We start from the raw sequence: 55,010 nt of genomic DNA on the forward strand, positions 1-55,010 counted from the left end.
GTTACATTAATATTAATCTTTTTAGACGTTGGTGCTACTACTGTTACATTTGCACCTATCGGTCTCACCTCTTCTATATGTGAAGCGACTTTATCGATTAAACTTCTATCAGCTGGAAGCTTATCTGCGTTCGTGATAAGTACCTTTACTGTACCTGGACCATTCCATAAGGGGAATATTTTGGCATCCCCCACACCCTCAACCTCTGTGGCCCATATTTTATAATGATGGACATTTCCAGAGGTAGCTGGTCTTTGAACACTCTCATAGAACCTATTTCTTAGTGATTCGTCAGTTTCTATGTCTTGTCCACTTTCTACAACATCTATCAATATAGCATTAGCATCACTCGCTCCATCTAGACTCTCCATTTTGCCACTGTATCTATTCCCAATACTCCCTACTTGTTCACACCTTGCTAGATAATTACCATCGCTCATAGGTTCTATAATAATGTATGTTGTTTCATCCACACTCCACCTACTCCCAATTTCTAAAGCTTGATCACAAGATATTTTTCTTAGAGCAAAAGTAGCCTGCCTACGTGTTAATCCATAACCTGAAACAATCCTATCTAAGTAAGTACCTACTGCCGTATCAGGCATAGATAAATCTAACAAATTAGATACTTCTAAATACATTTGAGCTAATTCTAATACTGCTGGAGATAAAGCATCATAAATAATAGAGCCTTCCCCTCTATACATCTCACTAGGAACCTTGTTTAAACAACCTTCTAAAATTTCTTCATAGGTTGGTATAGGATTCATTAATACTCACCTCCCCAAATTGCGTATGAACGGTAAAGTCACAAAATAACTCCTTTCCTTCAAATCTGCAGGAAAAATTATCAATACTTAAAATATATGGGTTAACCGATAAACATTCTTCTATAAATCGTTTTATTTCAGCACTTATAAAATCATGATTATAGTTTTTACCAATTAACTCCTCAATTTCATGCCCATAATCCCATGAATAAATGATATACTTATATCTTGTAGTTAAGAGTGCCTTATGTACCCAAATCCTTATAGCGTCTTTACCTTTGACAAGTCGACCAGTCAATTTACCCGTTTCAAAATCTATTTCATATTCAACAGGTATTACACTTGTTTTTACCTGATCCTCTTCAACCTCCTGATTTATAAAAGGAAATAGACTCATACTAGGCTCACCACCTTACACACAACAATATAAAGTTGCTCTCCATCCATGGGCATTAAAGCAAGTAAGTCACCTTTCTTTAAATAGGGCTTAAATTCAACTTCTGACTCGCCACTTAATGTGTATGGACCAGTTGATTCACAAGAGCCATTGAAAGTTGCTTGATTATTAATAGAATGATTATGGCTTGCAAAGGAATCCTCTCCTGAACCACCAGATGTATTTTGTGTACTTGATGTTAAATTGCCCTGTATACTTGATTCACCATTATTACTCATTGTCCCTTGAGATGTAACTTGTAGGCTTCTTTTATAACCCTCTACTAAGTAATCAGCTATTAAGAAGTCGTCAGCAGCAAGTGGTAATTCATCAACTTTTATTTCTAAGGGAGTCTCTGAGACCACTTTACCCAAACAAAAAGAAGGTGGATTTGATTTCGCACCTTCTTTCTGCATCATCATTAGTATTTCTACATACGGATCCTTCTTCATATATCCACCTCCTACTTCTCATCCATGATGTTTTTAAAGTTTAAATTAAGCTTCATAATATGTTGTCCATTTGACCATGTATGCGTGTCACTATCAATATAAAAAACGCCTGTCAGTCCACTCGCACTATCTTTAAGCTGCACACCATTGCCTGTAACACAATCAACATATCCTAGTGCCGTTACATGAACAGTCTTTTGAACATCTACAAGCATTGATTGGGCTACTGTGTTAGCAGACTTATCTTTTTCTTTCGTATAAATATTTTGCAGTACTCCATACTTTTTAATCCATTCAGCATTTTCTACCATGCCGATTGCATTACCTTTTCCATCGTAAATACGAACTCGATTGACCATATTTTCAATGCTTTCTGTGTAGCCACTGTCCATAATATTACTTTCATCAGATAACATAAAAGTACTCATGACAGAACCTATTTCAATAACATCAAGCTTACCATCCCTTATTTTGGCCATGTACTTTTTATTGTTCTGCTTACTTGCTCCTGTGTAGGCACTCATAAAAATATCATAAATATATTTGTTATTTGCCTTGATATCTTGCTTAATGCCAGTCTTAGCAATATTACCTATAGGTATTGAGAAGTCATTACATATGGTTCTAGTCATTTCCTCGGCCGTTTTCTTTTTAAAGTTATAGACACCTCTATTTTTTATGGCATAAATCAAATGGTCATAAGCCACAACATTGACTGTACTATTCTGACCGGATTTACTATTCAAAAAGACAAATCCTTTAAATAACAATTTCCCATCATCATTAAAAAGCTTTAACATACTGCCATTTTTAATATAAATGTCTGGTATATTTTTATCGAGCACACTATTAATAAGGTCTAATTCTAATCTTCTAGCAACCTGACTTTTACCACCAGCCCATGTTATTTTACTTATGTAATGCGTAATGTCACTGTATAATCCTTCTTGATGTAAATAGACTTTTGGCATTAAATTAACACCACCGTTCCCTTAACTAAATCCATGCCCTTATACTGATCTCTTTTATTTGTTTTAGCTATGGCCTTAGCATTACTCATGCTTCCTGTCGTTTTCTTTGCTACAGTATACATATTGTCACCTTTTTGCGCCTTGTACTTAGAAGGTATAGGTTTTGCTTCCCTCTTTGTAGCTGGAACAGTAACTTGAGTACCATTAGGTGTTGTAACCTTTGTAGGCTTAACTTGCTTCGTAAAAACATATTCTCTAAGTTCTAAGGTGAAATAAACATCTCTTGTACCATCTTGCTCTGAAAATATAAAGTTCTCAATAGTCATAGCGTAATTAATAGATGTGCCTGTAATAATTAAACGAATAGGCCTACCTGAGTCCCTCCATTTCTGAATCATCTTTACACATTCATAAGGTTTAGGAAACCCTGTATACTTACAAAAATAGTATTCCTGTGCTGGGAAAAAACTTGATAGAGAAATAGATGCAAGACCTTTCTTACCTATCAGATTGATTTCTCCAAGTGCGTTTATATTGATAACTGTATTATTGTTCCTTTGTGACAGTTCAAAATCAGAAGGTGTAACAGGCAATCGAAGTTGTTCCTCATTATTGTTATAGGATAAATAAAAATCCATAGATACCTCCTATCCTAAAGATGTATTCATTGCACGTTTTTCTAGGTTTAAATAGAGTTGATAAGCTACCTTTTCAATATCCGCTTCTTCACGTATAACCATAGAAGCTATGTTAATGTTAACTCCACCTGAAGAAAGGGCTCGGTCTCGCTTATCTGCTTCTACTTTTGTAAGGATTTTCTCGCCCTCATGCAAAACCGCTTCATAGCCATCATATGGAACCCTATCTAGTCCTGTAGCATGAAACCCTTTTTGTTTAGATAAGCTTGTAACAGGGTTATCTATAGGGACATTAAATCCTTTATCTTTTGCAAGATTATTAATCTCTTGTGGACTAAGAGCACCACTTGCTCGCAAATCAGCAATTACACCTGCATAACCTTTACTAAACTGATTAGCCATTTGTTTACCAAACTCAACATACTGACTATTTAAAGCAACATCAGCTTGAATGCTTTGTACTAAGCTCATTTGAGACTCTTGCAAAAGTTTTACCCCTTCACTATTTTGGTACTCAATCTCTGCCTTTGCTCGAGCTTCTGCGAGAATTCTTCCCATTTCAGCTCCATCATCTTCACGCTTAGCCATTTTGTACTCTTCTGTTTCCATAGCACTCGACATAGCATCAAGAATAGACTGTTGATACTTATTTTCTAAGTCTGCTTTAAACTCACCTATAAGGCTGTTAGCTTCTCTCATTTTATCGCCAAGTTTACCACTAAGTTGCTCTATTTCTTTCTCCATACCCTCTTGGCGTTTAGCGTTATAACCTTCACCATATCCTAATGTTATTTCAGCTTGCAAATCATTAAGCATTGCCATCTTACCAGCGTATGTGTCCATTTGTGCATTCATAGCACCATAAAACCTACCACCTTCAGTAGTAGCAATTTGAAAAGCCCTTGTAACATCCTCTGCACTAATAAGTCCATTACTCATATCTTCTCTAAGTTCTGCAAGTGTTCGGCCTTGCTCTTCGGCTAATATAGATAATGGGTTGAACCCTGCTGCTGTATATTGCAATAGGTCTTGGCCGGTAAGTTTCCCTGCTGATTGAGTTTGAGCATAAGCATAGGTTAAGTTGTTAAACTTATTCTGATCACCCATGGCTACTTCACCAAGCATCCTCATGTCATCCATAACATTTTCAGCTTTTATGCCGTAGGCTAACATTTGTTTAGCCGCATTAACCATACTCGTTCCTTCATATGGAGTTTCTATTCCAAATGTTTTAATTTCCTCAAATAACTTATTCCCTTCTTCTTGACTACCAAGCAAAGTTCCCAATCCCATTACAAGTTGTTCCCTCTCGCTTGCCATTGTACTACCACTTTGTAAGTCTTGCTCTTGCTGTTCGGTCACCTTGCCATAAAGGGATTGCACTTCATTTCTAAACCTATCATCATCACGTTGTTGTTGCTCAGATAAAGCATTGATAGCCCCTGTCAAACCACCGACTGCAGCCCCCACTGCACTACCAATCGGTCCCGCTATAGCACCAATAGCGGCCCCACTTAAAACTCCACCTGCTATAGAACTAATGTTACTACCAACTTCTGAGCCATACATAGAGGTAATATTTTGATTAACGCTACTTGTTAGGGCATCTCCCACCATATTGCCTAGCCCTGCACTAGCTAAATTTTTAAGTGTGGACATTGTGTTTTTCTGGTTTTTTCTCTTATACAAGTCATCCTGAAGTTTCAATTCAGCCTTACTAGCATCATTTGCTACTTTAGTAAGTCTTTTGTATTCTTCCTGAAGACCTATTAATTCCCTCTGTTGCATTTGGTAGGCTATTTTTGCACCTTCAGAACCATTTTTAATCTCGCTATTAAGTTTCTTAAGATTTTGTTGTGCTTCTTTTATATCTAATTTCACTTCTACTTTTTTATCAAATGCTTGGCTTTGTATCTTCCTGTATTCCGTAACATCTCTTGACAGCCCATCAACACTTTTTCTCATTTTTTGAAGACTATGTGTAAGATTATCACTTGCCTTAAATGCAATACTTACGTCTTTTGCCACTTAACCACCTCCTTTTTACAAAAAAGAAAGACACTTGCCTAGCAAGTGCCTAATACATTAATTTATTTTTTCATATGCAGACATATTAAATGGATTAGTAGTAGATAGAAGTGTTTCACCATTTTCATCATGAATTAAAATGGTGTCTATCCAATACTCATATTGGAAAACTGCTTGTGCAATTGTCTCAAGAGTGCTTTTATCATTAATATCACAAGTTAAAACTGCTCTTACAGTATCATCATTAAACATCTTAATTTCTATGATATTTTTATACCAAGGAGCACCCCACTCAGGATCTCCCCATGTCTCTAACATGTAATCAGATACTTTTTTGGTTAATTCCTCATCCCATTTTGTAATATCATCATCGCCAGTAGTTTCATCCTGAATTTGGTTAACGTCCTCTTGAGAGCCTTGATTTTCAAATTGCTCTATTTCATCAGAGTTACCGACAGCCACTTCCTCAGTTTCATTCATTCCACAAGCTACCATTGAAAACATCATAACACTTGCTATTAATAGACAGAATAACTTTTTCATAACCCACCTCTAAATAGTCTTTATTTTATACATAATAATATCATTTAGTGGGACCCATGTCTACTTTCAACTTCGAGTTCATAAAAGCTTCCTAACAGCTTTAATTCACCATAACTCATTTTATAAACTTCGGAAGGCTTTATCCCATGCTTTATCCATGCATAAAACATGATATTAGCTATGAAATCGCCTTCCTTTATGAGTTTTTTACTTCTATCACAGCATCCTTACTATATCCTGATAAAGTATTTATAATCTCATAGAGTTCATAAAGTTCTCCAGGTAAAAATAGCTTATTAAGTAAGTCTGTTGGCGTAACCACCCCAAACTTATCCATTAATTCTTTATTATTAAAACGCTTACCTTCAATTCTGCAAGCTTCTAATACAGCATTTAACTTCATAGCTGTATTAGTCTTACTGATCTCTCCCAGATGAGCCACTTGCTCGTGTGTGAGTGCATAGCAAGTCACTACAAACTTTTCACCTAATACTTTGCTAAGTCTTTTAATCTCATAATTTTTATTATGTTTCGCTTGAAGTTTTTCTACATCTGTTTCAAGTAATAAATCAATAATACTCATAGTATCCCTCCTATAAAAATAAGACTAGGTTTCCCTAGTCTCTATCTTGGTTCAATAATATCTAAATAATCCCAATCTGTAAAAGTAAAGTTCTGAGTAATGGAACCTACTTGTCCACTTGTCCAGTCTGCGAGTGTTAGTGTAGAAAACTGGCAGTTTTTAAGCACTACTCTTTCCGCACCATACGCATCTGGGTCTGCTAATTTACTAATAATAGTAAATGTAGGTGTTTTACCTTTTTTAAGCATATCAGATAACTTAATAGCCATCCTTGAATTAACTTTTGTCATTGTAATTGAGCCATTACCACTCATACCACTAACTTTCTGGTGTTTAGCTAGGTCTCCACACATAGGAACGTCAATAAACTCTAGGGCCATATCAGCTTTTAACCCCGTAGCTTCACGAACCAATTCACCCTCAAGACAAACCTCACCATATGTACCATTTATCGCTCGTTTTGAATCATACATAGCAGCCATACGTTAGCCACCTCCTAAATAAAGAAATTAATTTGAATATCCTCAATGGCATTAAGGATTTTAAAACGTGATTCTAAGAATACGAATGTTTGTGTATTTGCTTCTTTGATTTCTTGCTCTGTCATATCATCAACTGGCTCGTCTTTACCTTTAAGGTAGTTGGTTTGAGATGCCATATCAATGCCAGTATAGATATCTTGATCTAATAACTCATCATTTCTAAGCGATTCTAAGTAAGCTTGGATAGATACGATAAGATTACACTTGTTATCATAGTTGTTGGCAAACTTCCCAATGTAACTATCCTCGCAAGTACGTTTGATGTCTGTATAGATAAGGTCCATAATATCTACAATTTTAATCGATTTATAGTCTTCAGATTTAGTAGCACCTACAGTAGTTAAGCTATTTACCGCTCTTGCTACTTTTACCTTTTCACCATCATGGAAGATAACAAATTCACCTGCATCAATCTTTTTATCTAGCTCTGCCTTAGTAAACTTAGGTACGTCATCCACCTCTGAAAGTTGGTAGTATGTAGCACTTTGCTGAAGTGGCGTTCCTGCAAGTAACCCCGCAATACGTGAGCAATACTGTGCTGTTGTAAAGGTAGTTTCACCTACTACAATATTATCTGTTGTAAAGTTAATAATGCCTTCATGATCTCCCTTAGTATTAGGAAGCACTGCCTTAACCTTAATACCTTTTGTATCTCTAAGGCCTTTTACGAAAGTTGCCATGGCTGTAGCGGCTTCGCTCTCCATATCATGTGGCCCTACTACATAATCAAATTTTTGTGTTTCCAGCACCTTTAACCCGTTTTGTACAGTATCAGATACAATAAGTACTACTGAACGTACTGGCCTTACCCCACCTAAAAAGCACCTTTCAATATATGCCTTGTTTGCAGGAGTAAGGCTAGCTGGAATTTGAGTAACATCCTCGATTTTCGTTACGCCATGCGTTTCATCAACTACAATAATCGCTACAATACCTCGTTCACCACGTTTAATGGCTGTACTAGCTTTTGATTTGAACTCTATTAAAATATTTGGTAGTGGCATTAAATCACCTCTTTCTCATTAATAAAAATTCTTTCAATCATTTCTCTTGCTTGTTCTTCATCAAATTTAGTGTCTACTAATCCGTCTTTGAAATTAAATTGCATATTTAAAGCAAGTTGATCGTCTGCATCATTAAAACTGTAAGAAAACTTTAAATTCCTATCTTTAACTTGCAAATGAAACGTGCTTAAAAATTGCTTAAGTTGGTGCATAACCTTTAGTTTTTCTTCTAGATCAGTTTTACTGTACTTATCATTAGTGCCAAAGTAGATAATTTGAATGTCTAAGACAGTATCTTTTACAAATTTGCTACATCTTGTGTCTTTATTAAAGACTAATAAATATAAAAAAGAAGGCGTTTTAAAGCCCTCCGTTAAGTTGCCTATATAATGCTTACTGTCTGGCACGCATTTTCTTATTTCACCTATTAGTGAGTAGAAAATGTCTAAAATATTAACCATTAAAATCACCTACTAACTCATCAAGCATCTTTTCACAATCTTGTTCAAGTTCATTTGCTAATTCATTTAAAGCATTACGATACATATGCTTGCCTGACACCCATCCTACTACCTTCCCATTACGTACAATTTTATGTCCATTCTCTATAAGATGAGTATGTGGTGCAATTTTATAATCTGGTCTTACTGCACTATATCCACCTCTAGAACCTACTGCCTTTTTAACACCTTTTCTAAGATTGCCTGTCTTTTCATCAACTTGACTTATGTTTGATAAAACCTTTTGATACATCTTCTCCCCACATTCTTCAACTAACCTTCTTCTAGCCTGTGGAAATTGCTTAATCATTTTTTCAAACGCTCTATCTAAGTCTTTTAAATCCATTAAGCAATCACCTCTATAGCCTTAATTTTAAGCATTTCATTATTATATTGCACATTATCGATTGAAGTGATATTGAATAACCTATTGCCTTGTTTTAACCTGTAGCCATTGACACTTAAATCCTTACAGGCGTTGTACCTAATAACAAACTCTATAGTATTTTCAGCACTATATTGTTTAGCTTCCCAATACTCTTTCCCATAAAGATTATTCATGCTGCACCAAACTGTTTTTAAGTCAACCCAACCTTCTCGGCTTATACCATGATCATCTTCATACTCTGCATAACGTTGTATGGTAACTCTGTGATTTAATCTTGATACCCTCATTTGGTATTCACCACCGTATACTCATCTGATAGTGATAAGTGAGATTTTAAACTTTCATAACTTCTGATATATTTTTCATGATCAGGATTAGTCACATCAAAATTTGCTCTTCCATACGTCTTGATAGCTTGAATTATAAGTGGATCCTCGTCACTTATATTGATTACGCCACAAAGCATTAAATCAGCTTTACAAGCTTCAATTAGATCAAGTACCTCATCATCTAATTCATCATCATCCAATCTAAGAGCTCTTTTAACTTTTTCTAACATAACCTACTCCTAACAAAAAAGAAGGCACTAGTTCGTGCCTTCTTTTAATACTTTAATTAATTCAGCTTTTTTAAGGGTGCTATACCCATCTATGCCACTTTCTTTGCATAGGACCTTAAGTTCTTCTACTGTCATTTCTTCATACGTAGTACCATCAAGGTTCATTTCTGAAGATACTACGCTTGTTTTTTTACACGAATAAATCCATTCCAAGCAACTACATTTCCACCACACATTCTATTGCCTTTGAATGCTATTTGGCCAGATTTAAATTTGTAGTCTGTAGATTTTCTAACTTCTGTATCTGAGAATGTTACAAGTTCATAATTTTGAATATGTCCATATGCCATACAGTATTCTCCACCAGAAGTTCCTGGTGCCGATACTGGTTTACAAGCTGAATTAAGTACAAATGGGATGCCATCGATTGTACCTACATTACCATAATGTTTAATGTCATGAACTTTTTTACCATCGCTTGATCTAAGTGTAGCAAATGCTTTAAGGTCTAATTTGTTAAGGATTAACCAAGCTTGACCTTCGACATTCTCAGTACCACCATAGCTATAGATGATATCATCAAGAGTTGTATTTGTAATAGCTGCAATTTCAATATCCTTACTTGCCTCAATTGCTGTTGCTTGGTCAGAGAAAATACCTACTACTTGCCCTGTTGAACCAGTACCTACCATAATTTGCTTGGCAAGTTTAGCTTTAAGTGCTGTTTCAACACCATTTTCAATTTTTGATACATAATCCGCTGATGGAAGTTTTTCAACCTCTTCATTTACTTCTGTATAGTTAGTAATTTTTGTCTTATTCATAAGTGCATATCCAAATTGTGTATCCCCATTTGAATAATCCGCACCCTCATTTGCATAATCACCTTCTGGATATGATTTTACATACGCTTGCTCGTAAGAATCTCCCCCAATAAGAGGTGTTATTTTAACAAGATCTACAATACTTGAAACCTGATTAAATGTTTCATTGATTGTGCCACTACTATGTGTTGGAATTACAAGACCTGTGGTAGCAATAGCTCTACCTTCTTTAAGAGACTTTGCACGTTCTTCGATTTCAATAGTTTGTTCTCTATGCTCATCTCCAGTTTCTACTGTAGTAACAGGAACCTTTCCAGCTGCTACCAGTTTTGCTTTCGCTCTTTTTTCGATGAGTTCAATCTTTCCACGGATTTCAGCTTCTTGATCATCTAAACCTCTAAGCTCTTCTTCTATTGCTTTTAAATCTACTTTCCCATCTCCTGTAAGCTCAGTGTCAATAGCACTTCTTCTTTCTTCAATTGTTGTTAATTGTCCATTTAAAGCTTTTAATTGTTCTTCAAACATACTACATACCTCTTTTCATCTTATTTTTATTTTTTAAAATTAATCTTTGTCTTAGTTCTTTTTCTTGCTCAGATTCTTTAAAAGTGTCTTTACTTCTACAGGATATTTCACTATCTCCATAGGCCGGGAATGTACATGGGCTCACTTCAAATAATTCAGCCTTAACAATGCTTCTCTTGAGCATTTCTTTGCCTTCGTATGTAATCCTACTCCAAACATCTTCGAGCGCTCTGAAGCCAAATGACGAACCGTCAACATCACCTCTCTGAACACTCTCATAGGCATCGTTACCCCATGAGTTATTTGGAACATCAACATCATAGTTTAATCCCATTACATCCGGGTTAAATCTGAGTGTATTAGCCTTACAACTCCCTAAAGGCTTGGAGGTATCATGATTCCATAGAGCCTTTTGACTTCTAGTAGCTATACTCTCGTCAAATGCTCCTGTTGAAAATTCTTCTAACCATTGATCTCCCCATCTATCAGTTATAACTGTTGGTGAATTGTACATTACAGCATATCCCCCGATAGTTCTTCTCTCCCCTTCAGTTGCTGCTCTTATCTCAGCTTCAGAAGGTGAATAGCGTTTTTCTACTGCATTACTCATCTTCTTCCTCCTCATCCTTCTTCTTTTTCTTTCCTACTTGATATTGATCAGCTAAATCTGCTGCAACCATATTAAGTGTTTGCACTCTTCGTTTTCCTTCTTCACCACCTATTTGTGGCATATTGAAAATATCTAATATTTGATCTAAAGAAGCCCCACCTATATTCGTAAGTAACGTTGCAACTCTAATCTTGCTTCCAGTACTTGCATACTGCAATCTGTTACTCTCTAAAAATATTTCATTACCATGACCCAACTCATTATCACTAAAGATAACACTTGTTAATACCTGGCTTGCTTGAATTGCAAAAGGTTCACATGTTGTTTCATAATAGGCATTCCATTCATCTTCATCAAAACGCCCCTGTATAATTTTTTTGTTTGTACCTAGATAAGAATATATCCTATCCTCTGACCACTCACTCTGAGCTTTATTAGGCACATATGGTTTAATATTTAATTCTTGGAACTCAGTAGTGTTGTCTAAACCTGCAATACCTGTACCTTTTTTAGCATTAAGGTAAGTTTCTTCAAAAGATTCAACTTTTTTATCAATATCGATTTGTTTTAAGTTCCCATTAAACTTCAAATAGCCGAGTAACCCTGCTGACTTCTTGATTGCACTAACAGTTCCTTGGTCTGTAGTATTAATAACCTCCATAGTAGGCTTAAGCGAACGATCTGCATCTCCAAAAAAATCATTCTCATTGAAGTATCTTCTAATGACAATTAAATCCTCAAATGGCACTGTCGCATAACATCCGGTTTTAAACTGGAATTTTGCATAAACGTTGTGGCTACTATCCTCGACTAAATCAATCCGACTAGGGTTAATCGGATACATTTTATAATTTTCCCTATCGTAATAGATGACTCCATTGTTATATATAAAATAATGGGTTGCTACTTTCTCCAGGAAACTATAAATAGTCATAAATTCATTTGGTTGAACTAGCATTCTTGCTATTCTTACATTGGGTGAATTTACAGTTACATCACCACTTCTCCTAACATGAACAGGACGAAGCTTAGCAATGTTTCTTGCATTACAACCTACGGCACTCTTTGAAATATCATTATCAAATAAATTACCGTTGAAAGGTGTAAAGTTAATTTGATTATTATTAAGTCCTTTTACATATGTATAATGCTGAGTAGGGCTTCTAGTACTGGCATTAAAGATTCTCTCTAACAGTCCCATATTCTAACCTCCAAATCCTATTGAAATAGTTTAATGCCTTATTTCAGGGCATATAAAAAGCACTAAGCATCAACACTACTTCACGTTCACTTATACGCTTTTCATGTTATAAATTTACTTAGTGCTAATTATTTTTTTTAAGTGCTTGAATTCTTCTGTATCCACTATGTTCTTACCATCATAATTTCTCCTAAAAGTAGACTTTTCAAGGTAATCTATAAAGTTCTTTACGCTTTCATCTAGCTTTGTCGTACTGAGTAGTTCTTCATGAGGTTTTAATAACACTACATTTCCCCCATATTCTTTAATTAACTCCCTTCTTCTCATTTTATGCACTTCATCTTTTGAATATAGGTTGTTTTTTACTATAAGTGTTGGTAGTGTAGTATCTATTAATAATGAGTCAACTGCATCTAACGCTTTTTCGAAAGTATCAAATTGTACTTTATAAGGTTTTCTAACTGGTGGATTATCACCTGACCTAGTAATTCTCCTAAACATCTCAACCACTCTCCTTTAAATCATATTTTGGTAATCATCCCATCTTTCTTTCAATCTTACATATCCAATAATAAGTGCTACAGCACCATCTATTTTTTTCTTGTTTTGTATTTTACTATTCTTATCACCATAACCAGGCTTTACAGGTTGTATATTCCCATTGGTATCAGTCTTAACCTCAATATTACTAAGGCACCATTTATCAATAGGATTGTCATTATAGACTACTATATTAGCTTTCAAGTCTTCCTTAAGCTCATGCATCGGTCCACTTAATGTATGTGGTCCTTGTCTTACAGGTTTCCATGTGCTCTTACCAAAATTATTCTGTAGATATTTTTCTTCTGTTTCAGATACATGCCAAGGGTCATATCCGCCATCAAATATATAAATATCAAGCTTATCTTGAACCTCTTGAAACCAGGCGAGTATATCTGCCTTACGAACCTTATAACCCTGGCATGTTCTCATAAATCCTTTATTCACCCAAGTTCTATAAGGTATCTTGTCCTCTTCTGTTCTACTATCAACATAATCTTCTGGTATCCAATACATGGATAATACATAAATATTAGGGTCATTTTCTCTCATACAAAGAATCTTTGCTGCAGCTAAGTCTGTAGTTTCTGCAAAGTCAAAACAACCTATTCCATAGTTAAATCCCATTGACTTAAACGCCTTTTCGAATGTGCCATAGCAAAACTCATCTCCTTGTGGTCTTTCATTTAGTCCTATTAGTTCTAGATTTTCTAAGTCTTCCCATAGCAACCACCTTGTTGTAGCATTTTCCTTCATGTTAAAATCTTTTACCATTACAGTTGCTCTGAACTCTAAATCTTTCTTGGCCTTCCTCACATATCCTCTTAAAGTTTCTATCTTTTTAATAGGACCAAGTCCAGGATTAGCCTTTATCCAACACGATTCATCTTCCCATTCATTTCTATCATCTAACTCATAGATAAATGGCAAAAACTCGAAATCTATAATGCCTTGAAACAACACATCACCTGTTCGTTCTTGCTGCTTTACCATTTCTATTACTTTTTCATGTCCATATTTCTTAGACTTTTTCAAGAAATCTTCCATGAAGTCAATCACTTGTGAAGCATATTCATATTGAGCATCAAATATATTGTCTCTTACAAAGTTATTTGTTGAAATGCTACTTACTAAAGGTTGATCTCTGGATGAAGTAGACTGCTTCATATCATCATAAATTGAACGCTTCTTTATAGCCGCCAATTCATCGATAACTACAAAGTGAGCATTGAATGAATCCAAATCTTTACTGCCTAATGCTCTCATAAATGAGAATGTAGAAGGGTATTCTATTTGTGCTTTTCCATTAACTACATACTTCTTTAGGTCATCATCTAGTGATACCATTTTTGAAAACTCATTGTAAGTTTTTAAAGCCTGGTCCTTTTTAGTAGCTACGGCATAGCATTCGGCAGAACCTTCTCCATCTCCAATCAACATAAACCCACTATCACAAGCGTTCTCTGTTGTTTTTCCATTCTTACGACCTTCTACAAGCATTGTTTCTGTATACTGTCTTAATCCAGTATCTTTATGTACAAAACCAAATGTAGCCTGTCTACGTGCTTTCTGAAACAACTCTAATTTAAGAGGTTTACCAAAATTTCTACCTTGAGTATTTCTACAAAAGGTTTCTATAAATTCAATAGGCTTGTTCCCTTTTAATTCATTAAACTCAAACCAAACCATATCATGATGTAAGCAATAAACTAAATACTCATATACTATCTTAACTTTTCTACAAGCATTTATTTCACCGCTTTTAATCTTTTCCCAGTACTGCTCTATATACGTCATTCTCTATACTTCTCGTGAAACATTTGTAGTTTATCTATCGATTTAGCTTCTTCCTCATGGACCACTGGGATAATGTCCACTAGATCTTTTGGTAATAAATCAAATAACGTCTTTGTTGCTGTAGTATATCTATTGACCATAGTGTTATAACTTTTTTGAGCTGGGTTTTCTACAAGCATTTTCTGAGAACCTTGCTCAAACTTAACAATAGGACCTTGCAACTTAATCACTTCTTGTAAATCGGTGAGGGTGACTGACATAAAGGCTATGTTTTCAATCAGTCCCTTAGCAATACTCCTCTTAGATTCGTGTATGTTTTTCAAAATATCGTTAAGTCTAGCTATTTCTTGATTAATACGTTCATCTTGTGATTTTTTAGCTGTAAGACCTGTCACTTTTCTAGCCATGTAATCCCCCCCCTTCACATCTGTAAATATGGTTCCCGTAAAAATAGATGTTTGCCTCTACGGTTACTGCCAGTCACCCCTATAGGTAAGCACCCGGGGGGCTATGCCCTGACTATGTTTCCATCTTCATCAAACACTAAGCCCTCATTCAAGACCTCTTTTTCTTTCTTATTCCATTCATGCTCTTTGTCATGGCATTCTTTGCATAAAGCTTCAAGGTTATCATGGTTTAAAGTAATATTAGGATCATTAATGTTCTTTGGTGTTAAGTACTTTTTATGATGAACTATTAGTGCAGCCTTGCCACACCGTTCACATAGTCCAAACTTAGATTTAAGATAATCCTTTCGGCACTTTCTCCATGCTCCTGACTGATAAAATCCTTTAGCCCATTCTTTCATACTATCAACTCCAATAAAAAAGGAACCCAAAAGGCTCCTCATGTACATTTTATATTAATAAATTTTAAGTAATCTGTTAATAAATAATTAATGTATACATAAACCATAGTTTTTGTTGCATTAATTATAGTTCTTGCAACAAAATGTATACAATAATCCCTAAAGTAAAGTAAAGCAAAGTAAAGTAAAGGAAAGTAAAGGAAAGTAGTAGTATAAAATACTACAACTGCAACTAAATTGCAAGAACTTTTTTTGAAACTTTTTTTGCTAAAATAAACTGTAAAAAAAGAGAGCCTATGCACACTTTAGACTCTCTTTTTTAGTGGTCCTCCAACTGGACAATTTACCATTCTTATGGAAGACGTAACCGTTAAGCTTTCGATATTGATATATTAGCATGATTAAAGTTACTTATGCGTTACCTATTAGTAACCTATTAGTGACCTATATATCACTTAAAAGTTATGCTAACATCCCTATAAGTTTATCCTTTATAATCTTACTTCTCTTTCTCATAAGAGACTTTTCATCCATAGGTATTTGCATTTCTATCTGTTTCCATTCTAAACGCTTTATGTACTTAAGTTTAATAAGTAATGCACTCGTTTCATCTTCTGCAGCAATAGCATCGATAGCATTATCTATTTTTTCAATAAGTAACCTCTTATGATTGATCTTGCGTTTTAATGCATCTATACGAGCCTCTTTAGAAATAACTTCATTTTCTACTGAACTGGACACAGCATTAGTACGTGAAGCTATTTCATCTGATTTTCCTTTAATACCTGTGTACTCATTCTCAATCATTTTTATTTCAATCTCTAAGTTCTTAATCTCAAATGCCAATCTCGGATAAGAATAGAGAATCCCTTCAGCTTTGCTATAAAGATTATCTTTAGGCTCCATATATACTCCTCTCAAGTAATTTTATTTCATTGCTTTCATCACTCTGTTTATAAGCTGTATCCATTCATCTACTTCTTGCTTGCTTTTAAAATCTGGCCAATGTCCTGGAAGCACTCTAACATCCTGTTTCATATATTGCTTAATGAAATATTTCTCTATTTCTTTTATCATGCTGACACCTACTTAAATCAATGTTTATTTAGTCTCTAAGTAATCTATCCAATCAACCATATGTGAAATTTCACTTGTTGTTAGTTTTGTGAAATCTTCAACATCTTGTATGTATTCACACTGTATTCCATACTCTAAAAACTCTCTAAGTGTTACTCCTGCCCCTTCTTCAATTTCTTCATCTAACATATCAACCGTATATTTATCTTTGTTGTCCTTAAAGTACCATGTTTCTTTACATGTATTGTCCATGCTATCATCTCCTAAAAATCATTTTACTGTCCAACATAACTTACACGTTCTTTTTGCCTGAATACGGCATCAATAAGGTCCTTAACTGCCATCATTCTAAACTTGTATCCGCCTATTCTAATATCACCCATAATGTGCCATGATTCTGTCCTATGACTATATGTGACATATGTCTTTTGATGCCCCTTGATAAATTTTGTGATTTCAAAGTACACTTTCTCACACTCCTAAAAAGTACTTTTATTTATCATCTTTACCTTTTGTGCTAAACTCAACCTCTAAATCGAAATTGTTTAACTTATGCATCACTTGATTGAGCTCTCGTGATAACCTATTGGCTTCATCAACTAGGTTTTTAAATCCTTGAATATTAGTAACTTGTAAATAAAATTTATTTCCTATAATATCTGGTTTCATTTTTGCTCCTCCAAAATCAAATTTTTTTACATACTACTTAACCTCTGCCATAATCTCCTTGCATCTGGAAATAGCCTCTACTCTTTTAAGCCTCTTTTCTCTCTCTTCCTGTGTAGTTGCCCTTTCAAGTTTTTCTAAGTTAGCCTCTTCATAAAACCTCATAGCTCTTTTTAATCTGCTGTACTCGTTCATATGTACTCCTCCTAAAGTAGTTTTTTATTTAATAATCTTATCTAAAATAGTTTTAGGAACTCTGTATTTCTTGTTTAAGTAGTCGCAGTATTTTTGGCAATCCTCTTTGTTTTTAAAACCTGTGCTATACTCCATTTGATATTCATTTAGCTTACTCAAGTCACCCATATCATCTATATTTTCGATTAGCTTATCAACTTCAAATTTACAGTATCCCTCATCATAGTCTCTTGACTCATATTTTACGTTGAAAGCAAACTTACTTTTATCTCGATCTTTAAATATGTTGACAGTCTTTACTATCTTTGGTTTAGGGCTATAAACTCTATAAGACTTATTGCATGAGCACTCTTCGTAAACATCTTTACCTGAAGGACTCTTGTAGTATATCCTTCTGTTTGTGTCACACTTATCGCATTTATCTTTTTTTACATACTCATAGTCCACACTATATACTTCCATCTGTTCTTCTAGCGGCTTCAAAAGTTCAGAAAATACCTTTCTCAGTGCAGTTCGTTCAAACTGTGCCTCTCTATTAGCCAAGTCCCTCTCGCGACTATCTAGCTTTGCAATTTGTTGTCTTAACTCTTGATTTTCTTGTCTAAGTTTGAAATTATAATCCATAGTAGATTTTATTTGATCTTTAATTTCTTTCTTTAAACATTCTTCTAATTCCTTTTTAGCCCTATTGAATATTTCATCTGCCATAGTAGGCTCATAATAAAATTCGTCATTATCGTAATCATACATCGCGCCCATCCTTTTCACTCCTCCCAAAATCAATTTTTATTTACTCTCTAAAGCTTTTCTAATGCCCTTTAATTCTTTTAGAATCGCTAATAATATTTTTGCTATCTCTGCCTTTGTAGAATACTCAATCACCATAACGCCTCCTCAAAAACTAATTTTATTGATTAAGCATATCCTGCCATCGTTCCTACTTGCCACCATGCCATATCTGAATAATTACCCCATCTGTAAATTGCACCACTTAATGGTGATTCAGCTATGACTAAAAGTCCTGGGTATGGGAACTGCTTCTGTATATCCTCTAATGTTATTGTTTCATCTACTCCAACATCATGTGGCTCTCTATTCCATTTTGGATTTACCACTTCATCATTTAAAATTACAAGAACTGTATCCATACCCATTTTTGAAAAGTATATTTCTTGTGGGTTATCAATTTTCTCCATAATCTCACTCTTCCTTTAACAAAGAATTATTTTATTTGTCAAACCTCTATTAGTAATTCCCAATCTGTAACTTCTACAGAATCTACTATAGTGGTTTCACCCTCTCCTATATCCATGTTTGTAAACACCCTAAGTTGCAATGCTTGTAGCTCTTCATCTGTATATTCACTAAGCATTTCTTTTAACTCAAATGCGTTCATATCTTCATCCTTTCCAAAAAAATTATTTTATTTTTCTCAAATATCTTCCACACATAGGACAATACTTTATTTTCTTGCCATACCATTTATTAGCACTACACACAAGATTTTTGTTAATATCAATGTATACAGAAGGAGCATGTTCAATCAATGGAACTCTATAGTCATTACAGTATACACATCCACCTTTATCCATATTCTTTTCTCCTTTCAACTTGCTAAATTTAGATTCTATTATTCAACCTGTATGTCTCTACATCTTCAACATTATAGAAATTAGGTTTGTATCCATATTTATTTATCCAATTACTAAGCACTTCATTAAGCTTTTCTTCTAGTTCATCTCGATGTTTTCTTTGAACATCATCAAGATATGTTTCAGCATATTCTCCACCATTGTCATATGCATTTTGTTGGATTTCTTCAATAACATCTTCGGCATATATATATGGCTGAAATGTGATTGCTCTTGCCACAAAGAATGAGTCCTTCTCATACTCTCGTGCTTCTGTTTCTCCTTCTTTTATAGCTTCTTCTTTACTATCATATAACTCAAAATAATCTTCTCCGTTCAAACTATAACACCATTTACTCATTTTCATTTCTCCTTTCATTCAACAAAACTTAGATTCTACTTGCTAATCAGCGATTCTATATTCTTAAGCCTTACTTCCACCGTTCCATTCGGATTAGTAATGATTTCTACAGCATCGGGATCATTAAGTATTTGAACAGGTAATTTAATTTCAATGCCAGTATTTGTTTTCAACTTGTGAGTGGTATATTTCTTACCTACTTTATAAGCTTGTTGTAATTCAATAGCCTCTTCTGTTATACCTTGCTCTTCAAGTGTATCCATACAAACGTTTATGATTTCTTCTTTATCACCAAATGTATCATGTAGTACATCCTCTATCATGATGCTACTTGTACTCTCAATGCTTTTAGCCAGGTTACTTTTAGCAAAAGAAAGGGCTTCTATCTTATTCTCAAAGTTTTCCTCAATAGCTTCTGCAATAACCTTTTCTACAACGTTGATTTTCTGTTTTGTAGAAAGTGGTGCTGTACAGCCTAATAGTGTGTGCACATATTTCTCTTTATGAATATCTAGCAAAAGGATATTTAGTGTTTCTAAGTTGATAATAGCTGCCTCTTGAATTTTGCTAGTGCTCTCAGGAAATATACTCTTATGCTTTATGATTTGATTACTCTCTATACTGTGATCCATTGCATGAGTGTATGCTTCTTTATAGTTCAGTTTAATAAATGCCACATATGGTACTGCATCACGTTCAAATTGAGTAACAATCAAGTCACCACTTGGAATGTTTTCAAATGTTTGTAGGTATGCAAAAAATTGCTGAGCCATATCACATGAAAAACTATAAAAATCTTTAATACCGCTTTTAATAACCTCTAGCCATGGCGAGCTGTCTTCAAACACCGCTTTAGCCATGCTATGATTTTCAAATAGACCTACTACATAACTTGTAATATAAGCCTCTGTATCATCTGTTAAGGTTAAGCACTCTTTAGATAACAGTGGTCTATCTAATGGCGTATCTAATGTATGCATAATTACTTTTTTAAACATAATACTCATTTTTATCCTCCGTTCTGGTACCGACATTAATGCCGGCACCAACAATAATTATTTTTATTTATTTTAAATTTTTACTTTTTCATAGCGCATTGACATATTTTTATACTAAAGTATGATTTTTATCAAATAGAGTTTTGTTTATATACTTGTTGGGTTCACTGAGATTGATTCACTTAGTGAACCCTTTATTTTTTACAAAAGTTACTTTTATTAATTAATACATTGAATAACAAAATGCTAACTTTCCTCCGACTACATCCATAATGCTAACTACTACATAATGTACATAACATCCTCCAAATTCCGTTCTATATAACCCATTTAAAATAGGATTATGGATTCTAACTGCTGTATCTCCTATCGCTGTAAAATCTTTAAATCCTATGATTTCTCCAACCACTTCTTTATCATCACTTCTTTGAATTACTTTTAGCTCTTCATCTGATAAGACTTCTACTAGCTCCATCCTTTCCCCTCCATCTCACAAAAATTCACTTTTATTGCTCTACATACTTCTCTTTGTATGCTTCTAAAAATTGCTGCTTCTGCTCTATCCTTCGTCTGCCTGACACGATGTAGGCTTCATATCTTTTGATATCTTCTTGCTCTAAGTTAATTTCGCTCTCCATTTGTTGGATTCCCAACTGCACTAACTCCTGATCGAACAATACTGCTATACATACATCCTTTCCATGTACCCTTTCTAATCGTTTTGCTTCTTCCTCTGTGTAAACCCCTGCATACTTTATTTGTGATGCATATCCGCTACTATTTGGCCCCCACCATGTTGTGTATCCATTATGCTTTGACCATTTAGTACTCTTAACTAAATATATATCCATCCTAACCTCCTCCGTTTCATAAATAATTGATTTTATAAACTATCCACTGCATCCTTTAATCTATCCCAGTAATACCACTGATCTTTAGTCATTTTTGCATCATCCATAACATCTATAAAATCTTTGAGTATTTCGATGACTTGCTTTGAATTTGAGTACTTATCTCTTAACTCTTCAAGTGCTTCTTCTAATTCTCCACACTCATCTTCACAACCACTAAGTTCATCTTCAAGACTTTCTATTTCATCATTTAGTCTTTCAACTTCTTCGCTATTATCAACATAATCTTCAATGAACTCTTTTAAAGCTTCAAAGATATCTTCTGAAACTATATATTTTAAATCTTCCATTTCTCTTACTATGTAGGGCATATCATCTTTCCAAATTATCATTGATATCACCTCACTTTCTAAAAAGTTGATTTGTTTAAACAATTTCTGAGACTGCTTTCAGTATGTCTTTGTGAAATACATTTATGTATGTGCCTTTCATGCCGAGTGATTTAGTTTCAATTACTCCTGTAGCTTCCAACAATTTCAAGGCACTTACTGCAACGCTTTTTGTTACTTTTACATTCTCAACAACTTTCGAAATATTTATAACGCAAGAATCTTCTTCTCCTAATTCATCTACAATGCTTTTAATTGCTTGTATTTCTGAATAACTTAATACTTTATTCAGCCTTTCAATAGCACTCTTCATGTTTTCCCTCCTAAATTTTGATAAACTTTCTTACATTTCGGCTGCTACTGCTTGTAATTCTTCCGCAAATGCTAGTAAATCTGTTTTTGTTAGCCCATTCTCTATTGTTTCAAGCTTTACATCTGCAACCTGATTTTGAATTGTGTATGTACCAAATTCTGCTGCAATCTCTACTGTTCTTTTAACTTCAAATTTACGTTCTTTTGCTGGTACTACTAATACTTTCTTCTCTTCCATTGCTTGCACCTCTTTCTCTTTTTCTATCGTATTACCTTTAGCTATTTCTTTTACATCTTCTTGAAGTTCTCCTGTTGCCTGGTCAGATGTAATTTCTTCTACCTCATTTTCAAATAGCTTGTCCGCAAACTCAGCAGGATTCATTTCAGATAAGTCCTTTGGTTGTTCGTTCTTTTTCTGCATTTTATTCCATGCTGTCTTATAGGTCTCAACAGTCTTTTTACTTACAGAAAGTTCACTAGCAATCTTTGCGCAATCTGTTTCACCTTTATTCAACAATGAAAATACATCTGTTTTTGTACTCACTTCTTTCATCTCCTCATATAAATCTATAATTCTTAATGTTGTTTGCGCGTCTTTTTCAACTTTTTCCCAGTTGATTTTATCTAGCTTCATCCCGTAGCTCCCGCAAAGGTTCATTAATTCTTCAAACTGTAGCCTACTCGCACATACAGCTTCTAGTTTATTTATGACACGCTCTATAAACTGTTCGACTTCTTCTAGAGACCAACCGTATTGTTCTATAAGAGTGACTACACTACCACCCATGTACATATTCAAGGATCTATTTGCTGCTTCTAGTCTTATCTCATCTATTTCCTTTTCTACGACCTTGTGTACATCCTTGTAGGGGATACTAGCTACAGGCGGCTTAAATGCTATAGGCTTATTTTTAATGCCATTTTTCTTAGCCTCTTCTCTTCGTTGTTTCCTGTTCATTACGTTACCACCTTTCTGTCTTAGATAAATTCAAATCTTAATTTAGCCACAGGCATGTATCCGTCTCTCTTACTTAAAGCTTTTCTTAATGCCTTTACAGATATAAAGTTATCCGAAGCTGCATCCTCCATATTGTTGTATGTTTCTATAAGTTCACCTGTCTCATAATCTAGCTGCTTAACTTTACGTTTGGTATTATTTACCCTCTCTTCTGCGTACTCAAATCTTAGCTTTTTAATAGGCATAATACCGTTTTTCTTTTCGATTGCATGCCATATATTATAGAGACTTATCCCAAACTCATCACATGCTTCACTTAAGCTACTAAATGTCCTAATGACTTTTCCTGTTTCATAATCTAACTGATTAAGCTTTCTTGTTTTACCCACCTCTACGCCTCCTTACTTAAACCGAAGTTGTAGCTCTCCAAACTCGTCTACAACTTCGATATATTCTACTTTTTTTCACTACATGTAACTTGGTTGAGTTTCTTATACATCTCAATCCAATCATCCAGGCTCATTGTTACAATCCATTTTTCTCGGTCTTTTCTATGCATAACTACAGGCACTTCATTTTCTTTACAGTCATTTTCAGCCTGTGTTAGTGCGTTGTATATATTAAGTTTTTCAACACGTTTACATTCAATATGTATACCAGGTAGACCAACAACGTCAGCATCACCATTAGCTCCACAATACTGTTGACCTCTGCGTGTACTAAATCCATGTTCTTTTAATAGATTAGAAAGTTCACGTTCTCCTCTGGCACCTTTTGCTCTACTATTTTTCATTTAAATACCTTCTTCCAGAACGACTTTTTAGGTTGCTCTTTAAGATTATTTTCAAGTTGCTTTTTATGCTGCATTAAATCATAAGAGTAATTCTTCTCAATTTCTAATGCATGTTTCAAACTTTTATTCTCTGTAGAAAGTTGCTCATTTTCTTTGTAAAGTTGACGTATTGCCCTAGCCTGATTTTTAAGCCTTTGTTTATTACTTAGAGGCTTGTATGTACAAGCCTTTTTCTTCATTCGTTTATTCACGATAAGTCCCCCTTATTTAACTTTTGCTGAGTTCTCGCATACACATCACGAAGCATTCCACATTGCCTTATGTTATAATCAATCCTACTATCATCTGTTATAGGACCATATTCTATTTGAGGTATACCTTGTTTAGTATCTAATGCAAGTAACGCCTCTTGTTGTTTGGTCTCTAACCTAATCTGGTCTATTTGATTTCCTAATTTAGGCCCTAATGATAGTTCTTTTGTTACTCTTTTATTAACAGCCTCCATAGTCCTTATAAACTGCCCTCTAAGTACATCTGGTTTTTCAGCTTGGCTTATGGCTTTAATACCACCTATCCATTTAACAGCTTCTTGGACTTGCCTTGGTAATTCATTCATAGCTGCATCAGTAGAATAAATACCACCATGTTTGTTAATAGCTTGTACAACGATTCCCCAAGCTTGCTCTGCATCCACTAGATCAGGAAGTAATAACTCAGTGTATACCGCTCTTATTTCTGCAATACTTGGTGCCCACTTAGATGTTTTAGTAAGTTGTTGAGTAGCTATAAAAGCCTTTTCAAATTCTAGGTCAATCAGGCTAGCTACCCAATACCTACTCTCTTTACTGTTAAGCTCTAATTTAAAATTAGGGTAACAAGCTTTTAGCATAACGAGTATATCTTCGCATTGTTCCTTTGTCATATCCTATTCCCCCTCCAAAAACCTCCTCATTGCATCCGTAGAAGGTTCTTTATTCTCTTGTGTATTTGTACTGCTTTTCTCTTTAAACTTCTTCTGAGCTAACTGGTAGCGCTCTAGGGTATTAATTTTTTGCTCAATACATCTATTAAGAATACTCTTAACATAGTTGATATTTTTAACACCATTATTAGCGGTTTCTTGTACAGCCTTTTCTATTAAATCCAATTGAATGCCATCATCTAAATAACTTAGCAATGTTTCTATCTCTATAGAGCTAACTAATCTTCCAAACCCATCTTCTAAAATTTTTTGTATAACGGAAGTATGGTCAGCAGCTACTGCTATACTTTCCTTTACTTTCTCTTTACTTTCCTTTACTTTACTTTGGGGATTATTGTCAGCATTAACGGGGGTTTTTGTAACAATAACTAGGTTTTTTGTTGCAGAAACCTCACTTTCACTTAAAAGTAAGTAATCTTGATAGATTTCTACAGCGCTTCTACGACCTATTGCTAGTAAAAATCTTTGCTGAATGCCATGCGAAGTTAGAATTTTATGTTGTTCATAAAGCCTATTATTAAGCAAATCCCACTTTAAACAGGTAGTTATTACATCATTAACTAGGGTTAATGCTACATTAACTCTCTTTGAGAAGAGTAATTTCTCTTTATCTGACCAGTTAATGTAGTACCCATTCTTATAAATGGCTTGAAGTAATTTAATAAAGATGGCAAACCCCTCAAGTCCATACTCTGCTTCTAAAAGTTCAAGTTCGTCATCTGTACCTGCATATACGTCTAATGGAAAATACTCAAGCCCATCCTTTTTAGGTCTTGCCAAATTATTCACCCCTTTCTAAAAGGGGCATAGGCTTAAGTCAATTTCTAGCCCCTTTTCAGCTATATACGTTGGTTTATTTGTTAAGCTATAGATTTCATCTTTAAACTGTTTAGCATCGCTGTTAGAGTCACTTAGGTGTAATAAAACGATGCTTCTAGTCTTGCTTAAGTCATTCGCTTTAAAAAAGTCTTTACAAGTTTCTAAACTCATATGATCCCTTACTATACGGTCTGCTAAAGCTGGATTAAATCCCTGTTCTACACGTTTATCTAGTATTTCTTTTGAGTAATTGCATTCTACAAGCCAGTGATTAATGTCTTTAAATTTGTACTCAATATAGCCTGTGTCGGTTCCGAATACTAATTGACCTAATTCCTTATGAGTTACTTTAAAACCGTAACAGGGTACATCATGATGATTTTTAAAGGGTATATAGTTAAAGCCACCAAATCTTAAAACTCTTTCATATTGACTGTTTTTAATTGTGTATGGTGTAAATACCTCAATCCCTCTCATTGAGTACTGCCCTGCATAAGCTGCATGGTCCTTGTGTTCATGTGACACTAAGCAACCTACTATCTTCCTATGGTCAACATGCCTTATCAGTTCCTTAAACGGTACCCCGGCTTCAATTACCAGGGCCTCCGTTTCATTTTCTAATATGTAGCTATTTGCCTTTGAGCCAGAAGCTAATACTTTAAGTTTCATAAGCCCCTCCTAAATTGGACACTCATTAGGAGCCACGTCTTTTACTACTGTTGCTGAGACATGTTCTTCTTCTGTAAATGGGACATCTACAAATTCTTTACTTGCTGTCATTTCTTTTTGCTCTTGCTGTACTGGAATTTCTTCATCCGTTGCACCATATGTATCAACTAAATCTCCATCATCACTAGAGTTGATAAGTGTCTTACAAACCCTTGTGATAATCGTTTTCTTACACATTTCATCAGTAAAGTTCTTATGTGCTCCAGAGTTACCCTTTGCATAACCTTGATTCCAGGAGTTCTTAATCTGCTGATAGCTCATATAAACTAAATCTCCTCTTGTACCATCCTTAAAAACTGGAATAGCAAAGGCTCCTGTGATTTTATCTAGATTTACATTTAACGGATTAGGTTTGTATGTCTTAAGTTGCATTGTTAAGTCGTCAAGGTTAAATTCCATTTCAAATTCATCACCTTCATAGATAACAAAAGCCTTTACTTCTTCAAGATCTGCTACACGTTTAGCAATTGCTAACTTACCAAAATAACTTGTCATAAGCTGTAGTTTATCTCCATAGATAACGAAGTAACATTGCTTCTTACTAGGCTCTAGACCCATTTTGACCATATCTAATAAACAGTTCGCTACACTTTCTTTAGTACATACTTCTGTAGCTAATTTGCCTGTTTTATCCTTTGTTTCAGCCAAGATAAGTTGAGCACTCTTAAGTGCATTACCTGCTGCATAAGATTTAGGAAGCACTAAACTGCCAGCTTCTTGGAGCTGCTTTACCTTTCCGAATACTTGCTCTGTAATTTCACTTTGTTTTTTTACTGCTACTTGATTTTCTGACATTCTCTATTCCTCCTAGTTTTTATTAATTTAATGGCATTTGAAATACTGTTCTATCATTTGAATTATTTTCTACAAAGTTTGCTATAATCGCTAGAACTTCTTTTGCTCTATCTAGAGTTTCATAATCTCCTAAATGGATATAGTCCTTACCTAAGGTATTGACTATTCTCCCGCCTTGCCATGCTTTTACTGTTCTGCAAAATGTAAGAGTTGTTTTATCCTGACTTCTAATCCAAATTCCCATTATTCTACCCTCAATTCTTTATCTTTTTCACTTACAATAAGATTGATTACTTGACTATATGTATCTGGTATACTCGTAACACTCTCACGATTATCTAGCCATATAGGGGCATAGAAACCATAATGATTACTTAATACATTGATAATATCTATTCCTGCTGCAACCTTGGCTGCGTTGTTAGCATTGCTAAATGGCACACCATTAATAAGGCTTTCACAACACTCTACCAACCCACCATTAATCTGTTCTTCAAAAAGCTTGAACTTGACTGTTGTAAACTTACTATTGATGTTCTCTTCAAGCATATCGACTTTAGCTTTTGTGAAGTCCTCTACTAAGATTTCTTGCTGCTCTACATCCGCTAAACTTACTTGGAGTTCTTTAAGCTGTTCCCCTAACTCTTTTATGCGTTCCAAAGTCTTTTCTTGGTTATCTGCCTTAGTAATTGTTAAATTGTAGAGCGCTATATCCTTCTGAGCTATCTTAATTTCTTCCTTAATCTTAGAGGTATCTAACTGATTAAAGGATGCTACTGCTTGTTTAAGTTCATCTATTTGAGCATCTATTTCAGATGTATCACATACAGTTTGTTCAATGGGTTCTGCAAGTTTTTCTTCTAAGTCAGCTAAACTTTTATTAATAATCACTACCTCTTGAGCTATGCCTTCAAATAGTTCCGCGCAACGAGCAATTTCATTATTATTACTAGCAATAGATGCTTTCTTACTATTTGCCAAGTTAACGACTCTTTCTTGTCTTACAGCCTTTTCTCGCTCATATTTAACGAATAATTCTTGTACTTTATCCGCTGGTAAGTCTTGGCCACATGTAGGACAAATAGCTTTGTGCTCATCGAAAGTTTCTTCTGCTATACGTTGCCACTCTTCACGGTGCTCATTTACTTGTCCTTCTAGTAGCACATTGTCTTGCTTCTTAATTTCGATTATCTTTACAAGCCTATCTTGCTCAATCTGCTTACTATTAAGCGTTGATTTAAGTTGAGCATATTGGTCTTTTAGCTTACCTTGTTCTCCATATAGCTGTTTGTTATGCTCTCTAATTATCTCTTCTTTTGTTCGTTCAAGTGATAATATGAGTTTTTGTTTATCTCGCACCACTTCAAACGCTTTCTCTGAAGCTTCAAGCTGCTGTTCAAAGTCTTGGATAGCCTGTTCTTTTTTGGCAATCTTTAATAATGCCACTTCTTTATCCAAGCTTTCATCTATGCCTCTTCTTAATTCATCTATGCGCGGTGGAATATCCTCTATATCCTTCTTAAGCTTCTTCTTAGTTGCTGCTAGAGATTTTTTGAACTCATCTACATCTTTTCCATTAAGACGTTGTTGAAGCTTATCATATCCAGGAACACTCACATCATTAATTGTCCCACATACTTCAAATAGAATTTTTCTCTTGTCTTGCCATTTCATAGCTTCAAAAGTTAAAGGGTTAGTCAGTAACTTGAATGTTTTTTCCTTGATAATTTCATCAACATATTTCTGATACTCTGACTTTTTACAAGGAACTCCATCTATGTAATAAGTAGTTTCATGCCCACTAAACTCTTGTTCGGCTTGTCCACGTTTCTTAACCCATTTTTCCTTATACACTTTAGATAGGCTAAAAGTTTTACCATCAAATTCAAACTCTGCAGATACTTCAGTATTTAAAAAGTGAATAGGTTCATTGTTTTCTGCTAAAGGCTTAATTTCAAAATCTTTTCTGTCTTGGCTATCTTTATCAAATAATAACCACATAAAAGCATCGGCTACTGTAGTCTTTCCGGTTGCATTCGCACCATATAATTTAGTTTCTGTGCGTTCAAAAAGAATTTTTTTCTCCTTTATACCCTTGAAATTTTTCATTTCTAAAACTTTTAACACAAGTTTCATATCTTCTCTTCTCCTTTTATGGTATAATTAATCCGATAATTTATTTTTTATCCGCATCAGTTTTGCTTTGGTCGGCTACTGGTGCGTTTTTCATTGTATCTAATGCTCTTTTGTAAACTGCTGCTTCATGAATAAGTTCCTGAATAGCTAACTCAATATTGCCAATGATAACTTGTAATGAGTAATGAATATCTCCTATTGGCTCGTTGTTCTTAATCATCTTCCAAGTATCTTCTTTGTATCTAGTTACCCATGCAAGTTGTTCTTTTGCCTCTTCTGATTCTTCTAACGCAAGCCCCCACATTTCGTGGTAATTACTCATGCTACCCCAGCGATTAATATTAAATGCTGTTTGGTCATGAATTAAGTTCTTAATCATATCTCTGATATATTGGTCCTTTTCTTCTTTTGTTAATTCTTCCATCTAATCATCACCTTTCTTCTTTTCTTCATTTCTAGCTATATATGACGCACCTAACATAGAAGCTACGCCTAATAGAAATCCAAAACCGAGTATTATGGTATATTCCATTAATCATCAAGCCTCACTTTTCTAACATATTGGCCATCTTCTTTAATGAGCTTGTACCCACTTCCTGTAAGTCTATGAATTATAATCATATCTGTAGGCAAATCTCTTTCTACTAACCAGTTGTCATAGTTTAAACCTGCATCTGCTATTAGTTTCTTTTGCCTAACTGTTGGAGCCTTGCCGTGTTTCACTCTTCTTCCTCCTCTTCCTGTATTTTTAAATCTTTCATTGACTTTTCCAATGCTGCTAAAATGTCACCAATCTTACCTTTAGCAATAAAAGTTAATCTTGACATACTTTAATAATCCTCCCTAAAAAAATTACAGTCTCTATAATTTTTTGTAATAATATTAGCTAGCCAGAATATACTTGATAGTGTAAAACTCTGTACTTTTTTATGAAAAAAGCGCAAAAAAATAAAGAGTCATCTTTTGTACGAAAGAATTAATCTATTTTGTCACTTTCATCCTCTACCTCTATAGGTGTATATCCTGCCATCTTTAGCATTCTAATTTGAACTTCTGTAGAAAATTCAAGTTTTTCCTCATAGCTCAATTCATCAAAAGGTACATCGTTTAAATATGATATTACTTTCATTATGTATCCCCTCCTAATACATATTATTAAATACACAGCTTGTCCTATTACACCTTTTTAAGTTAATCTCATTTGTGCATTAGCACCTTTAATCATTAACTGTAGCTCTTCGTTTGGCTCCCATTGAGGAATAATTTCCTTTGCCCTTTCAAAATCTTTAACTGCGATATTTTTATATGAATTGACTTCGAATACATTTCTAAGCCATCTGTGAAGTTGGCTAAAAGCTTTTTTTGATACTTTCCTATTTTTATAAGCTGGGGCATCTGCTCCGCCCAATACACTAATTACCTTTTTGGATACAAGTGCCTGTATATCATTTTGTTGTCCATAATCAATAGTCATGGTATTTTCAAGTTTAGTAATTCTACTATCCATTTCCTGTTGCTTATGGTCTATTGCAAATATGGCTTGTAGTTCTTTGGATAAATGACTATATGTATTTTGTTGTTCTTCTCTTAAATGGAAATACTCATCCATTAATTGGTCATGTATCTCCCAAGCTAAATCTGTGTCCATGATTTTGATTAGCTTTGCATATCCTCTTTCTGATAGGAGATAGATGTGTTCAGCTTGAGTTATTGCTTGTTTGGAGTAACTTAATTCTGTTAAATCCAACGTGTGGGTGTCGCCCACGCCTTTCTTTAAGTCAATAAAATCAATGCTTTCCTTAAATCGTTTCAAGTTATCCTTTATTAACCTTCTAACTTCTCTTGCTTCTGTATTATGTATTTCAGCTACCATCTTATCGGTAACTACTTTACAGTTTTCTCCAAACCCACCTAATACTACAGGGATTTCTTTTCCCATAAATTGCTGTGTTCCTTGTACTTTAACTAATGCATTCTTTGGCATTTTGATTCTCCTCCTCTAATACTTGTCCACTTTTTATGTAGATGAACTTCATCATCTACTAATGTGATTTATATCATTTATATGTAAAACTTTTTCTTTTGTACATTGAGGGATGTCTGTATTACCCTAAGTAGTTTGTTCCTTTTCACCTATGTACTTAAGTCCCATATGGGTTTCAAATGATTTTTTAACCTTATCATTTAGTGCTTTAAGTTCTTGAGGGGAAGCTTCTTCAAAAGGCTTGACTTTATTATCTACTTCTAGTAAAAAGATATATTTCATATAATCACCCCCATATCAATATATTCAGGTCACATTTTGTCCTATTAGCATTTTTACGATTTATTTGCATACATCCACTAGATATTGCGTATACGCAAGATTTATACAAAAAAATATTCCATCGGATTATCTATTTCTAAAATATCAATAAGCTTTTGTGCCTCTGCTACAGTAATCTTTGAACCATCACTATAATTAATCTTTCTATTTATAGTAGATGTATCCACTCCGAATTTTTTTGCCAATAATTCCTGTGTATACCCCAACTCTACCATTCTACCTTTAATCTTATTTACATTCATTTTCATACTCCTTTCATATTTTTTCTTGCTTATTCGCAAGTTCTATTGATACTTTACGACAATTTTCTTGTTACGTCAATAATTATTTTTGCGTTTATGCAAGTTTTTATTTGCATCATACGCAAAAATATAGTATACTCAATACGTGAAAGGTGGTTTTGTAATGACTACAAGCGTAAATAAATTAATAAAAAAACGTCGCTTAGAATTAGGACTAACATTAAAAGATGTTGCCAATGCCTTAAATGTTGCTGAATCTACTGTCTCTAGATATGAAAGTAAGGATATTCAAAATATGGGGATAGACAAAATAAAGGAATTAGCCAATGTCCTACAATGCTCTCCTGGCTTTCTTATGGGATGGGAAGATTCAGTTACCATTAAAGCAACTAATAATAGTCTCTCTCTCTCTCAAAATGAAAAAGAGCTAGTAAAAAAATATCGAGTTCTAGATGAAAAAGGGCAGCATACAGTAAATACTGTGTTAGATATGGAGCATAATCGTTGCACTAATGACTATTTAATACCAATAGCAGCTCACAATGATAATATTACTAACGAAGAACTAGAACTAATTAATCAAGATTTGGCTGATATGGATAACTGGTAATAGTTTTAGGGGAGGTTTAGTCTTGTATTTACATGAATACTTACTTGATGAAGGACACAAACTTGGCCTTGATATAAGAGAAAAAAAATTACATTCTAATTCAGAAGCTCTATGCAAAGGGAGAAAAATAGCTTTAAACTCACATATACTTAAAACATCTGTTCAAAAGCGATGTTATTTAAGCGAGGAGATATGGCATGCAAAAGCTACTGTAGGGAATATAACAGATATTAGAAATATTAATAATTTGAAGCAAGAACGTTTTGCAAGGAAATGTTCCTTTAACGATTTAGTTCCACCAGATAAAATTGTGCAAGGATTACTTAATTATTGCTTAAATTTACAAGATATGTGTGAGTACTTACATGTAACAGAAAATTACTTCTGTGAAGCAATTGATTATTATAAACAAAAGCATGGTCTATATTATAGATGCAAAGACTACACATTATATTTTGAACCTTTGTCCGTTATAGGTTCATCAAAAGGAGTGATTTAGATGACAGCAGCTTTATATATACGAGTTTCTACTGATGAACAATTAGAGTTTTCACCAGATGCTCAAAAACGTGCATTAATTGAATATGCAAAGAAAAATAATTATCAAATAGACGACCATTATATATTTATAGATGAAGGGATAACTGGTACTTCTGCTAAAAAAAGACCAGCCTTTCAAAATATGATAGCTATGGCAAAGAAAAAGCCAAAACCCTTTGATGCTATTTTAGTTCATAAATTTGACCGTTTTGCACGTTCCAGGGAAGACTCTGTAGTATACAAAAGCCTTCTCCGTAAAGAATGTGGCATAAAAGTGATATCTATAACAGAACAACTAGAAGATGATAAGTTTAGTGTCATTCTTGAAGCTATGTTGGAAGCTATGGCTGAATACTACTCTCTTAACTTATCAGATGAAGTTATAAAGGGAATGACAGAAAAAGCTCGTAGGGGTGGCGTACAATCAAAACCCATTCTAGGTTATGATATTGTAGATAATAAAAGGGTTGTCAACAAAGAAGAGGCTGAAATCATAAAAAAAATATATGACATGTGCATAAATGGACAATCTATAGGCTCAATAGCTAAGCATTTAAATATGTTAGGTATTAAGAGCAAAACAGGTAGCCCTTTTGAGGCACGAAGGATAAAATATATAATTCAAAACCCTGCTTACATTGGTGTGACACGTTGGAACTATACACATTGTCAAGGTTCTAGGATAGTTGTAAAACCTGAAAGTGAATGGATAACCGTAGAAAATACACATGAACCTATTATTTCTCAACAAACTTGGAATGAAGCACAAAAAGTTTTAGGAACATGGCATAAAGATGTAAAACCACGAAGCACGGAGTATATCCATTGGTTAGGTGGTATTCTTAGATGTTCTGACTGCAACGGAACATTAGTTTATAAGACAGCTCGCTTCAAACGAAAAGATGGAAGTATAAGAAACGCTGACGGCTATCAATGCAGTAGATATAAAGTAGGCTCATGTAATACAAGTAACTATATAAAGATTAAAGATGTTGAGGATCATATTATTAAAACATTAACTTCTACACTAGACATTGTAAATGAGACTTGGTCATTAAAAGGGTTAAATATAGAATACGAAAATAAAGATGATGAAATTGAACTTTATAAAACTCAATTGAGTAAACTAAATCAGAAATTAGAACGTGCTAAAAAAGCATATTTAAATGATATTGATACACTTGAAGAATATAAAGCAAATAAAGAGATGTTTCAAAAAGAAATAAGTGAAATAACAAACCTGATTAATACTCATAGCAATAACGATACAAACCCTCAAAAGGTTGCTGAATTTAAAGATAAGCTTGTAACAGCCATTGAAGCTGTAAAAGATGATAGTATAAGTGTTATGTCTAAAAACATAGTGCTAAAAACTTTTATAAAATCTATCATTTACAATAAACGTGAAGATACTTTAACTACTATTTTTTATATTTAAAATCGTTGCCTTAAAATGCATTTAGGTTCTCCAATAGGTGGACACATTGCAGTTGCTTCAAGCTTCGTCATTGTGTCACATGGATGACATATATCACAAACACCTGCATTAGGTGCTTTGAAAAATCTTGTGTCTGTATTTGAACATTTGCTCATAATTCCAAACCTCCTACATGTTTGCTAAGGTGGGTCATAAAAATGTCGTTTTCAATACTATAATATGGAAAATCTATGAGGATGGTGACATTTATGTATAATTTAATTTTAAAATCAATATGATGGTATAAAGTACTTCTATAGGGAGGTTCCTTTATGCCTTTTTTATTTCGTACATCTACACGCTTCATCATTGTAGATGAAAAACCTAGACAAGGAATTTTTTATCAAATTTATGACAAAGAGGGTTTCTTACGCCCTGCACTTATTCATCCTAGCAGTGCATTAACTTATAGTGCTACACTAGATCATCATGATAATCTTCACGTAGTTGTCCAAAATACAAATCATCAGACTGCCTACTATCATTCCTTTGAAACTTCACCTACTAAACGTACTGTTTTAGAAGATACTAAAAATATGTATCAATTTGAAAATATGTCTATTCAAATACTTGGTGAAACGCCACACCTTTTCTATACTGTTATACATCCTAATGGAAATGGACGTTCTCTTGTCCATCAATCTTTAAATGCAGCCTCTCCTATGGCTACACATCTTATTACAAATTTACCTTTAAATTGTCAACTTTCCTATTATGTAGTGGAGGATACTCTCTATATTCTATACCCACTCTATGAAGAAGGTTACACCTTAAATTGTCTCACCTTCACGGAAAATGCTTATGATTCTAGAACTTTAGTTCGTTCTAATATTCCTATTAGTGATTGGAATGTGTGTTTACATGGTCAAAAACTATATGTTTTATTTACAACAGATACCTATGGACATCCTGCCTTTCACCTGCTAGATACTTTAACACTTAAAGATCTAGCTCTGCCACTTCCTGTAACTGCTACTTCACCTTCTCTCCTTAGCTATCTAGATTGTCTCTGGATTCACTATAAAGATGGTGATAAACTTTATACACTCTTTGGTTTGCCTGAGCAAGAAATGTTTAGTATACCCGTTATAAGTAGTCTTCAACTCCCTGCTACACTCTATGACTATTACAGCCTTGACCATAATAGTTTTAATGCTTCTAAAGTATATGCTAATTTAATGAGTACACTTAGACTAGCTACACTTTCTTCTATTGATATAAAAGAAATTCATCCTGACTTATCCCCTAATCTTGAACTTTCTTTGCTACTAGAAGGGCTCTCCTTAGTGAGTCGCTCTCCCGCACCATCTCGAACCTCTACACCTATGCCAACTCCGCCCCCTCTATCTACTATACCTCCTATCCCTACTGCACCAACAACCTCTATGCCTACACCAAGTAGCAGTCCTCTTTCACCACCTGCACCTGCTGCCGTTCCAACTGTACGCTCTGTGGCACAGGCAGCTAAAGATTTTATGCAAGAAGGTAATTTTTTTGAACCTTAAAAGAAGCTACAAAAAAGGGACCATTGCTCATGCAACAGTCCCTTTTTATTTTATTCGATCACTTTTTTAGCTGTAGGAAGCATCTTAGCGTATTTATTATACTTCTCTCCATACTTAATCATCCCAAAAGTAAGTGCCATAAGTCCTAGCCCTAGTGCAATAGCAATACCCTCTGAAAATTTATAACCAATCCCTACTCCTAGGATAAGGCCAATAAGTGGTAGCCCATACATAATAAAAGTTGCCTTCATAAAGGAATGCTGCTCTACATCTACTTCTACCTGGTCACCAACTTGACTTTTACATCCATTGACACATTTTAGCGTGCACTTTTTAACTTCACCTAACACTTCACAGGCATGACACTCACCACACATGTCCTGTCGTTCTATAGACACAATGACATAGTCTTCCTCTACCTTCTCTACTGTTCCAATAGGCATCAATCTTCCTCCTCATCAGAACGCTCTTTAGGTTTTATAAAGCTTCTTACAATAAGTATAAGACCAATAAGAACAACTGCAATAGCTGTAAAGTTAAATAAAATTAATCTTGATACTTCACCAAGCCCCAGTGTAATCATAATAATTCCTATAATACCTAATACAAGGGATGGTATACCTGACCACGCCTCCCGATCATAAAGGAAAATAACTAGAAAGCCTAAAGCTGTAAAGATAAAGCCCATGCCTACAATCATAGAAAAACCATTTAACACATCTGCTGTAATAAGCAGTATGAAAATTCCCCATGATGTAAGGAGTGCACCTGGCACTAAATAAGCAAGAAATTTCTTTGCTATAAAAGCTACCATAAACATAAGTCCAGGTATTAAAAATACACCTGCTAAATAGTTCCATCCAATAAGCCATTTATCTAAAATAAGTAGTAATCCGTTAAAAATAAAGAAACTCGAAATCATAAGTACATAAAACTTTTTGTTCCTTAAATAAGCTACAAAAATAACAGTACCTATAATTAAATTAATATACTGACTAAAGAGTTCCCCAGGTAATAATCCATTTAAATCTAAGAAACATACAATACCGCCTAATACTAAAAGTAGTCCAATATAAAGCCCTATATTACTTTCTTTCCTCATGGTCTTACTCCTTTCTTTCCCACACTTTGTGAGAATATTCTCTCTACATCATTATATAGTAAGTAGAACTTAATCACAATAGCCTAAACTAAAGCCTTGCCTCTCCACTTGCCTTGTTTCCATCTTCTATAAACAAGTACACCTCTTAAAAGTTCGTCCATTGCCATGGCCATCCATACACCTACTAACCCCATGCCTAGTATAATGCCAAATATGTAAGAAAGTAATGCAGCTACCCCCCACATCGAAATAATACCAATTGTAACAGGATATTTAATATCTCCTGCCGCATGCATGGAGCGAATAATAACAAGATTAAACGTTCTACCTAGTTCTAAGAAAATCTCAATAAACATAATCTGCTTACCTAGTGCAATCATGACAGGGTCATTTGTAAACCAACTAAAAATAAAATCACTGCATAGAAATACAATAACTGACATAATCAGAGATACAAGAACTGTAGGCTTAAGGGTCTTCATAACCAATTCGTCTGCATCATCAATATCGCCTGCTCCTACTAAATGCCCTACAATAATCTGAGTCGCTGTAGAAATAGCCGAAGCATAAACAAAAGAGAAGTTTGCAATCATATTACTATAAACACGTGTTGCAATCACATAGGTTCCCATACGATTTACACAGGATAAAATCCACATCTGTGCCACATTATAAGAAATAGACTCTCCTGCTGAAGGTAATCCTATTCTTAAAAGGGATTTGAATGTCTCTTTTGGAAATGGCCTTAAATACTTTAAGCTAATTTTCGCATTTAATTTCTTATTAAAGATAATCATTACTACAATTAAGCCAATTAACCTACTGATTACACTTGATAAAGCCACACCTGTTACACCTAATTTTGGAATGCCTAATAAACCATTTAAGAAGATAAAGTTTCCTATAATATTAATAAAGTTAATAACAAAAGAAATAATCATAGTCTGCTTCATTAAGCCATTGCTTCTGAAAATAGCAGAATAGGACATAAACACACCTTGTAAAAAGATGAGTCCCCCAACAATAACCATATAAATCGTCGCATCGCTATAAAGCTCTAGTGGCATACCCATCATTTTAAACATAGGCTTGTGCCCAAATACCATTAAAGCACCTAAGATCATACTAAAGAAAAGATTTGTATATGTAGCAAGAGAATAGACCTCCGATACTTTTTCCTGATTATTAGAGCCTAAATATTGCGATACCATAATAGTCGTTGCCATTGTAATAATATTAAATGTAATCAGTAGCAGATTCATAATCTGATTCACATTTCCAATAGCTGCTACAGCATTTTGTGAATATCTACTAATCATCATTTGGTCTACATTACCTATAAGCATTTGTAGCAATAATTCTACTAAAATAGGCCATGTAAGTAAAAATAATGATGTATTCTTGTTAATTCTATCGTGCTGACTCATGTTACCTCCTCATATATGCATTAAAACCGTATTATTATATCAGCTTCCCTTCTGAACTTCTACTCTTTTTATCTATTTTAATTTCTTCGGTTAGGATGTGCTAAGAATTTTTGAACTTTTCTTAACATCCTTTGACATGCTATATGTTCCATTCTAATATACATATTATATATAATTTTATTTTTCTACATAGGCAGGTGTTAAATATGGAAATTTTGTTAGAAAGCTTCCAACAACTTACTCCTAGTCACATCTTTATGCTACTTATCGGTTTTCTACTTATCTACCTCGCTATTGCTAAACAATATGAACCTACACTTCTCTTACCTATGGGATTTGGCGTCATCTTAGTAAACATTCCTCTATCGGGTGCTATTAGCCAACTTTCAGAAGGCAGTGTTGTTCAAGGCATACTGGACCTCCTCTTTAATGCAGGTATTGCAACAGAACTTTTCCCACTTCTTATCTTTATAGGGATAGGCGCTATGATTGACTTTGGGCCGCTACTTGAGAGACCTTCTATGCTATTTCTTGGAGCTGCCGCTCAATTTGGTATCTTCTTCACCCTTATCCTTTCACTTTGCTGTGGTTTTTCTTTACAAGAAGCTGCTTCTATCGGTATTATCGGTGCTGCTGATGGCCCAACTTCTATCTTTGTAGCAAGTCAGCTTTCACCTTCTCTTTTAGGTCCTATTTCTGTTGCTGCCTACTCCTACATGGCCCTTGTACCGCTTATTCAGCCTATGGCTATTAAATGGGTCACAACAAAAAAAGAACGTTGTATACATATGACTTACACTTCTAAGCCTGTTTCAAGAAAGGCTAAACTTCTTTTCCCTATAGTGGTTACTTTAGTCTCTGGCTTTATTGCACCACATTCTATTCCACTTATTGGTTTCCTTATGTTTGGCAACTTATTACGTGAAAGTGGTGTGGTTAACCGCCTAAGTGAAACGGCTCAAAATGAACTCGTTAATATTGTCACCATTCTTTTAGGACTTTCTATCGCTTCTACTATGAAGGCTGACACCTTTTTAACCCCTAGTACTATTCTTATCATTGGTATGGGACTTATCGCCTTTATCTTTGATACTATAGGTGGTGTGCTTTTCGTTAAAGTGATTAACTTGTTTAGAAAAGAAAAAATCAATCCTATGGTAGGTGCTGCTGGTATTTCTGCCTTCCCTATGTCTGCACGTACTATTCAAAAACTCGCTAAAGAAGAAGATCCACATAACTTTATTCTTATGCAAGCTGTAGGCGCTAATGTAGCTGGTCAGGTAGCTTCTGTTATTGCAGGAGGTCTCATATTAGCACTTTTACTCTGATAATTTTTATTGCATTCTAAAAGGAGGTATGCATATGATTGAGCAAGGCTTTCTTATTATGTTAAGTGGTATGGGCGGCATCTTTTTAGTAATGGGTATTATTTATATCATTATTAAACTGCTTAATTACTTCGCGAAGTCTTAATAACTTTTAATTGAAAGAGGTATAGGCTAAACTAGAAAAAGACCTAGAAGCTCTATCATAATTCATAGCTTCTAGGCCTTTTTCTAGTTTTTATTTTTAATGCGATAATAAAATTCTTCTGTATTCTGATCAATAGGTTTAAAAGTATAACCTTGATCTTTATAGTATTTGATAATACCAGGTAAGGCATTGTAGGTATTTTTATTATTGGAGTTACAATGGGCTAAAATAATACGTTTCGTTGTATTACGACTACACTTTTTAGCATTTTGGACAATTTCACCTGGAGACAGGTTAGGATTCACCCCATCTTCAAGACTGACATTCCAGTCATAGATTCTATAATTTTCTTCATGTAACTTATTAAGAAGGCCTTCACTTAATCTACCTGAACTCCCCCCTGGAAATCTAATAATTTTACTATTAACTTCTTCTCCTAATACTTCATTAATTTTTTGAGAAGTTTGTTCCATTTCTTTAATAAAGCTTTCATCACTTGAGTAAATAGATTTTAGATTATGGGAATAAGTATGAAGTCCTATACTGTGCCCTTCTTCATAAATACGTTTAAGTACTTGTTCTCTTTGATTAATTTCTTTTCCTACAACAAAAAATGTAGCCTTTACATCATGTTCTTTAAGGACATCTAATATTTTTTCTGTAACTTTTCCTGTTGGACCATCATCGAAAGTTAAATAGACAATTTTTTCTTCTACTGTCTCAGGTGCTCCGTTTTCTAAAGCCTGTACTTTTAATTCATCTACACAGAAGAAAACAATTGTAAAAGCTGCGATCATGTACATTAATATATTTAAATATTTTTTCATATGAATGCCTCCTTTGAAGCTTATTATCTGCAAAAAAGCAAAAAATAAAAAGCTATTTTATTGTATTTTTTTCCAACAATAAAATAGCTTTTTTCTTATCTCCAGTTGCTTTCAGGAATAAATCCAAATAATACTGGTGCAGATGAACCATTTGGAAGCATATAAGTTAAAGTTTTTGTTTCTCCTGCTTTAACAACGCCTACAAATGCTCCTCTATTTGAACTTGGGAAATAGCCTACACTTGGCGCAAGATAAGCTTTATCTTGTTCCCATTTAATTGCACCTTTAAACATATTACCACGAGGATTTAAAATAACTGCTGTATCTTCCTCTGCTGTAATGGTAATGTGATAGTTTATACCAAAGTTTCCTCTATTCGCTACACTCTCTTGTAAAAGGGCATCATAGCCTGTAACCCATTCATCTTGCCCCTTACCAATTACAAGTTTTGTATTTTCATCCTCATCCCTAAGGTCTACAAAAATATTTTTATCTAGTACATCGAAAGTTCCCCTTGGATGAACATCTCTTACTGGCCTTGGCATAAGAGGAATATCTTCTATTTTGTCATTTTGTCCAAGTAAAGCGACGGTAAAGGTAACAGGACCTTCTAATGCAACATCAAACATGCCTGAAATAGCCTGACCTTTTAACCAGTTTTTGTTTTGACTGTCATAAATAACAGTACGTGCACCTGGCTGTAAAGTAAGTATTTGACTACTTGTATTATTAAAATAATCTAAAAGAAGTTGTTGGCCTACAAATAATACGTCATCTGATGGCCCTTTTGTTGTAAGCTTAGAAATAGTCCCTGTTACAGGTGCTTCTGTACGATTCTCAGCAATGACTACAAGACGTTTTCTATCCATCTGATTATCTACTGGATCAAAATTATTAATATGATGGAAAAGCACACGTCCCTGCCCTATAAGCGTATCTTCATAAAGGAGCCCTTTCTGACTTACTACTTCTGGTGAGTTGCTCATAAACATTGTTCCTTTAGTATCTTCTAAAGAAACAGCATCTGCTTCTTTGTAATTTTGATAGTTAGTCTTTTCAAAGTTATCGAGTGTATCTCCAATTTGACCATTTGTAAATTTATCTTCAAATTCTGTTTTAAGTACTTCATCTGTTACGGTTACAGTTGTTTGTGCTTTTTGTGACCAATTACCGTAAGCATCTTTAATTTCTAAAGTTACAATATATTCGCCTTCTGTATAAATAGCAGTAGGTTTTGTAAATAAGTAATTGTTTACTGCATCTTTTGCATCACGGTAAGTCCATTTTTCAGCCACGATGCTTTCCCACTCTTCATTTTCATACTCAAAACTAAATGTAATCGGCTCACCTTGTTTATATTCACGCTGATCAGCTTCAAACTCTATAACTTCTGGAGCCTCATTTGGCAGAATCATAATAGTCTGGCTTACCCAGTCACTCCATAAGCCTTTCTCATCTCTTACTTTTAATGAGATTTCGTAATAACCTTGTTTAGGCGTTTTGAAAATCTTATCAAGTGAAGCTGCTGTTTTAGATGGATCACCATCTATCATCCATAATGTTTCCTTAATAAAATGCCCATCTGGGTCAAAGCTCATATCTTGTGCTTGTACGGTTTGACCTGCTATGTAACTTTCCTCTAAAAATTCAAAAGCTGCAACTGGTGGTGTATTTGGCACTACAATTGGCTTTTCAATCTGTATAGTACGTGTAGCCTCATCATACTCAATCAGTAGTTCGAACTGCTCTGACATAAAACGTACTGGCAAAAGAGTTGTCCCATTTTCCACAATTGGCATAGCATCTACTACGATTTCCTCACCATTTATCCAGGCTTTTGGCTCTGTCGTAGATAAAACAACAATTTTACCATCTTTCTCTACTGTAATCTGTCTGGTCTCTTGATTCCAGTCTACTTTTGCTTCTAAAATTTCTTCACCTACAAATCTTAACGGTAAATAGGTACGTCCTGCTACAACTTTAGGTGCTAAAAGCAATTCTTTTACTTCTCCATAAAGAAAGACCGTTGTACTATCTAATGTTAATACAACTTTATCCTCATCAATAACGGGTAGCTCTACTTCTGGTTGTTCCCCATCTATCGTCCCATCCTCTGGCAACAACTCGTCTGTTCCATCACCTGCTTCTGGTACTTGTTCTTCTAATGCACCCTCTTCTTGTGGTGGCACCTGTTCATCCTGCTCCAACAATTCATCACTCGGTAGCTGCGGCACCTGGGTATTTTCCTCTACTCCTTCTTCATTTGTTGGATTATCGCCTTCTGGATTACCTTCTTGACCTAATATAATGCCTGTATTTTCGCCTTCATCAGCCAATATAGAAATTGGGCTCAAAAAAAGTGTGCTAGCCATGAATAATGTCCATATTTTTCGCATCTTTTACCCTCCTTAAGCTGCTACTTCATTTCGTCTTTTCGAACATTTATCATTTTAACACACTTTTAACAATTTATAAGATAGTTTTATGGAATGTTATCAAATATTAACATTCCTTTCATATTTAATTAGATTATCTCTTTAACATATTCTGTATTTGTAAACTGTGGGAATTTAACACGTTCAATAACTATTCCATATGGGAAAGTTGCAAATACAGCTTCTTCAAATGTACCTTCTACTTCACCTTGAGCTCTTAATGCTTCAAACTGTTCTTTAGCTTTTTCAAGATGACTTTCTAAAATAATGTTATAAGTACTAACATGTCTCATTGTCTTGCTAATTTCTCCTGTCTCAAGACGATTAAGTGTCGTACTATTTTGCATATCAATCATAATTTCACAAATTAATAAACTACCAATTTCATGGTTAAAAATTTTTCTAGCACGTTCTTTAATAGCTTCATCACTCGTCTCATTATAAAGTTTTAACAAGGCTGTAAGGTTTGGCATAACCATTTTTTCGCCATTAGCTTTTTCAAAAATCACTTCATTATTTACTACTCTAAGTGCATCAAGTTGTTTACTCATTAGTCTTAACATCCTTTATCTTTTAGTTTTTTTTAGCTTAGCATAATTTTAGTCAAGTGCCAACCTATTATATTGTATCATCCATAAGTTATTTAACACACTCTGCTCTAGCTTTGATAATGCTTCTAATGATTTAAGCTTTCCATCTTGATCTATTTGAAAGTTCTGCCCGTAAGCTTTTAAATGCTTATTGACCTCGATTAAATAGTTCATATAAGGGTCTTTATCATAACCTATATAATGAAGCATTTGGCTTCCAAGATAGGACGCATCTATAACACCCATATTTTTAGCAGGTAAGTTATAATTATTCCACATGATAAAAGGTGTCTGATAAAGCTTATAGCAGTCCGCCTCATCAAAATTTCCTTCTATATAATCAAACTTTTCATAAAGTTCATAATTTTCGTCCAAGGCTGGCAAGTGGTCACCATACATGACAATAATAGTGGGTTCTTCTACTTGCTCAAAATAGGCTATTAACTTATGAAGTGCTTTATCAGAATCCTTAACTCCATTAGCATAAGTAGTAAGGCGGCTCTTCTCTTCTGCTGTAAGATTATCTCCTTCAACGTGGATACCATTTGCTGTATAAATATCTGTATAAGGCATATGATTCTGCATGGTTACAACATGACAAAAGAGAGGTTCATTCTGATTGTTCTCATACAGCTCGATTACCTTATCTACTAATGCATCATCCGATACATAGTCTCTAGCAAGAGTAGGGTCTATAAGATCTTCACTTGCAATAAAAGTCTCAATACCTAAATCTTTATAAGCCTCATCTCTTGAGAAAAAAGCCTTTTCATATCCGTGTACTGCAAAAGTTTTATACCCCTCTTCCTGAAGAAGCTTAGGAATACTTGGTGTATGCTCATTTACAAGCTTCATATAGGCTATATTCTGAGGGTCTGTAAAATAGACAGAGTGCCCTGTTAAGACTTCATACTCTGTTTGGCAAGTACGTCCACCATAAACTTCTGTTGCAATACTACCACTTACATAATTCTCTCCATAATTTTGGAAATAAGCTAAAGGGTTTTCTGAATAAGAAATACCTGGAAGGTTCGTTAAATCAAATAGAGATTCGCTCATAATCATAATAATATTAGGCTTAGCAAAATGATTATTAGGGTTGTCCACTTTATAAGGCATAAGTAAATTCTTTACTGTATCTTCGCTATACCCTTCTGGCTTTTCAATGATTAAATCCACTACCTCCTGAGTAAAACCTATCATAAAACCATTGTCATTATACTGTTTATTAATAGTAAGGCTCTTTTCCTCTTTTTGTACTTCCTCATGTGAAGTGCATACCTTAGCCCCAATGATAGCTGTTGTAAAAAATAAGGTGCCAAACAGTACTCCACCTACCATACGATGTTTACGCCTGAGTGAAAGAGGCTTACATCTATATGCGGCTAGCATACTTATTAAACTTAAAAGGATGCCAATAACTACATGCCTCTCAAGCTGTATATTCATTTCCTTACTAATACTTGCTGCCTCTCCCGCTAGTATTAAATCAGCCGGTGTTAAATACTCTCCACTAATGATAAACTTATAAAAGGAAATAACACAGAAAGTCATATAGATACACCCTACTATAAGCACACCTCTCCCAGGCTTTTTACAAAGCACGCATGCGCCTAAAAGTAATAGCCATAGAAGCATCCAATTTATAAAAAAACTAAAAGGATACTCCATCATCCATCTAAAGATTCCTAGAAAATTCTGTCTAAGTAATGCTTCTCCACAGTATAAAATACTGTAGCTTAATACGAGTAGTAATATTCCCATCTTATAAAATTCTTTTTTCACTCTAACCACCTTTACTTACCGAACCATATTTTTCTGATACCACTCCATGACCTCTTCATGAGTGCTTGCTGCTTCTCCAATAATCCCTATCACTTCATCCTTCAATACCCATATAAGCTGATTTTCATCAAAAGCTTTAACAAAGTGTATCTTTCCTGCTTTCGTTACTTGTTTAGCTATTTCTTCTGTCTTAATACGCCCAAACATTTTCTGCACATGATGTTTATATTTAAAAAGTTCTTCTCCTTTATTAAGGACAGTACCATCTGCTACTATAGTGTCCCTCATAACTATATCTTCAACTTGTAGATAGCGCTTTTCCTTCTGTCCACCCTTTATATAAAGAGTTGTTGGGCTTAAAATAAGGTCGTACTTAAACGCTTCTTCTACTGATTGCATCTTTATTTGTCCTTCTTCTATAAGCTGAAGAATATATTCATAGAGAGCCATAGGATTAAGACTAGGATTTTCTACAGTCTCACCATCTTCCTCTTCTTCTAAACAAGGTCTTAGTAAGGACCCTTCTCCCTCTTCTACCAGCTCATAATTTCTTCCTGCAAACTCTATCCTTTGCTCAGCCCTTATTCCTTCTTTTAAAAGAGTCTGTAGTAGGAACGGTTCTATACGTTTTATGACAATAGCTTCACAATTTTTAAAGCATCTTTCAATCTTTCTTAACAGCTCATATACTTTTACTTCATCAAAGAGAATAACCAGTTTACTCTTTTTAAATTGATTATAATGAAGTGGATAATTCATATAGTCTACCAACTTTTCTATATCGTCTGCTCCATAAACCTCCCATGTGTCTGACTTTTCGAAAGGTATCGCTTTAAGCTCTCCTTTATAAAAATCTCCTACATAAATTTGATGATTACTTATAAGCCAAATGATTGTATCCATTCTTTTCATCCTATCTTCTTTATTTGCATTTATTTTATACCCTTTTTGTGCACTGTGCTACACTTTTTTATATAGTATTTATGTAATTTAATTGTTATAATAGAATAAAATAAAAAAGATGTATGAATAATGAGGTGATTTTTTTGTCTTCCACTTACGAAGAAGTTTATGATTTAATCCGCTCTAAGGAGTTTAAAAAAGCAGAAAAGCTCCTTACACATAGTTCAGTCAAAGACGATAAGTGGCATTTTTTATATAGTAAAATTCTCCTGCACAAAGCTTGGTTTGATTCTGCAAAATCCCATCTTGAAAAGGCTATTGCACTTAATCCAAGTAATACAGTTTATCAAAACCACTTAGCCAAACTTATGGCAAGAGGAGGTCGCTACAGTGATGATTATTACAATGGGCGACATTATAGAAAAAGCAATGGCTGTTGCTGCTGTTGCTGTGATGATTGCTGCAATTTTAGCTGCTGTGATCTTATTTGTTTGGATACTTGCTGTGAATGTATGGGCGGGGATCTGATTAGCTGTATTTAAAGGAGGCTCTACATGTTTGGTTATGTTACACCCCTTAAAGAAGAACTCAAGGTACACCAGCTTAACGCTTTTAAAAGCTACTACTGTGGACTTTGCCATCATATTAAAGGGAATTTTGGTCAGCTTCCTCGTATGGTACTTAATTATGATCTAGTAGCAATGGGGATGTTACTAGATGGTCTAAGTCCCGACAAAGCCTATATTCAAAAAAGAAGCTGTCTTGTACACCCTGGAACTAAAAAGCCCTTGATAGTACGCAATGAGGCCCTTGACTATACCGCTTCTATGAATGTGGCTCTTGTTTACTACAAACTTCTAGATGATATGCAAGATGACCGTAGCCTTAAAAGCGAGTCACTGGCAAAATTACTCGCTCCTTATAAAGCAAAATTCAAACCAGAGGTTCGTAAAATAAATCATATGATAGAAATCCATCTAAAGCAGCTCTATCAACTTGAACAAACTGGAGACTTTGAATCTATTGATGAAATCTGTCATCCTTTTAGCTTAATTGTAGGGAATATACTTAAAGAATATCCTTATATCTTGGAAAATGATAGTCCTAAGTTACGGGAAAAACTTTTTGACTTTGGCTACGCCCTTGGCAAATGGATTTATATGTTAGATGCTCTAGATGATCTTGAAAAGGATATGGCTAAAAATAAATTTAACCCTATTTGCCAGCTTTATAATACAGAACATCTTACTTATGAAACGCTCATTAAAAAAGTTAAAGATCCAATTAGCTTTACTATCTTAAATTGCGGGTATAACTGTCGCACATTACTTAATGAACTGCCTCTTAAACGTCATAAAGCTATCTTACAAAATATTATTAATCTCGGTATGATGGACCGCTATAATAAAGTTATATCTCCTTGTAAGCATTGTAAAGGAGGAAAGTAAAATGACAACTAAACAACTTGTTACAGGCGCTCTGCTCTCTGCCTTAACCCTTGTCGCTTTATATTTTACTTTTCTCCTTCCAACTAATACACTTACGTTACTTACAATTGCTTCAGTTATGGTACCCATTGCACTTATCCGTGGCAATGTCAAAACTTCTTTACTGGTTTATATAACTTCTAGCATACTTTGCCTCATTCTTATGCCACTTAATATTAGTGTACTTTATATTTTATTTTTTGGCATATACGGTCTACTCAAGTACTTTATTGAAAAGCTCAATCACCTATCATTTGAATGGATACTAAAATTAGCCTTCTTCAATAGTGTATTTTTTATTGGTTTTAAATTTATAAAAACGCTTATTAGTCCTCACGCTTTTGATGGGCTCGGAATACTTGCTGAAAAATTTATTCCTAATGTACCTTATGGTGACCTTCTTATTTTGATTCTATTAGGACAAATTGTTTTCATCCTTTATGATTATGCTTTAAGTCTTCTCATTGACACTTATTACAGTTACTTTTCCAAGTACTAAAAATGGCTATTGCACTAAGCAGTTAGTGCAGTAGCCATTTTTTTCTTTAATTATTTCTTGTAAAATGACTCGCCCAGCGTCCTATACTAAGTATTCTAAAGCCATCAAATCCTCTTTGCATTTCATCTTCATGTCTATTAATATAATGTGCAAACTCACTCCAGTATGCATTAGCTTTTTCTGTTTCTCCTTTTGCCTTAGCTGATAAAGCTTTTGCAAATAACTTGGTGTACTCTAAATGATAAAGGATATACCTCCAAGATAAATTCTCTGTTATATGTTCATGATTTTGATGTGCTAATGCTACACTTTCAAACTTATCAACTACTTCACAAACTTTAATAACCTCTTCTGAGTATGCTTGATTTAAACCACCTGATTCAAGTTGCCAGTAATCCATATCGAAGATATCTGATACTTGCATGAGATACTCTTTTACAAGCTCCCATCCTTCACCAAAAGCATATTTAAAGTAATCTCTCGCTATCTCTTCGAATTCTGCTTCTACATTCCAAAGTGTTCTACCCATTACATAGTTTGGCAGAGCTGTAGGGAAGAAAGTACGTTGTTGTTGACAGCTTAATAAGCCATTAAGCCCAAGGTTACGCAAATTTTTAACATCTTTACTAATGATTCTTGAAATCTCATAGTAACCTGCATCTCCATAGTGAGAACGTCCTAGATGATAGTCAAAGTCAAAGCTATCTCCATCAAAACATGCTTGCCACTCCTTAAGAATTTTTAAATAGTTAGTAATTGTATGTGGTAATGTGATCTTATTTAAAGCAAAAGGTTTAAGTTCTTCTTGTACTTCTTCTACATCTTCAAAGGACTTAGTGAAAGTTCTAGAAATTGGTGCAAACATCATTACAAAGCGCTCTGGATGATGTAATTTTTCCTTGATCGGTGTCCATAAAAGTTCAAAATAAAGTAAGAAAGCTATCTTATTGTCTAATCCTTCTGCAGTTAATTTCTCATCTAATAAGTTAAGAATCTGTACATACCAATCAGTTGGTGTAAGCGTCTTACATCTTTCACATTCACAATGATTGTTAAAAGCATCCGCTACCCATACATGAATCATATCTGCTTCTTTATGTGTTTTAGCATAGTTTACAATGCCATCTGTAAATGCTTCTTGTACTTTAGGTGATGAATAACAAAGATTGGTGTTAAGTGGAACATTCCCATAAAACTCTCTTTTTCCATTAATAAGAGCTAGGCACTCTCTTTGTTCATCTGTTAAAGCTATCTTCTCTGCATCCCAACCACGTCCTGGTACACCAATGGCTTCACATGTCCATCCATGACCTACTGCATGATAAATAAGACCTCTTTTCTTAATTTCCTTTACTAATCCTTCTGTAAATTCTTCTGCCATTTCATCATCAAAAAATTCTTTTTGTTTAAGTGGATTCTCTGCATGTATATACCATTGTTTAAAGAAAGAGTAGGCATGCATAAATTGAATAAAATAACTATTGTAACCTAATTTGGGTAGCCATTCGATCATATCTTTTACATTATCATATGTATTAGACCCCTCAATTACAACACCTCTATGTCTAAGAGATGCTATTTCTTTAAGTTCAACATTCATATCTTCTAATGCTTTATGTATCAGTACTTCCCCATCTTTACAAGGTCTTAACCACCTACATCCTAACTCCGTTAAGAAACGATAAACACCTATTAGAATACTTCTTTCATTTGTCCCTGTAATAAATCCATTACCTTTTACGATTGCTATAGCAATACCATCATCTAAAGCTTTATCTTTTACCTCAAAGTTTACACCTATTTGATCATCACTACCTAGCCATATTCCTTGTAAAGCTTTATCATAACTTGATTTTTCTACAATTTGAAAGCAATCCTTACCAGTCACTAGAGTTAAGTATTTTGCTAATTCTCTAGCACTATATTTTATGGTTTCCCCATTACCTATTCTATAAATCATATGCATTGTTTAACATCCTCCTTATACCTTCTATACAATTGATTCAATTATATAAAAAAATAAGTATAATTTCTAGCCATTTTTAATTTATTTAATTTATTTTTATAATTAATTCTTCTTCCTATACTTTCATTATTTTTCTCTACATTTTTATCTCTTTATCTATTAAAAATAAAAATTTTTTCTAATGTATAATAAAAGGTAGGTATACCGCACAGAATTTATTCTATACAGTATACCTACCTTTTTTTAGTTCTTAATGATTGTTTGCACTGTTTTTATTCCAATGTTTTTTGAAATCTGTTGCTTTTGTTCCTGGATCCTTTTCAAGCCCACTTCTTTTTCTGCTTTTTTGTGAGCCTTGTTGTGGAATATCAAACTTAGTTGCTTCACCCATGTTGTCTGTCACCTCATTTATTAGGATTACTTTTTTAGGGTGTGCATTAGGCTAAAGATTTATGCTTCTAATAAGCGCTTCTTCGTTTTTCTATAAAGACTGATATCTGTCTCATAATCTTTATAACTTCTAACTAAAGTGTTTACAATTTCTTTAGCTAATGCTTCATTTTTATTTTTTAATTGTTCAATAAGGTATAAGTCCTCAAAGCCTATACGATGTGCCTCTAATCTTGTTGTAGATAAAGGCATCAAATCACCTGGGTACATCACACCACAGTCACCTGCTGGAAGCTGTGCACTATAATTAAGTTTAAAGTTCGTATAGTCTTCTTGCCCCATGCATACGCAAGACTGCTTATAAGGATTTACAGCGAACCAATTACCACCCCAGTGTAAGAATCCTTTAACAGGATAAAGGCTATTGGCCCATTCAATAAGTACTGGCCTTATTCTTTCCATATCTAACAGTCTATTAAGGTATGGACCTGTTGGCTCAAGGCAAGTATATACCCATACTTCCTCTCCCTTTTCTACACGATCTCTATAAAATTCAAACTCTTTTTCATAACAGTCTAATGTAGGGCACCATATATCCATAGCTCCTACTAAACTTTCAGTTGCCTTATTAGCATCTAAAACTTGAATACCCGGCATCGTCTCATTAATAATGGTTGCACCTCTATGATAAACGTTTGCACTTTCATCAAGTGGCTCATCAAAGAAACTTTGAATCCATCTATTCTCTAAGCCTTTTTCTTTAATATATTTATAAAGCTGAGTGGTCATATTTCTAAAGTCTTCTTCTCCTTCACCTGGCATAATACGTTTTGAGAGTATAGTCTCTGCCTCAGTTGCACACCAATCTCCATCTTTACGACCACATAAATTAGCTCCATTTAGCCAGTAAAGCTCTGCTTCATCTGCAAGTCTTATAAGTGTACTTAGTTTTTCTTCATTCAGAACTGGATGCTGACTTTCATTTAACTCAAAATAAAGATCTGCTGGTAGCCAAACTATATTCTGTCTAGCATATCTTGCTAATTTAAAATAAGAAAGTGCTAAGTCTTCCCACTCTTTAGACCACATTACTACTTTATGAAAAGCACCTATATTCCTCATATTAATCCAGTTCACATACTTATGTGTTGTCTTATTACTTGGCATAACTTTAACTTTCTTAGCTTCTACAATAAAAGTAAGCTTTTGAGTGATACCTTCTACTGTCACATAGATTTCCCACTTATTTTCTACATCTTCTTCTACTTGTATAGCCTCTCTAAAGGCCACAGCTACACTCTGTCCTTTACTTACAGCCAAATTCCTAATAGGCTGTAAGACTTCATATATCATAAAAGGTGCCCTTCGAATAACATAAGGATTATACTTACCATCAAATCTTTCTGTACGTGTTACAAGTCCTGTATTATCTTCTACTGGTACAGGAATAAGCTCAAAAAGCTTATAGCCTTGATGAGGCCCTCTTACTTCAAAGCTTACCATCTGGCCTGCTTGTAGTCCTGAGATCACCATATGAACACCTGCATAAGTGCCAGATGCTCCGCTTACTCTATAAACCTTATCCCCACTCTCTCCTTTTGTATCTGGATAAATTGCTTCTAATTCATCAAATAATCCTACCTCAAATAAATTCGCCATTTTTATTCCCCTTTACATTTCATAAATATAAATGTTACCCACTGCTACATGACCTTCTTCTACTGCATTTAAAGCTTTAATCTTAACATAACGTGCCTTAATAGGCTGAAAACTCCTATAATGTTCACTTCCATAGTTTCTAACACGTCCGCTTGCTACTTCTTCATATCCTTCTTGCTCTTCTTTACTTACTTCATAGCAATAACCATCCATAAGCTTAGCTAGCGCTTCTTTATCTTCATAAGCAATATAATTTTTCCTATAACCAATCCCTATAAGTTCCTTTTCTTCTCCTAGGTCAATAATAATTTCTCCACTTGTTTCTTCTGATTCCCAATAAGTCTTTGTGTCTGGATTTAGAATTTCACAGGCTTTACAGGAGTCTTTTTCAGAAGATGCATAAATGACCTTCATGGCTTCAGGTCGTATACGTCTTCCCTTTACTGCTTCCACTTTTTCATCAGGCTTTCTTCCTGTCCAGACTGGTGCACTCCAAGCTTTTTTCCCCTCTTCATTAACTACCCTCAAGAAGAAATATCTTGCCGTTTCACTCTCTAATGTAACGTTCCATTTCATATGGAAATCTTTTCTTTCACAAGATGCTACCACCTGACCATAATCTGAAATAATCTCTAAACGCTTAAAGGCCCCTCCCTCGTGCGGTTCTTTATGTAAAACTTCTACTTCTATATGATACGTATGGTCCTTTGGACTTAAAATACTTCCCATAATTCGTCCATTAACTGCAAACTCCACCTGGAAATTCTTATCTTGTACTGCGTAAACATGACGTTTTCTAAAAGCTTCTATAATATGCGCTCTAGTAAGTGACTCAGCTAATACAACTGTTCTATTTTCAAAACCACTTAACCAATTACCACTATGAGTATCTGTAGTTGCATAAGGTGCGAACTTCCACCCTTTATCTAGCGCTATCGTATAAACAAGTTCATGAATATGATTATAGGCACTTGTTTCATTAGAAGTTTCCATACCCACGATATAATCGTCTATGCCATCTTCATAGACTCCAAATTCGTCATACGCGTTCCATATCTTATCTGTAGGCCAACTTGCTTCTTGTGGGTGATTATAAAAAGCAATAGCCCCTTTATGCTTCCTAAGCTTTTCATAAAAATCTTTAAAATCTGTTGGATATCCTGCTTCTACTAAAAGGGCATCTGTCCCAAATAGATTAAGTTCTCCTCCATTTACTACTGCCACACCATCTTCATCTCTAAACTCCTCACTATAACCTGATTCATAAGAGGCAATCCCTACAAAAGTTTCATCTGTTGCTTCATCTGCCGCCTTTAAAGTTTCCATCCACTTTTGCATCGTTATAGATCCTTCATGATCCGAAACCGCTAAGAAATCACCCATTTTACTTGCCTTAGCCCACTCAAAAGCTTCTTTTGGTGTCCCCTTTCCATCTGAAAAGCCTGTGTGTGTATGTAAGTCACCATAATAATGCTTCAACCCTATTTTCATTCCATTCTCACCTCTAGAATATTTTTAATTTACTACAAAACAAAGACTATCTCATCCTTATCCTATAGAATAAGATAGCCTTTGTCTAGCTAAATTAATTTATTTTTGTCCTAATACTTCTCTCTTTTTTCTTAAAAGCTACATTCATTTTATTAACTAAATTTGTATAAACCCTTAAAGCCCCTATACATGCTTTTGAGTTTAATGTTATTATGCCCTTATTGGTTTCTTCATTATTTGTTACAGGCTCTCCATTATTTGAATAAATCCTCCCCTGTATGACTACATAATCTTCTGACTGTATTAATTAGCTCCACTTACTCTAATATTTGTTCGCCACCTCTTACAACTATTTCTGTAGATGTAAATACTATGGCAGAAGCATGCGTTACAACGATGCTACATAAAATTAGTACACCTGATTTTAAACTAGGTAGAAAAATTATAAACTGCACCCTTATCTCAGGTGGCTCAGTAAAAAAATTATAAAGCATATTTTTAGAAATGCAGAAAATACTAAGAAGGTATACAAACTTTTTAGGAGGTTACAAAATGAGCAAAAAATGTAAAGATAATGGATGCAGTTGCAGTAATCCAAAAACAGGTAATACAAAAGGTCATATTTCTTCAAAAGCAGGTATTAAAGATCCAGATGCTAAATAAGACAAAAAGAGTATATAGGTCTCTAGAGGCCTATATACTCTTTTCTATTCTCTACATAACTTTTATCGTACATAACCTTTGCACGATTTTCTATTATAAGTTCTTCTTTTAATAAGTTTCCTGTTGTTTTATCAAACTGTCTTCTATAAATCTTATTATATCTATAAATACCATCTGCTTCTTCTTTAAAGTAAGCATCTCG

At 34.4% G+C, this 55,010-nt stretch carries 79 protein-coding genes (1 of these 79 running past the window's edge); 10 read left to right on the top strand and 69 right to left on the bottom strand.

Annotation, left to right across the window (positions count from 1 at the left end; translation table 11 throughout):
• From H8718_RS10270 to H8718_RS10540, 55 genes are all read right to left on the bottom strand, one after another.
• Positions 1-770: baseplate J/gp47 family protein (locus H8718_RS10270; RefSeq protein WP_249332803.1), on the bottom strand; the 770-nt coding region annotated here is incomplete at its 3' end.
• The gene (locus H8718_RS10275; protein ID WP_249332804.1) at positions 748-1,167 is read right to left on the bottom strand and encodes a DUF2634 domain-containing protein; all 420 of its coding nucleotides are present in this window, start codon (positions 1,165-1,167) and stop codon (positions 748-750) included. The genes H8718_RS10270 and H8718_RS10275, both read right to left, overlap by 23 nt.
• Positions 1,164-1,658: a DUF2577 domain-containing protein gene (locus H8718_RS10280; protein WP_249332805.1), complete on the bottom strand. Its 495-nt coding sequence runs from the start codon at positions 1,656-1,658 to the stop codon at positions 1,164-1,166. The genes H8718_RS10275 and H8718_RS10280 overlap by 4 nt, the downstream gene beginning before the upstream one ends.
• Before the next feature lie 11 nt (positions 1,659-1,669).
• On the bottom strand, positions 1,670-2,629 hold the full coding sequence (locus H8718_RS10285; RefSeq protein ID WP_249332806.1) for an XkdQ/YqbQ family protein: 960 nt from the start codon (positions 2,627-2,629) through the stop codon (positions 1,670-1,672).
• Positions 2,629-3,267 (bottom strand): hypothetical protein, encoded by a 639-nt coding sequence (locus H8718_RS10290; RefSeq protein ID WP_249332807.1) that lies wholly within the window; start codon positions 3,265-3,267, stop codon positions 2,629-2,631. The genes H8718_RS10285 and H8718_RS10290 overlap by 1 nt, the downstream gene beginning before the upstream one ends.
• A gap of 9 nt (positions 3,268-3,276) precedes the next feature.
• Positions 3,277-5,295 (bottom strand): tape measure protein, encoded by a 2,019-nt coding sequence (locus tag H8718_RS20825; RefSeq protein WP_249332808.1) that lies wholly within the window; start codon positions 5,293-5,295, stop codon positions 3,277-3,279.
• Between the two features lie 57 nt (positions 5,296-5,352).
• Positions 5,353-5,838, bottom strand: a complete 486-nt coding sequence (locus tag H8718_RS10300; RefSeq protein WP_249332809.1) for a hypothetical protein — start codon at positions 5,836-5,838, stop codon at positions 5,353-5,355.
• 196 nt (positions 5,839-6,034) lie between these two features.
• On the bottom strand, positions 6,035-6,421 hold the full coding sequence (locus H8718_RS10305) for a phage tail assembly chaperone (RefSeq protein ID WP_249332810.1): 387 nt from the start codon (positions 6,419-6,421) through the stop codon (positions 6,035-6,037).
• A gap of 41 nt (positions 6,422-6,462) precedes the next feature.
• Positions 6,463-6,903 (bottom strand): phage tail tube protein, encoded by a 441-nt coding sequence (locus H8718_RS10310; RefSeq protein WP_249332811.1) that lies wholly within the window; start codon positions 6,901-6,903, stop codon positions 6,463-6,465.
• 14 nt (positions 6,904-6,917) lie between these two features.
• Positions 6,918-7,967 carry a phage tail sheath subtilisin-like domain-containing protein gene (locus H8718_RS10315; protein WP_249332812.1) on the bottom strand — a complete coding sequence of 350 codons (1,050 nt, stop codon included), beginning with the start codon at positions 7,965-7,967 and terminating at the stop codon, positions 6,918-6,920.
• Entirely contained in the window at positions 7,967-8,428 is a 462-nt protein-coding gene (locus H8718_RS10320) for a phage tail terminator family protein (RefSeq protein ID WP_249332813.1), read from the bottom strand. The genes H8718_RS10315 and H8718_RS10320 overlap by 1 nt, the downstream gene beginning before the upstream one ends.
• Positions 8,421-8,813: a hypothetical protein gene (locus tag H8718_RS10325; RefSeq protein WP_249332814.1), complete on the bottom strand. Its 393-nt coding sequence runs from the start codon at positions 8,811-8,813 to the stop codon at positions 8,421-8,423. Before H8718_RS10325 ends, H8718_RS10320 begins: the two co-directional genes overlap by 8 nt.
• Positions 8,813-9,142 carry a phage head closure protein gene (locus H8718_RS10330; protein ID WP_249332815.1) on the bottom strand — a complete coding sequence of 110 codons (330 nt, stop codon included), beginning with the start codon at positions 9,140-9,142 and terminating at the stop codon, positions 8,813-8,815. Before H8718_RS10330 ends, H8718_RS10325 begins: the two co-directional genes overlap by 1 nt.
• Positions 9,139-9,414 (bottom strand): head-tail connector protein, encoded by a 276-nt coding sequence (locus tag H8718_RS10335; RefSeq protein ID WP_249332816.1) that lies wholly within the window; start codon positions 9,412-9,414, stop codon positions 9,139-9,141. Before H8718_RS10335 ends, H8718_RS10330 begins: the two co-directional genes overlap by 4 nt.
• A gap of 27 nt (positions 9,415-9,441) precedes the next feature.
• Positions 9,442-9,627 carry a Rho termination factor N-terminal domain-containing protein gene (locus H8718_RS10340; RefSeq protein ID WP_249332817.1) on the bottom strand — a complete coding sequence of 62 codons (186 nt, stop codon included), beginning with the start codon at positions 9,625-9,627 and terminating at the stop codon, positions 9,442-9,444.
• The gene (locus H8718_RS10345) at positions 9,591-10,763 is read right to left on the bottom strand and encodes a phage major capsid protein (RefSeq protein WP_249332818.1); all 1,173 of its coding nucleotides are present in this window, start codon (positions 10,761-10,763) and stop codon (positions 9,591-9,593) included. The genes H8718_RS10340 and H8718_RS10345 overlap by 37 nt, the downstream gene beginning before the upstream one ends.
• Position 10,764: 1 nt before the next feature.
• A complete protein-coding gene (locus tag H8718_RS10350; protein WP_249332819.1) occupies positions 10,765-11,373 on the bottom strand; it encodes an HK97 family phage prohead protease in 609 nt (202 codons plus the stop codon).
• The gene (locus H8718_RS10355) at positions 11,366-12,574 is read right to left on the bottom strand and encodes a phage portal protein (RefSeq protein ID WP_249332820.1); all 1,209 of its coding nucleotides are present in this window, start codon (positions 12,572-12,574) and stop codon (positions 11,366-11,368) included. The genes H8718_RS10350 and H8718_RS10355 overlap by 8 nt, the downstream gene beginning before the upstream one ends.
• Before the next feature lie 114 nt (positions 12,575-12,688).
• Entirely contained in the window at positions 12,689-13,075 is a 387-nt protein-coding gene (locus H8718_RS10360) for a hypothetical protein (RefSeq protein ID WP_249332821.1), read from the bottom strand.
• 15 nt (positions 13,076-13,090) lie between these two features.
• A complete protein-coding gene (locus H8718_RS10365) occupies positions 13,091-14,911 on the bottom strand; it encodes a terminase large subunit (RefSeq protein ID WP_249332822.1) in 1,821 nt (606 codons plus the stop codon).
• Positions 14,908-15,318, bottom strand: a complete 411-nt coding sequence (locus H8718_RS10370; RefSeq protein WP_249332823.1) for a hypothetical protein — start codon at positions 15,316-15,318, stop codon at positions 14,908-14,910. Before H8718_RS10370 ends, H8718_RS10365 begins: the two co-directional genes overlap by 4 nt.
• 101 nt (positions 15,319-15,419) lie before the next feature.
• Positions 15,420-15,719, bottom strand: coding sequence for an HNH endonuclease (locus H8718_RS10375; RefSeq protein WP_249332824.1), 300 nt, complete (start codon positions 15,717-15,719; stop codon positions 15,420-15,422).
• A 462-nt stretch (positions 15,720-16,181) separates the two neighbouring features.
• On the bottom strand, positions 16,182-16,625 hold the full coding sequence (locus H8718_RS10380) for a siderophore-interacting protein (RefSeq protein WP_249332825.1): 444 nt from the start codon (positions 16,623-16,625) through the stop codon (positions 16,182-16,184).
• Positions 16,626-16,646: 21 nt separating this feature from the next.
• Positions 16,647-16,796 carry a hypothetical protein gene (locus H8718_RS10385; RefSeq protein WP_249332826.1) on the bottom strand — a complete coding sequence of 50 codons (150 nt, stop codon included), beginning with the start codon at positions 16,794-16,796 and terminating at the stop codon, positions 16,647-16,649.
• Positions 16,797-16,820: 24 nt separating this feature from the next.
• Complete coding sequence (locus tag H8718_RS10390) at positions 16,821-17,048, bottom strand: hypothetical protein (RefSeq protein ID WP_249332827.1); 228 nt, start codon at positions 17,046-17,048, stop codon at positions 16,821-16,823.
• A gap of 23 nt (positions 17,049-17,071) precedes the next feature.
• A complete protein-coding gene (locus tag H8718_RS10395; RefSeq protein ID WP_249332828.1) occupies positions 17,072-17,263 on the bottom strand; it encodes a hypothetical protein in 192 nt (63 codons plus the stop codon).
• 25 nt (positions 17,264-17,288) lie between these two features.
• Positions 17,289-17,465 (bottom strand): hypothetical protein, encoded by a 177-nt coding sequence (locus tag H8718_RS10400; protein ID WP_249332829.1) that lies wholly within the window; start codon positions 17,463-17,465, stop codon positions 17,289-17,291.
• 33 nt (positions 17,466-17,498) lie between these two features.
• Positions 17,499-17,657 carry a hypothetical protein gene (locus H8718_RS10405; protein ID WP_249332830.1) on the bottom strand — a complete coding sequence of 53 codons (159 nt, stop codon included), beginning with the start codon at positions 17,655-17,657 and terminating at the stop codon, positions 17,499-17,501.
• 24 nt (positions 17,658-17,681) lie between these two features.
• The gene (locus tag H8718_RS10410) at positions 17,682-18,416 is read right to left on the bottom strand and encodes a hypothetical protein (protein ID WP_249332831.1); all 735 of its coding nucleotides are present in this window, start codon (positions 18,414-18,416) and stop codon (positions 17,682-17,684) included.
• Between the two features lie 155 nt (positions 18,417-18,571).
• Entirely contained in the window at positions 18,572-18,853 is a 282-nt protein-coding gene (locus H8718_RS10415; protein ID WP_249332832.1) for a hypothetical protein, read from the bottom strand.
• 38 nt (positions 18,854-18,891) lie between these two features.
• Positions 18,892-19,053, bottom strand: a complete 162-nt coding sequence (locus tag H8718_RS10420; protein ID WP_249332833.1) for a hypothetical protein — start codon at positions 19,051-19,053, stop codon at positions 18,892-18,894.
• A 22-nt stretch (positions 19,054-19,075) separates the two neighbouring features.
• On the bottom strand, positions 19,076-19,249 hold the full coding sequence (locus H8718_RS10425) for a hypothetical protein (RefSeq protein ID WP_249332834.1): 174 nt from the start codon (positions 19,247-19,249) through the stop codon (positions 19,076-19,078).
• A 28-nt stretch (positions 19,250-19,277) separates the two neighbouring features.
• The gene (locus H8718_RS10430; protein ID WP_249332835.1) at positions 19,278-19,649 is read right to left on the bottom strand and encodes an SPFH domain-containing protein; all 372 of its coding nucleotides are present in this window, start codon (positions 19,647-19,649) and stop codon (positions 19,278-19,280) included.
• A gap of 35 nt (positions 19,650-19,684) precedes the next feature.
• Positions 19,685-20,656 (bottom strand): nucleoid-associated protein, encoded by a 972-nt coding sequence (locus H8718_RS10435; protein WP_249332836.1) that lies wholly within the window; start codon positions 20,654-20,656, stop codon positions 19,685-19,687.
• Between the two features lie 214 nt (positions 20,657-20,870).
• Positions 20,871-21,122 (bottom strand): hypothetical protein, encoded by a 252-nt coding sequence (locus tag H8718_RS10440; protein ID WP_249332837.1) that lies wholly within the window; start codon positions 21,120-21,122, stop codon positions 20,871-20,873.
• Positions 21,123-21,153: 31 nt separating this feature from the next.
• Complete coding sequence (locus tag H8718_RS10445) at positions 21,154-21,498, bottom strand: hypothetical protein (protein ID WP_249332838.1); 345 nt, start codon at positions 21,496-21,498, stop codon at positions 21,154-21,156.
• A gap of 32 nt (positions 21,499-21,530) precedes the next feature.
• Positions 21,531-21,890, bottom strand: coding sequence for a hypothetical protein (locus H8718_RS10450; protein WP_249332839.1), 360 nt, complete (start codon positions 21,888-21,890; stop codon positions 21,531-21,533).
• A 34-nt stretch (positions 21,891-21,924) separates the two neighbouring features.
• On the bottom strand, positions 21,925-22,200 hold the full coding sequence (locus H8718_RS10455) for a hypothetical protein (protein ID WP_249332840.1): 276 nt from the start codon (positions 22,198-22,200) through the stop codon (positions 21,925-21,927).
• A gap of 30 nt (positions 22,201-22,230) precedes the next feature.
• Positions 22,231-23,157: a hypothetical protein gene (locus H8718_RS10460; RefSeq protein WP_249332841.1), complete on the bottom strand. Its 927-nt coding sequence runs from the start codon at positions 23,155-23,157 to the stop codon at positions 22,231-22,233.
• Positions 23,158-23,177: 20 nt separating this feature from the next.
• Positions 23,178-23,546 (bottom strand): NUMOD1 domain-containing DNA-binding protein, encoded by a 369-nt coding sequence (locus tag H8718_RS10465; RefSeq protein WP_249332842.1) that lies wholly within the window; start codon positions 23,544-23,546, stop codon positions 23,178-23,180.
• 65 nt (positions 23,547-23,611) lie between these two features.
• Complete coding sequence (locus H8718_RS10470) at positions 23,612-23,950, bottom strand: putative PDDEXK endonuclease (protein ID WP_249332843.1); 339 nt, start codon at positions 23,948-23,950, stop codon at positions 23,612-23,614.
• Complete coding sequence (locus tag H8718_RS10475; RefSeq protein WP_249332844.1) at positions 23,947-24,201, bottom strand: hypothetical protein; 255 nt, start codon at positions 24,199-24,201, stop codon at positions 23,947-23,949. The genes H8718_RS10470 and H8718_RS10475 overlap by 4 nt, the downstream gene beginning before the upstream one ends.
• Positions 24,198-24,872: a replicative helicase loader/inhibitor gene (locus tag H8718_RS10480; RefSeq protein ID WP_249332845.1), complete on the bottom strand. Its 675-nt coding sequence runs from the start codon at positions 24,870-24,872 to the stop codon at positions 24,198-24,200. Before H8718_RS10480 ends, H8718_RS10475 begins: the two co-directional genes overlap by 4 nt.
• A 3-nt stretch (positions 24,873-24,875) precedes the next feature.
• Positions 24,876-25,712: a Lin1244/Lin1753 domain-containing protein gene (locus H8718_RS10485; protein ID WP_249332846.1), complete on the bottom strand. Its 837-nt coding sequence runs from the start codon at positions 25,710-25,712 to the stop codon at positions 24,876-24,878.
• Positions 25,713-25,727: 15 nt separating this feature from the next.
• Complete coding sequence (locus tag H8718_RS10490) at positions 25,728-26,420, bottom strand: MBL fold metallo-hydrolase (RefSeq protein ID WP_249332847.1); 693 nt, start codon at positions 26,418-26,420, stop codon at positions 25,728-25,730.
• A 9-nt stretch (positions 26,421-26,429) separates the two neighbouring features.
• The gene (locus H8718_RS10495; protein ID WP_249332848.1) at positions 26,430-27,275 is read right to left on the bottom strand and encodes a RecT family recombinase; all 846 of its coding nucleotides are present in this window, start codon (positions 27,273-27,275) and stop codon (positions 26,430-26,432) included.
• A 22-nt stretch (positions 27,276-27,297) separates the two neighbouring features.
• Positions 27,298-27,519: a hypothetical protein gene (locus tag H8718_RS10500; protein WP_249332849.1), complete on the bottom strand. Its 222-nt coding sequence runs from the start codon at positions 27,517-27,519 to the stop codon at positions 27,298-27,300.
• Entirely contained in the window at positions 27,519-29,411 is a 1,893-nt protein-coding gene (locus H8718_RS10505; RefSeq protein ID WP_249332850.1) for an AAA family ATPase, read from the bottom strand. Before H8718_RS10505 ends, H8718_RS10500 begins: the two co-directional genes overlap by 1 nt.
• Before the next feature lie 40 nt (positions 29,412-29,451).
• Positions 29,452-29,835, bottom strand: a complete 384-nt coding sequence (locus H8718_RS10510) for a hypothetical protein (RefSeq protein ID WP_249332851.1) — start codon at positions 29,833-29,835, stop codon at positions 29,452-29,454.
• Positions 29,836-29,943 carry a PGF-CTERM sorting domain-containing protein gene (locus tag H8718_RS10515; protein WP_249332852.1) on the bottom strand — a complete coding sequence of 36 codons (108 nt, stop codon included), beginning with the start codon at positions 29,941-29,943 and terminating at the stop codon, positions 29,836-29,838.
• Complete coding sequence (locus H8718_RS10520; protein ID WP_249332853.1) at positions 29,943-30,134, bottom strand: DUF6906 family protein; 192 nt, start codon at positions 30,132-30,134, stop codon at positions 29,943-29,945. Before H8718_RS10520 ends, H8718_RS10515 begins: the two co-directional genes overlap by 1 nt.
• Positions 30,135-30,387: 253 nt before the next feature.
• Positions 30,388-30,540 (bottom strand): hypothetical protein, encoded by a 153-nt coding sequence (locus H8718_RS10525; RefSeq protein WP_249332854.1) that lies wholly within the window; start codon positions 30,538-30,540, stop codon positions 30,388-30,390.
• Positions 30,541-30,597: 57 nt separating this feature from the next.
• Positions 30,598-31,395 carry an ORF6C domain-containing protein gene (locus H8718_RS10530; protein WP_249332855.1) on the bottom strand — a complete coding sequence of 266 codons (798 nt, stop codon included), beginning with the start codon at positions 31,393-31,395 and terminating at the stop codon, positions 30,598-30,600.
• A 126-nt stretch (positions 31,396-31,521) separates the two neighbouring features.
• Complete coding sequence (locus H8718_RS10535; protein ID WP_249332856.1) at positions 31,522-31,677, bottom strand: hypothetical protein; 156 nt, start codon at positions 31,675-31,677, stop codon at positions 31,522-31,524.
• Between the two features lie 101 nt (positions 31,678-31,778).
• Positions 31,779-31,979, bottom strand: coding sequence for a helix-turn-helix domain-containing protein (locus H8718_RS10540; RefSeq protein ID WP_249332857.1), 201 nt, complete (start codon positions 31,977-31,979; stop codon positions 31,779-31,781).
• A 163-nt stretch (positions 31,980-32,142) separates the two neighbouring features.
• On the opposite strand from H8718_RS10540, the gene H8718_RS10545 reads away from it, so the two are divergent.
• Genes H8718_RS10545 through H8718_RS10555 form a run of 3 tightly spaced genes read left to right on the top strand, consistent with a single transcriptional unit; the run spans position 32,143 to position 34,567 of the window.
• Positions 32,143-32,589: a helix-turn-helix domain-containing protein gene (locus H8718_RS10545; RefSeq protein ID WP_249332858.1), complete on the top strand. Its 447-nt coding sequence runs from the start codon at positions 32,143-32,145 to the stop codon at positions 32,587-32,589.
• A gap of 22 nt (positions 32,590-32,611) precedes the next feature.
• Complete coding sequence (locus tag H8718_RS10550) at positions 32,612-33,088, top strand: hypothetical protein (protein WP_249332859.1); 477 nt, start codon at positions 32,612-32,614, stop codon at positions 33,086-33,088.
• Positions 33,089-34,567 carry a recombinase family protein gene (locus H8718_RS10555; protein WP_249332860.1) on the top strand — a complete coding sequence of 493 codons (1,479 nt, stop codon included), beginning with the start codon at positions 33,089-33,091 and terminating at the stop codon, positions 34,565-34,567.
• Here H8718_RS10555 and H8718_RS10560 read toward each other — a convergent pair.
• Positions 34,564-34,722: a hypothetical protein gene (locus tag H8718_RS10560; RefSeq protein ID WP_249332861.1), complete on the bottom strand. Its 159-nt coding sequence runs from the start codon at positions 34,720-34,722 to the stop codon at positions 34,564-34,566. The two genes, H8718_RS10555 and H8718_RS10560, sit on opposite strands and share 4 nt — an antisense overlap.
• Positions 34,723-34,878: 156 nt before the next feature.
• Between H8718_RS10560 and H8718_RS10565 the strand changes: the two genes are divergently transcribed.
• A complete protein-coding gene (locus H8718_RS10565) occupies positions 34,879-36,111 on the top strand; it encodes a hypothetical protein (RefSeq protein ID WP_249332862.1) in 1,233 nt (410 codons plus the stop codon).
• 50 nt (positions 36,112-36,161) lie between these two features.
• Here H8718_RS10565 and H8718_RS10570 read toward each other — a convergent pair whose 3' ends face one another.
• The 3 genes from H8718_RS10570 to H8718_RS10580 form a co-directional block, all read right to left on the bottom strand.
• The gene (locus H8718_RS10570) at positions 36,162-36,554 is read right to left on the bottom strand and encodes a SoxR reducing system RseC family protein (protein ID WP_249332863.1); all 393 of its coding nucleotides are present in this window, start codon (positions 36,552-36,554) and stop codon (positions 36,162-36,164) included.
• Positions 36,554-37,213, bottom strand: coding sequence for a hypothetical protein (locus H8718_RS10575; protein ID WP_249332864.1), 660 nt, complete (start codon positions 37,211-37,213; stop codon positions 36,554-36,556). Before H8718_RS10575 ends, H8718_RS10570 begins: the two co-directional genes overlap by 1 nt.
• Before the next feature lie 83 nt (positions 37,214-37,296).
• Positions 37,297-38,640 (bottom strand): MATE family efflux transporter, encoded by a 1,344-nt coding sequence (locus H8718_RS10580; protein WP_249332865.1) that lies wholly within the window; start codon positions 38,638-38,640, stop codon positions 37,297-37,299.
• A 206-nt stretch (positions 38,641-38,846) separates the two neighbouring features.
• Between H8718_RS10580 and H8718_RS10585 the strand changes: the two genes are divergently transcribed.
• Positions 38,847-39,968 carry a sodium ion-translocating decarboxylase subunit beta gene (locus H8718_RS10585; RefSeq protein WP_249332866.1) on the top strand — a complete coding sequence of 374 codons (1,122 nt, stop codon included), beginning with the start codon at positions 38,847-38,849 and terminating at the stop codon, positions 39,966-39,968.
• Between the two features lie 34 nt (positions 39,969-40,002).
• Positions 40,003-40,113: an OadG family protein gene (locus tag H8718_RS10590; protein WP_249332867.1), complete on the top strand. Its 111-nt coding sequence runs from the start codon at positions 40,003-40,005 to the stop codon at positions 40,111-40,113.
• Between the two features lie 83 nt (positions 40,114-40,196).
• On the opposite strand, the gene H8718_RS10595 is transcribed toward H8718_RS10590, so the two are convergent.
• The 5 genes from H8718_RS10595 to H8718_RS10615 form a co-directional block, all read right to left on the bottom strand.
• The gene (locus H8718_RS10595; protein WP_249332868.1) at positions 40,197-40,940 is read right to left on the bottom strand and encodes a polysaccharide deacetylase family protein; all 744 of its coding nucleotides are present in this window, start codon (positions 40,938-40,940) and stop codon (positions 40,197-40,199) included.
• A gap of 95 nt (positions 40,941-41,035) precedes the next feature.
• On the bottom strand, positions 41,036-43,336 hold the full coding sequence (locus tag H8718_RS10600; RefSeq protein ID WP_249332869.1) for a copper amine oxidase N-terminal domain-containing protein: 2,301 nt from the start codon (positions 43,334-43,336) through the stop codon (positions 41,036-41,038).
• Between the two features lie 128 nt (positions 43,337-43,464).
• Positions 43,465-43,926, bottom strand: a complete 462-nt coding sequence (locus H8718_RS10605; protein WP_249332870.1) for a hypothetical protein — start codon at positions 43,924-43,926, stop codon at positions 43,465-43,467.
• A gap of 48 nt (positions 43,927-43,974) precedes the next feature.
• Positions 43,975-45,750, bottom strand: coding sequence for an LTA synthase family protein (locus tag H8718_RS20830; protein WP_249332871.1), 1,776 nt, complete (start codon positions 45,748-45,750; stop codon positions 43,975-43,977).
• A gap of 15 nt (positions 45,751-45,765) precedes the next feature.
• A complete protein-coding gene (locus H8718_RS10615; protein ID WP_249332872.1) occupies positions 45,766-46,653 on the bottom strand; it encodes a hypothetical protein in 888 nt (295 codons plus the stop codon).
• A gap of 143 nt (positions 46,654-46,796) precedes the next feature.
• Between H8718_RS10615 and H8718_RS10620 the strand changes: the two genes are divergently transcribed.
• From H8718_RS10620 to H8718_RS10630, 3 genes are read left to right on the top strand one after another with little or no spacing between them, the layout of a single operon-like run.
• On the top strand, positions 46,797-47,195 hold the full coding sequence (locus tag H8718_RS10620) for a tetratricopeptide repeat protein (protein ID WP_249332873.1): 399 nt from the start codon (positions 46,797-46,799) through the stop codon (positions 47,193-47,195).
• 12 nt (positions 47,196-47,207) lie between these two features.
• The gene (locus H8718_RS10625) at positions 47,208-48,101 is read left to right on the top strand and encodes a DUF5685 family protein (protein ID WP_249332874.1); all 894 of its coding nucleotides are present in this window, start codon (positions 47,208-47,210) and stop codon (positions 48,099-48,101) included.
• A 1-nt stretch (position 48,102) separates the two neighbouring features.
• Positions 48,103-48,639 carry a hypothetical protein gene (locus tag H8718_RS10630; protein WP_249332875.1) on the top strand — a complete coding sequence of 179 codons (537 nt, stop codon included), beginning with the start codon at positions 48,103-48,105 and terminating at the stop codon, positions 48,637-48,639.
• A 46-nt stretch (positions 48,640-48,685) separates the two neighbouring features.
• On the opposite strand, the gene H8718_RS10635 is transcribed toward H8718_RS10630, so the two are convergent.
• The 4 genes from H8718_RS10635 to H8718_RS10650 form a co-directional block, all read right to left on the bottom strand.
• Entirely contained in the window at positions 48,686-50,605 is a 1,920-nt protein-coding gene (locus H8718_RS10635; protein WP_249332876.1) for a DUF4838 domain-containing protein, read from the bottom strand.
• A gap of 250 nt (positions 50,606-50,855) precedes the next feature.
• Positions 50,856-50,996, bottom strand: coding sequence for a hypothetical protein (locus H8718_RS10640; protein WP_177668545.1), 141 nt, complete (start codon positions 50,994-50,996; stop codon positions 50,856-50,858).
• Positions 50,997-51,055: 59 nt separating this feature from the next.
• Positions 51,056-52,654, bottom strand: coding sequence for a glycoside hydrolase domain-containing protein (locus H8718_RS10645; RefSeq protein ID WP_249332877.1), 1,599 nt, complete (start codon positions 52,652-52,654; stop codon positions 51,056-51,058).
• A gap of 12 nt (positions 52,655-52,666) precedes the next feature.
• Positions 52,667-54,145 carry a CehA/McbA family metallohydrolase gene (locus tag H8718_RS10650; RefSeq protein ID WP_249332878.1) on the bottom strand — a complete coding sequence of 493 codons (1,479 nt, stop codon included), beginning with the start codon at positions 54,143-54,145 and terminating at the stop codon, positions 52,667-52,669.
• Positions 54,146-54,472: 327 nt separating this feature from the next.
• On the opposite strand from H8718_RS10650, the gene H8718_RS20585 reads away from it, so the two are divergent.
• Positions 54,473-54,634, top strand: a complete 162-nt coding sequence (locus H8718_RS20585; protein WP_330597655.1) for a substrate-binding domain-containing protein — start codon at positions 54,473-54,475, stop codon at positions 54,632-54,634.
• A gap of 196 nt (positions 54,635-54,830) precedes the next feature.
• Here H8718_RS20585 and H8718_RS10660 read toward each other — a convergent pair whose 3' ends face one another.
• A protein-coding gene (locus H8718_RS10660) for a VanW family protein (protein ID WP_249332880.1) crosses the window boundary here: on the bottom strand, positions 54,831-55,010 show its end. The gene runs 573 nt beyond the window's last position; the window shows 180 of its 753 coding nt (coding positions 574-753); its start codon lies beyond the right edge, outside the window; the stop codon is at positions 54,831-54,833.

The sequence above is a fragment of the Zhenhengia yiwuensis genome, assembly GCF_014384995.1.
Lineage (GTDB): Bacteria > Bacillota > Clostridia > Lachnospirales > Cellulosilyticaceae > Zhenhengia > Zhenhengia yiwuensis.

Excerpts from the sequence above, each read along its gene's own strand:
- H8718_RS10435 (WP_249332836.1), bottom strand. The coding sequence starts at position 20,656 with ATGAGTATTATGTTTAAAAAAGTAATTATGCATACATTAGATACGCCA.
- H8718_RS10310 (WP_249332811.1), bottom strand. The coding sequence starts at position 6,903 with ATGGCTGCTATGTATGATTCAAAACGAGCGATAAATGGTACATATGGT.
- H8718_RS10360 (WP_249332821.1), bottom strand. The coding sequence starts at position 13,075 with ATGTTTAGGAGAATTACTAGGTCAGGTGATAATCCACCAGTTAGAAAA.
- H8718_RS10290 (WP_249332807.1), bottom strand. The coding sequence starts at position 3,267 with ATGGATTTTTATTTATCCTATAACAATAATGAGGAACAACTTCGATTG.
- H8718_RS10605 (WP_249332870.1), bottom strand. The coding sequence starts at position 43,926 with ATGAGTAAACAACTTGATGCACTTAGAGTAGTAAATAATGAAGTGATT.
- H8718_RS10580 (WP_249332865.1), bottom strand. The coding sequence starts at position 38,640 with ATGAGTCAGCACGATAGAATTAACAAGAATACATCATTATTTTTACTT.
- H8718_RS10635 (WP_249332876.1), bottom strand. The coding sequence starts at position 50,605 with ATGCATATGATTTATAGAATAGGTAATGGGGAAACCATAAAATATAGT.
- H8718_RS10575 (WP_249332864.1), bottom strand. The coding sequence starts at position 37,213 with ATGAGGAAAGAAAGTAATATAGGGCTTTATATTGGACTACTTTTAGTA.
- H8718_RS10430 (WP_249332835.1), bottom strand. The coding sequence starts at position 19,649 with ATGAGTAAATGGTGTTATAGTTTGAACGGAGAAGATTATTTTGAGTTA.
- H8718_RS10570 (WP_249332863.1), bottom strand. The coding sequence starts at position 36,554 with ATGCCTATTGGAACAGTAGAGAAGGTAGAGGAAGACTATGTCATTGTG.
- H8718_RS10400 (WP_249332829.1), bottom strand. The coding sequence starts at position 17,465 with ATGAAACCAGATATTATAGGAAATAAATTTTATTTACAAGTTACTAAT.
- H8718_RS10555 (WP_249332860.1), top strand. The coding sequence starts at position 33,089 with ATGACAGCAGCTTTATATATACGAGTTTCTACTGATGAACAATTAGAG.
- H8718_RS10600 (WP_249332869.1), bottom strand. The coding sequence starts at position 43,336 with ATGCGAAAAATATGGACATTATTCATGGCTAGCACACTTTTTTTGAGC.
- H8718_RS10505 (WP_249332850.1), bottom strand. The coding sequence starts at position 29,411 with ATGAAACTTGTGTTAAAAGTTTTAGAAATGAAAAATTTCAAGGGTATA.
- H8718_RS10545 (WP_249332858.1), top strand. The coding sequence starts at position 32,143 with ATGACTACAAGCGTAAATAAATTAATAAAAAAACGTCGCTTAGAATTA.
- H8718_RS10585 (WP_249332866.1), top strand. The coding sequence starts at position 38,847 with ATGGAAATTTTGTTAGAAAGCTTCCAACAACTTACTCCTAGTCACATC.
- H8718_RS10525 (WP_249332854.1), bottom strand. The coding sequence starts at position 30,540 with ATGAAAGTAATATCATATTTAAACGATGTACCTTTTGATGAATTGAGC.
- H8718_RS10450 (WP_249332839.1), bottom strand. The coding sequence starts at position 21,890 with ATGATAATTTGGAAAGATGATATGCCCTACATAGTAAGAGAAATGGAA.
- H8718_RS10300 (WP_249332809.1), bottom strand. The coding sequence starts at position 5,838 with ATGAAAAAGTTATTCTGTCTATTAATAGCAAGTGTTATGATGTTTTCA.
- H8718_RS10355 (WP_249332820.1), bottom strand. The coding sequence starts at position 12,574 with ATGGGACTGTTAGAGAGAATCTTTAATGCCAGTACTAGAAGCCCTACT.
- H8718_RS10285 (WP_249332806.1), bottom strand. The coding sequence starts at position 2,629 with ATGCCAAAAGTCTATTTACATCAAGAAGGATTATACAGTGACATTACG.
- H8718_RS10390 (WP_249332827.1), bottom strand. The coding sequence starts at position 17,048 with ATGGACAATACATGTAAAGAAACATGGTACTTTAAGGACAACAAAGAT.
- H8718_RS10410 (WP_249332831.1), bottom strand. The coding sequence starts at position 18,416 with ATGGGCGCGATGTATGATTACGATAATGACGAATTTTATTATGAGCCT.
- H8718_RS10385 (WP_249332826.1), bottom strand. The coding sequence starts at position 16,796 with ATGATAAAAGAAATAGAGAAATATTTCATTAAGCAATATATGAAACAG.
- H8718_RS10590 (WP_249332867.1), top strand. The coding sequence starts at position 40,003 with ATGATTGAGCAAGGCTTTCTTATTATGTTAAGTGGTATGGGCGGCATC.
- H8718_RS10315 (WP_249332812.1), bottom strand. The coding sequence starts at position 7,967 with ATGCCACTACCAAATATTTTAATAGAGTTCAAATCAAAAGCTAGTACA.
- H8718_RS10370 (WP_249332823.1), bottom strand. The coding sequence starts at position 15,318 with ATGGCTAGAAAAGTGACAGGTCTTACAGCTAAAAAATCACAAGATGAA.
- H8718_RS10405 (WP_249332830.1), bottom strand. The coding sequence starts at position 17,657 with ATGAACGAGTACAGCAGATTAAAAAGAGCTATGAGGTTTTATGAAGAG.
- H8718_RS10345 (WP_249332818.1), bottom strand. The coding sequence starts at position 10,763 with ATGTTTGAAGAACAATTAAAAGCTTTAAATGGACAATTAACAACAATT.
- H8718_RS10650 (WP_249332878.1), bottom strand. The coding sequence starts at position 54,145 with ATGAAAATAGGGTTGAAGCATTATTATGGTGACTTACATACACACACA.
- H8718_RS10350 (WP_249332819.1), bottom strand. The coding sequence starts at position 11,373 with ATGAGTAATGCAGTAGAAAAACGCTATTCACCTTCTGAAGCTGAGATA.
- H8718_RS10630 (WP_249332875.1), top strand. The coding sequence starts at position 48,103 with ATGACAACTAAACAACTTGTTACAGGCGCTCTGCTCTCTGCCTTAACC.
- H8718_RS10325 (WP_249332814.1), bottom strand. The coding sequence starts at position 8,813 with ATGGATTTAAAAGACTTAGATAGAGCGTTTGAAAAAATGATTAAGCAA.
- H8718_RS10540 (WP_249332857.1), bottom strand. The coding sequence starts at position 31,979 with ATGAATGTAAATAAGATTAAAGGTAGAATGGTAGAGTTGGGGTATACA.
- H8718_RS10510 (WP_249332851.1), bottom strand. The coding sequence starts at position 29,835 with ATGGAAGAATTAACAAAAGAAGAAAAGGACCAATATATCAGAGATATG.
- H8718_RS10625 (WP_249332874.1), top strand. The coding sequence starts at position 47,208 with ATGTTTGGTTATGTTACACCCCTTAAAGAAGAACTCAAGGTACACCAG.
- H8718_RS10330 (WP_249332815.1), bottom strand. The coding sequence starts at position 9,142 with ATGAGGGTATCAAGATTAAATCACAGAGTTACCATACAACGTTATGCA.
- H8718_RS10280 (WP_249332805.1), bottom strand. The coding sequence starts at position 1,658 with ATGAAGAAGGATCCGTATGTAGAAATACTAATGATGATGCAGAAAGAA.
- H8718_RS10275 (WP_249332804.1), bottom strand. The coding sequence starts at position 1,167 with ATGAGTCTATTTCCTTTTATAAATCAGGAGGTTGAAGAGGATCAGGTA.
- H8718_RS10640 (WP_177668545.1), bottom strand. The coding sequence starts at position 50,996 with ATGGGTGAAGCAACTAAGTTTGATATTCCACAACAAGGCTCACAAAAA.
- H8718_RS10515 (WP_249332852.1), bottom strand. The coding sequence starts at position 29,943 with ATGGAATATACCATAATACTCGGTTTTGGATTTCTATTAGGCGTAGCT.
- H8718_RS10375 (WP_249332824.1), bottom strand. The coding sequence starts at position 15,719 with ATGAAAGAATGGGCTAAAGGATTTTATCAGTCAGGAGCATGGAGAAAG.
- H8718_RS10380 (WP_249332825.1), bottom strand. The coding sequence starts at position 16,625 with ATGGAGCCTAAAGATAATCTTTATAGCAAAGCTGAAGGGATTCTCTAT.
- H8718_RS10335 (WP_249332816.1), bottom strand. The coding sequence starts at position 9,414 with ATGTTAGAAAAAGTTAAAAGAGCTCTTAGATTGGATGATGATGAATTA.
- H8718_RS10615 (WP_249332872.1), bottom strand. The coding sequence starts at position 46,653 with ATGGATACAATCATTTGGCTTATAAGTAATCATCAAATTTATGTAGGA.
- H8718_RS10415 (WP_249332832.1), bottom strand. The coding sequence starts at position 18,853 with ATGGAGAAAATTGATAACCCACAAGAAATATACTTTTCAAAAATGGGT.
- H8718_RS10320 (WP_249332813.1), bottom strand. The coding sequence starts at position 8,428 with ATGGTTAATATTTTAGACATTTTCTACTCACTAATAGGTGAAATAAGA.
- H8718_RS10470 (WP_249332843.1), bottom strand. The coding sequence starts at position 23,950 with ATGAAAAATAGTAGAGCAAAAGGTGCCAGAGGAGAACGTGAACTTTCT.
- H8718_RS10495 (WP_249332848.1), bottom strand. The coding sequence starts at position 27,275 with ATGTCAGAAAATCAAGTAGCAGTAAAAAAACAAAGTGAAATTACAGAG.
- H8718_RS10595 (WP_249332868.1), bottom strand. The coding sequence starts at position 40,940 with ATGAAAAAATATTTAAATATATTAATGTACATGATCGCAGCTTTTACA.
- H8718_RS10440 (WP_249332837.1), bottom strand. The coding sequence starts at position 21,122 with ATGGAGCTAGTAGAAGTCTTATCAGATGAAGAGCTAAAAGTAATTCAA.
- H8718_RS10455 (WP_249332840.1), bottom strand. The coding sequence starts at position 22,200 with ATGAAGAGTGCTATTGAAAGGCTGAATAAAGTATTAAGTTATTCAGAA.
- H8718_RS10565 (WP_249332862.1), top strand. The coding sequence starts at position 34,879 with ATGCCTTTTTTATTTCGTACATCTACACGCTTCATCATTGTAGATGAA.
- H8718_RS10365 (WP_249332822.1), bottom strand. The coding sequence starts at position 14,911 with ATGACGTATATAGAGCAGTACTGGGAAAAGATTAAAAGCGGTGAAATA.
- H8718_RS10420 (WP_249332833.1), bottom strand. The coding sequence starts at position 19,053 with ATGAACGCATTTGAGTTAAAAGAAATGCTTAGTGAATATACAGATGAA.
- H8718_RS10425 (WP_249332834.1), bottom strand. The coding sequence starts at position 19,249 with ATGGATAAAGGTGGATGTGTATACTGTAATGACTATAGAGTTCCATTG.
- H8718_RS10445 (WP_249332838.1), bottom strand. The coding sequence starts at position 21,498 with ATGGATATATATTTAGTTAAGAGTACTAAATGGTCAAAGCATAATGGA.
- H8718_RS10500 (WP_249332849.1), bottom strand. The coding sequence starts at position 27,519 with ATGGGAATTTGGATTAGAAGTCAGGATAAAACAACTCTTACATTTTGC.
- H8718_RS10460 (WP_249332841.1), bottom strand. The coding sequence starts at position 23,157 with ATGAACAGGAAACAACGAAGAGAAGAGGCTAAGAAAAATGGCATTAAA.
- H8718_RS10305 (WP_249332810.1), bottom strand. The coding sequence starts at position 6,421 with ATGAGTATTATTGATTTATTACTTGAAACAGATGTAGAAAAACTTCAA.
- H8718_RS10530 (WP_249332855.1), bottom strand. The coding sequence starts at position 31,395 with ATGCCAAAGAATGCATTAGTTAAAGTACAAGGAACACAGCAATTTATG.
- H8718_RS10560 (WP_249332861.1), bottom strand. The coding sequence starts at position 34,722 with ATGAGCAAATGTTCAAATACAGACACAAGATTTTTCAAAGCACCTAAT.
- H8718_RS10535 (WP_249332856.1), bottom strand. The coding sequence starts at position 31,677 with ATGAAATATATCTTTTTACTAGAAGTAGATAATAAAGTCAAGCCTTTT.
- H8718_RS10645 (WP_249332877.1), bottom strand. The coding sequence starts at position 52,654 with ATGGCGAATTTATTTGAGGTAGGATTATTTGATGAATTAGAAGCAATT.
- H8718_RS10480 (WP_249332845.1), bottom strand. The coding sequence starts at position 24,872 with ATGACAAAGGAACAATGCGAAGATATACTCGTTATGCTAAAAGCTTGT.
- H8718_RS10490 (WP_249332847.1), bottom strand. The coding sequence starts at position 26,420 with ATGAAACTTAAAGTATTAGCTTCTGGCTCAAAGGCAAATAGCTACATA.